Genomic DNA, 55,978 nt, shown 5'->3' on the forward strand with positions numbered 1-55,978 from the left:
ACCTTACTTAGAGTAAAGTTCGACGATCAAGTGTTCATTGATGTCAGCTGATAGGTCAGAACGCTCAGGCATACGCTTGAATGTACCTTCCATTTTGCTAGCATCTACTTCAATCCAAGTTGGCTTTTCACGTTGTTCAGCAACTTCTAGAGCCGCTTTAATACGAGATTGCTGTTTAGCTTTCTCGCGGATAGAAACAACGTCGTTAGCCGCTACTTTGAAAGAAGGAACGTTTACAACTTTACCGTTAACTAGAACAGACTTGTGGCTAACTAGTTGACGAGATTCAGCACGAGTAGCGCCAAAGCCCATACGGTAAACTACGTTATCAAGACGACCTTCAAGAAGCTGAAGCAGGTTTGCACCTGTGTTGCCTTTAAGACGTGCAGCTTCTTTGTAGTAGTTGCGGAATTGTTTTTCTAGAACGCCGTAGATACGACGAACTTTTTGCTTCTCACGAAGCTGAACGCCATACTCAGATAGACGACCGCGACGAGCGCCGTGTACACCTGGTGCGTTATCAATTTTACACTTGGTATCGATCGCACGGACACCAGACTTAAGGAATAAGTCAGTACCTTCGCGACGGCTAAGCTTCAGCTTAGGACCCAAATATCTTGCCATGATCTTTCTCCAATATTCCTAGAAACGAAACTTAAACGCGACGTTTCTTAGGTGGACGACAACCGTTATGAGGGATTGGTGTCGCATCAACAATGTTAGTGATACGGAAACCAGCAGCGTTCAGTGCACGAACAGTAGATTCGCGACCTGGACCTGGACCCTTAACCATAACTTCCAAGTTCTTTAGGCCATATTCTTTAGCCATTTCACCACAACGCTCAGCTGCAACTTGTGCTGCGAACGGAGTAGATTTACGAGAACCACGGAAACCTGAACCACCTGCTGTAGCCCATGCAAGAGCGTTGCCTTGGCGGTCAGTGATAGTTACGATTGTGTTGTTGAAAGAAGCATGAATGTGCGCTACGCCATCAGCTACTTGCTTGCGTACGCGCTTACGCGCGCGAGTTGGTTGTTTTGCCATTGTACTCTACCTTATCCGACTATTTCTTGATCGGCTTGCGCGGACCCTTACGGGTGCGAGCGTTGGTTTTAGTACGCTGTCCACGTAGTGGTAGACTGCGACGATGACGAAGACCGCGGTAACAGCCAAGGTCCATAAGACGCTTGATGTTCATCGATACTTCACGACGTAGATCACCTTCTACAGTGTATTTAGCTACACCATCACGCAGTTGATCGATCTGCTCTTCAGTTAGTTCACTGATCTTAGCATCTTCAGCAATACCCACTTCAGCTAGAATAGCTTGAGAGCGAGTTTTACCAATACCGTAGATTGCAGTAAGTGCAATTACAGAATGCTTATGATCAGGAATGTTAATGCCGGCTATACGGGCCATTATTCACTCCTAAGGGGGTTCATAAAAGAATTATCCGCAGCAAAGCCCGTTATGGATACGCTGCGGCATACTACTTCTTTTGCACGCAAAAGGTAGGCCGAGGAATATACTCGACTCTACCTAGTATTTCAAGTAAAAATTTCTGCTGATTAGCCTTGGCGTTGCTTATGCTTTGGCTCACTGCAAATCACGCGAACGACACCGTTACGCTTGATAACTTTACAGTTACGGCAGATTTTTTTAACGGAAGCACGAACTTTCATTGCTAAACTCCGTAAATGGAATCGAAATAATTACTACCGAATTAACGGCCGTAACCTTTCAGATTCGCTTTCTTTAACACAGAATCATACTGTTGTGACATCAGATGAGTCTGTACCTGTGCCATGAAATCCATGATAACAACCACTACGATTAGTAGGGAAGTGCCGCCAAAGTAGAAACGAACGTTCCACGCGACCATCATGAACTCAGGAATCAGACATATAAAAGTAATGTATAGAGCGCCCGCAAGGGTTAGTCTAGTCATCACTTTATCGATATATTTCGCTGTCTGCTCACCTGGGCGGATACCGGGTACGAATGCACCAGACTTCTTCAAGTTATCAGCTGTTTCACGTGGGTTAAACACCAACGCTGTATAGAAGAAACAGAAGAAGATTATAGCTGCTGCATAAAGCATTACATACAACGGTTGACCTGGGCTAAGAGCTAATGACACGTCAGTTAACCAACCGAACGCGCTGCTTTCACCATTTTGACCAAACCACTGCGCTAATGTTCCTGGGAACAAAATAATACTTGATGCAAAAATCGCTGGTATAACACCTGCCATATTAATCTTAAGTGGCAAATGAGAACTTTGTGCTGCAAACACTTTACGACCTTGTTGACGCTTCGCATAGTTAACGACGATACGACGTTGACCACGCTCCATGAAAACCACGAAGTAAATTACAGCAAAAGACAATACCGCGATAAACAACAGAAGAAGCACATGCAATTCACCTTGACGCGCTTGCTCGATTGTTTGACCGATTGCAGAAGGCAATCCAGCAACAATACCTGCAAAAATCAGAATGGAAATACCATTACCGATTCCTCGCTCAGTGATTTGTTCACCTAACCACATCAAAAACATGGTACCAGTTACTAAACTCACGGTAGCAATAAGCGTAAACATGGTTTGGTTGATAACAACCAGATTGTCGACCATGTTTGGTAAGCCTGTTGCGATACCAATAGCTTGGAATGTTGCAAGTACAAGCGTGCCGTAGCGTGTATATTGGCTTATCTTACGACGGCCTGCTTCACCCTCTTTCTTGAGTTCCGCTAACGCTGGATGAACTACAGTTAGCAATTGGACTACGATCGATGCCGAAATGTACGGCATGATACCCAATGCTAATATAGATGCACGCTCAAGAGCACCACCGGAGAACATGTTAAACATTTCTACGATGGTACCTTTTTGCTGATCGAACAAATCGGCAAGTACAGCTGCGTCAATACCAGGGATCGGCACAAAAGAGCCGGCTCGGAATACTAAAAGTGCACCAATTACGAATAATAAGCGCGACTTTAGTTCACTTAAGCCGCTTTGAGCACTACGAAAATCTTTTCCTGGTTTCTTAGCCATCTGTACCTCGTTCCTCGAGATTATTCCTCGATTTTACCGCCTGCAGCTTCGATTGCAGCTTTAGCGCCTTTAGTCACGCGTAGACCTTTAACAGTCACAGCTTTGCTTAGGTCACCAGAAAGAACGATCTTAACAAACTCGATGTTCTTAGTGATAACGTTAGCAGCTTTAAGGCTGTTAAGATCAACTACGTCACCTGTTACTTTCGCTAGCTCAGCTAGACGAACTTCAGCAGACACTAGGCTCTTACGAGAAGTGAAACCGAATTTAGGTAGACGTTGTTTTAGAGGCATTTGACCGCCTTCAAAACCTGGACGAACAGAGCCGCCAGAACGTGACTTTTGACCTTTGTGACCGCGGCCACCTGTTTTACCAAGGCCAGAACCGATACCACGACCTACACGCTTCTTAGAAGGTTTAGAGCCAGCAGCCGGTGATAGAGTATTCAAACGCATTCTGATTACTCCTCAATCTTAACCATGTAGTAAACCTTGTTGATCATACCGCGTACGCACGGTGTATCTTCAAGTTCTACTGTATGGTTGATGCGACGAAGACCTAGACCTTTAAGACACGCTTTGTGCTTAGGTAGGCGACCAATTGAGCTTTTAGTTTGAGTTACTTTAATAGTTGCCATCGTGTTCTTACTCCGAAATAGATTCAACAGTTAGACCACGTTTAGCAGCAACCATTTCTGGTGACTTAACGTCTACTAGAGCACCAATCGTTGCGCGAACAACGTTGATTGGGTTCGTTGAACCGTATGCTTTAGAAAGTACGTTATGTACGCCTGCAACTTCAAGTACGGCACGCATTGCACCACCGGCAATAACACCTGTACCTTCAGCAGCTGGCTGCATGTAAACTTTAGAGCCCGAATGACGACCTTTCACCGGGTGGTGAAGAGTGCCTTCGTTAAGCGCAACAGTAACCATGTTACGACGCGCTTTTTCCATTGCTTTTTGAATCGCAGCAGGTACTTCACGAGCTTTGCCGTAACCGAAACCTACGCGACCATTACCGTCACCAACTACTGTTAGTGCAGTAAAGCTCATGATTCGACCACCTTTAACCGTCTTAGATACACGGTTAACAGCGATCAGCTTTTCTTGCAAATCATTAGCTTGTTGTTGTTCTTTAGCCATCTTCCAACCCTACCTTAGAATTTCAGACCAGCTTCGCGAGCAGAATCTGCTAGCGCCGCTACTCGACCGTGGTATTGGAAACCAGAACGATCAAATGCAACTGTAGCTACGCCTTTTTCAAGAGCGCGCTCAGCAACAGCTTTACCAACTGCTTTAGCTGCATCAACGTTACTAGTGTTCTTAACTTGCTCACGGATCGCTTTTTCTACAGTAGAAGCAGCTGCGATAACCTCAGAGCCGTTTGCCGAGATAACTTGAGCGTAAACATGGCGAGGAGTACGGTGTACTACCAAGCGAGTTGCGCCAAGTTCTGCAATCTTACGACGTGCACGTGTAGCACGACGGATGCGAGATGCTTTCTTATCCATAGTGATACCTTACTTCTTCTTAGCTTCTTTAGTACGCACATTTTCATCTGCGTAACGAACACCTTTACCTTTATAAGGTTCAGGAGCACGGTAAGAACGAATGTCAGCCGCAACTTGACCTACTACTTGCTTATCGCAACCAGTAATAATGATCTCAGTTTGGCTAGGGCACTCAGCTTTAATACCTTCAGGTAGAGCGTGCTCTACTGGGTGAGAAAAGCCTAGTGTTAGACCTACAGAGTTGCCTTTGATAGCAGCACGGTAACCAACACCTTTAAGAGTTAACTTCTTAACGAAGCCCTGAGTAACACCCACAACCATGTTATTAACTAGAGCGCGAGCTGTACCAGCCTGTGCCCATGCGTTAGTAACACCTTCTTTCGGACCGAAAGTTAGGTTGTTTTCTTCCTGTGCAATAACTACGGCGCTGTTAAGAACGCGAGTAAGCTCACCTTTGCTACCTTTTACAGTAACTTCTTGGCCGTTTAGTTTCACCTCTACGCCAGCTGGAATAGCGACAGGTGCTTTAGCAACACGAGACATAATCTACTCCTTAAGCTACGTAACAGATGATTTCACCGCCAAGACCTGCTTTGCGAGCAGCACGGTCAGACATCAGACCCTTGGAAGTAGAAACAACTGCAATACCAAGACCACCCATCACTGTAGGTAAAGAGTCTTTATTTTTATAAACTCTTAGACCAGGACGTGATACACGCTTGATTTGCTCGATTACAGGTTTAGCTTGGAAGTACTTAAGAGTAACTTCTAGCTCAGGTTTTACTTCGCTGTCAACAGCGAAGTCTACGATGTAACCTTCAGCTTTAAGTAATGCAGCAATTGCAACTTTAAGCTTTGAAGAAGGCATTTTTACAGCAACTTTATTTGCTGCCTGACCGTTACGAACTCGGGTCAGCATATCCGAAATCGGATCTTGCATGCTCATAAGATTTACTCCAAATGATTAAGTGGCAATTACCAGCTAGCCTTACGAAGACCCGGAATCTCGCCTTTCATGCAAGCTTCACGAACCTTAATGCGGCTTAGACCGAATTTACGTAGGTAACCGTGTGGACGACCAGTTTGGTTGCAACGGTTGCGCTGACGTGATGCACTTGAATCACGTGGAAGAGATTGCAGTTTAAGAACCGCATTCCAACGATCTTCTTCAGATGCGTTTACATCGCTAATGATAACTTTTAGCGCAGAACGCTTTTCAGCGAACTTAACTACTAGTTTTGCACGTTTAGCTTCACGTGCTTTCATTGATTGTTTAGCCATAACAGTAACCCTACCCTTACTTACGGAATGGGAAGTTAAAGGCAGCCAGCAGAGCTCGGCCTTCCTCATCGGATCCCGCAGATGTCGTGATAGTAATATCAAGACCGCGGACACGATCGACTTTATCGTAGTCGATTTCCGGAAAGATGATTTGCTCGCGAACGCCCATGCTGTAGTTACCGCGTCCGTCAAAAGACTTAGCGCTAACACCACGGAAATCACGTACACGTGGAAGTGCGATAGAGATTAAACGCTCTAAAAATTCCCACATGCGCTCACCACGCAAGGTTACTTTACAACCAATTGGGTAGCCTTCACGAATTTTGAAACCAGCTACAGATTTACGCGCTTTCGTGATAAGTGGCTTTTGACCAGAGATCGTTGCCATATCAGATGCTGCGTTTTCTAGCAGTTTCTTATCGTTGATTGCTTCACCAACGCCCATGTTTAGGGTGATTTTCTCAATCCTAGGGACTTGCATGACGCTTGTGTAGCTGAACTCTTTGGTAAGCTCAGCGACTACAGACGACTTGTAGTAATCATGCAGTTTCGCCATAGTAGAACTCCAAATTACTTCTAATTAGTTAGAAACAGTTTCGCCGTTAGATTTGAAGAAACGAACTTTCTTGCCATCTTCGATACGGAAACCGATACGGTCTGCTTTACCAGTAGCCGCGTTAAAGACTGCAACGTTAGAAGCATCAATAGCTGCTTCTTGTTCAACGATGCCACCTTGTTGACCTAGAGCCGGAACCGGCTTTTGGTGTTTTTTAACAAGATTGATGCCTTCAACAACAACTTTACCAGTTGTCAGAACCTTAGTTACTTTACCTTTCTTGCCTTTATCTTTACCAGCAAGAATGATTACTTCGTCGTTACGACGGATTTTAGCTGCCATGTTGCCGCTCCTTACAGAACTTCAGGTGCAAGTGATACAATCTTCATGAATTTCGCGTTACGAAGTTCACGAGTCACAGGACCAAAGATACGTGTGCCGACTGGTTGCTCAGTAGTGTCATTTAACAATACACAAGCATTACTGTCGAAGCGAATGACAGAACCGTCTGGGCGACGAACGCCTTTACGGGTGCGCACTACTACCGCCTTCAGAACATCACCTTTCTTTACTTTACCGCGAGGAATCGCTTCCTTCACTGTAACCTTGATGACGTCACCGATATGTGCATAACGGCGGTGAGAGCCACCCAGAACCTTAATACACATTACCTTGCGCGCGCCAGAGTTATCTGCTGCGTCAAGTGTACTTTGCATCTGGATCATTGTTAGTGCTCCGCTAAATATTAAAACTAGACCCTCTCGGGTCGGGCTACCTCTTTAAAAGGGACGCGAATTGTACCACCCTTTTTTTAAATTGGGTAGACAAAAAACAAGCGGCTCCAAAAAATAATTTGGAGCCGCTTATAAGTTATAGAATTACAAAGATTAAATCTTCGCTTTTTCTAGAACTTTAACCAATGTCCAAGACTTAGTCTTAGACAGAGGACGACACTCAGCGATTTCAACTTTGTCGCCTAGGCCACAAGTGTTGTCTTCGTCGTGTGCGTGTACTTTAGTCGTGCGTTTGATGAACTTACCGTAAATTGGGTGTTTTACAGTACGCTCAATAGCAACAACGATAGACTTGTCCATCTTGTCACTTACTACACGGCCTTGCTGGATGCGGTTAGTTTCGCTCATTATGCGCCTGCCTTTTCAGTCAAAACAGTTTTCACACGTGCGATGTCACGGCGTACAGCTTTTAGAGTATGAGTTTGCTGAAGTTGACCAGTTGCAGCTTGCATGCGCAAGTTGAACTGTTCACGTAGCAAATTCAATAGCTCAGCGTTAAGCTCTTCAACGTTCTTTTCGCGTAGATCTTGTGCTTTCATCACATCACCTGCTTAGTTACAAAAGTAGTTTTAACAGGCAGTTTACGCGCCGCTAGGCGGAACGCTTCACGTGCCAACTCTTCAGGTACGCCATTCATCTCGTACATAACTTTGCCTGGTTGGATTTGAGCAACCCAGTACGCAACTGAACCTTTACCTTTACCTTGACGAACTTCAAGAGGCTTTTCAGTAATTGGTTTGTCTGGGAAAACACGGATCCAGATTTGACCTTGACGCTTAATGTGACGTGTCATAGCACGACGTGCCGCTTCGATTTGACGTGCAGTCAGACGACCACGGCCAACAGCTTTAAGACCGAATTCGCCGAAGCTTACTTCAGTACCTTTAGCTAGACCACGGTTACGACCAGTCATAACCTTGCGGAACTTAGTACGTTTTGGTTGTAGCATCGTTCGACTCCTTACTTACGGCCTTTACGCTGCTTCTTAGGCTTATCGCCTTTTGGCTCTACTGCGTTAGCAGCTGGCATACCGCCTAGAATCTCACCTTTGAAGATCCAAACTTTAATGCCGATCACACCGTATTGAGTGTGAGCCGAAGAAGTTGCGTAATCAATGTCTGCACGTAGAGTGTGTAGAGGCACACGGCCTTCACGGTACCACTCTGAACGTGCGATTTCAGCACCGCCAAGACGGCCGCCTACTTGTACTTTGATGCCTTTAGCGCCTAGACGCATAGCATTTTGTACCGCACGCTTCATTGCACGACGGAACATAACACGACGCTCTAGTTGAGACGCGATGCTATCAGCTACAAGCTGACCATCTAGCTCAGGCTTACGTACTTCAGCGATGTTAATTTGCGCTGGTACACCTGCGATTTTAGCTACAGCTGCGCGTAGCTTCTCTACGTCTTCACCTTTCTTACCGATAACAACGCCAGGACGAGCTGTGTGAATAGTCACACGGATGCTCTTCGCTGGACGCTCGATAACGATACGAGATAATGATGCTTTTTGTAGTTCCTTGGTAAGGAACTGACGTACCTTGAAGTCGCCGTCTAGGTTGTCAGCGAATTCGTTGGTATTAGCAAACCATGTAGCATTCCAAGGCTTGACGATGCCAAGACGAATACCATTAGGATGTACTTTCTGACCCATTGCTTACTCTCCTAGTCTTTAGCGATCTGCTACAACAATAGTGATGTGGCTTGAACGCTTCAAGATACGATCCGCACGGCCTTTAGCACGAGGCATAATACGCTTCATGATAGGGCCCTCATCTACGAAGATTTTAGCGACATTTAGATCGTCGATATCTGCACCTTCGTTATGTTCCGCGTTAGCGATAGCTGACTCAAGAACTTTCTTAACTAAAACAGCAGCTTTTTTGTTGCTGAAAGTTAGAATTTCTAGAGCCTGGTCTACCGACTTACCGCGAATTTGGTCTGCAACTAAGCGAGCTTTCTGTGGAGAAATACGAGCAAAGTTATGTTTAGCTAAAGCTTCCATCATCTACTCCTTATTTCTTCTTAGCTTTCTTATCTGCAGCATGACCGCGATAAGTACGAGTTGGTGCAAATTCGCCTAGTTTGTGACCGATCATTTCTTCGGTAACGAAAACAGGGACGTGCTGACGACCATTATGGACAGCGATGGTCAAACCAATCATTGTTGGGATGATCATTGAGCGACGGGACCAAGTCTTAATAGGCTTTTTGTCTCCGCTTTCCACCGCTTTCTCTACCTTCTTCAGCAAGTGTAGGTCAATAAAAGGACCTTTCTTGAGAGAACGTGGCATGGCGATTCCTCTTTATAAATTATTTAGTGCGACGACGTACGATGTACTTGTCAGTGCGCTTATTCTTACGAGTCTTGAAGCCCTTAGTAGGAACGCCCCAAGGAGATACTGGGTGACGACCACCAGATGTGCGGCCTTCACCACCACCATGTGGGTGATCCACCGGGTTCATTACTACACCACGTACGGTTGGACGTACGCCGCGCCAGCGTGAAGCACCAGCTTTACCAAGTTCACGTAGCATATGCTCAGAGTTACCAACTTCACCGATCGTTGCACGACCTTCAGAAAGTACTTTGCGCATTTCACCAGAACGTAGACGGATAGTTACGTATGCACCATCGCGAGCGATGATTTGAGCATAAGCACCAGCCGAACGAGCTAGTTGTGCACCTTTACCAGGCTTAAGTTCAACACAGTGTACAGTAGAACCTACTGGGATGTTGCGCATCGGCAGAGTGTTACCTGCTTTGATTGCAGCATCTACGCCAGATTGAATCTGGTCGCCTGCGTTAACACCTTTAGGTGCAATGATGTAACGACGCTCACCGTCTGCGTACAGAACTAGAGCGATGTTAGCACTACGGTTTGGATCGTATTCTAGACGCTCAACTTTCGCTGGGATGCCATCTTTAGTACGTTTGAAGTCAATCAGACGGTAATGGTGTTTATGACCACCACCGATGTGACGTACTGTAATACGACCGTTGTTGTTACGACCACCGTTCTTAGAGTTTTTCTCTAAAAGTGGTGCGTATGGCTTACCCTTGTGCAGGTCAGCGTTAACAACTTTAACGACGTGACGACGACCAGGGGAAGTCGGCTTACATTTAACAATAGCCATTTTTACTACTCCTGTTATTCCGCGCCGCCAACGAAGTCAAGATCTTGACCTTCTTTCAAAGTAACGTAGGCTTTCTTAACGTCTGAACGACGGCCTTCACGCATACCTTGACGTTTGGTCTTACCCTTTAATACAAGAGTATTTACAGACTTAACTTCAACTTCAAATAGCTTTTCTACAGCTGCTTTGATCTCTTTCTTAGTTGCATCTTTAGCTACTTTGAAAACGATAGTGTTCGCTTTCTCAGCTGCCATAGTTGCTTTTTCAGAGATGTGCGGAGCACGTAGAACTTTTAAGATACGCTCTTCAGTGATCATGCTAGCATCTCCTCAACTTGCTTAACTGCATCAGCAGTCATCAGAACCTTGTCGAAAGCGATTAGTGATACTGGATCAACACCAGCAACATCACGTGCATCTACTTTGTATAGGTTACGAGCAGCTAAGAATAGATTTTCATCTACTTCGCCAGTCACAATCAGAACGTCGTTTAGCTCAAGCTCTTTAAGCTTAGCTACAAGTTCTTTTGTTTTTGGTGCTTCTACAGAGAAGTTATCAACAACGATTAGACGCTCTTGACGAATCAACTCAGACAGAATGCTCTTCATAGCACCGCGGTACATTTTTTTGTTTACTTTTTGGCTGTGATCTTGTGGTTTCGCAGCAAAAGTAACACCACCTGTACGCCAGATTGGGCTACGAATTGTACCAGCACGTGCACGGCCAGTACCTTTTTGGCGCCATGGCTTAGCACCGCCGCCTGATACTTCAGAACGAGTCTTTTGAGCACGAGTACCTTGACGAGCACCTGCTGCATATGCAACAACTACTTGGTGTACTAGAGCTTCGTTAAAGTCACGTCCGAAAGTAGTCTCGGAAACAGTTAGTGCATCAGCACCTTTAACCATCAATTCCATTACTTACTCCTAGACGTTATGCTTTAACAGCAGGTTTTACGATCACGTTACCGCCTGTTGAGCCTGGTACTGCACCTTTAATAAGGAGTAGATTGCGCTCAGCGTCAACACGTACGATCTCTAGGTTTTGAGTCGTTACACGCTCAGCTCCCATGTGACCTGCCATTTTCTTGCCTTTAAACACGCGGCCTGGAGTTTGACATTGGCCAATTGAACCCGGTGCGCGGTGAGACAAAGAGTTACCGTGAGTCATATCTTGAGTAGAGAAATTCCAACGCTTGATAGCGCCTTGGAAGCCTTTACCTTTAGATGTACCAGTAACGTCTACTTTTTTAATTTCGTTGAAAAGTTCTACGTTTAGCTCAGCGCCAACTTCAAACTCTTCGCCGTTTTCTAAACGGAATTCCCAAAGACCGCGACCTGCTTCTACACCCGCTTTCGCGAAGTGACCAGCTTCAGGTTTAGTTACACGGTTAGCTTTCTTAGCACCAGTAGTTACTTGGATTGCTGCGTAGCCGTCTGTCTCAAGAGTTTTAACTTGAGAAATACGGTTCGCTTCAACCTCAACAACAGTTACTGGGATAGAAACGCCTTCTTCAGTAAATACGCGGGTCATACCCACTTTACGTCCGACTAGACCAATCATTATTCTTATCTCCCTTAACCTAGGCTGATTTGAACATCAACGCCAGCTGCAAGATCAAGACGCATTAGAGCATCAACAGTTTTATCTGTTGGCTCAACGATGTCGATCAAACGCTTGTGAGTACGAATTTCGTACTGGTCACGTGCATCTTTGTTGACGTGTGGAGAGGTAAGAACAGTGAAACGCTCTTTACGAGTAGGAAGTGGAATAGGACCACGAACCTGTGCGCCAGTACGTTTTGCTGTTTCAACGATTTCCGCAGTTGAAGCATCGATTAACTTGTAATCAAACGCTTTAAGGCGGATACGAATACGTTGGTTCTGCATGAGACAGAGCTCCAATTATTAAAAATTACACAAACAATATCGCCACTCAAGCTCGAAAGAACGAGAGAATGCCGATTGATTTATGTGAAACCGTAGCATCCAAAATCAGGACGCATTGTCAGTTAACTTTTGAAGTAAACACGAAGTTTACTATTTTTATTAACCGCGAACATAAGCTGAGTATACATTACTAGGTAAGACCTACTCCTCAGTGCTCATTGGTTCACAAACCGGCGTTAGCCAGTGCGATGCATTATACAGATCACGTTTTAGTATGCAAGTAGTGTTGGGAAAATAATCGGAATATATTGAAAAAGGAACTTGGGGATATATGGAGTATTGCGCGGGAAAGGAATGTTTCTCTATAAATAATAAAAGGGAAGCCGTAGCTTCCCTTTTCAGATGCGTGCTCTTCTAATGAAGAGTGTGCAAAAATCTAAATGCTATTAAGCGAAGATTTTAGCTACAACACCAGCACCAACTGTACGGCCACCTTCGCGGATTGCGAAACGTAGACCTTCGTCCATTGCAATTGGAGCGATTAGCTCAACAGTCATTTGAACGTTGTCACCTGGCATTACCATTTCTACGCCTTCTGGTAGAGTGATATCGCCTGTTACGTCAGTTGTACGGAAGTAGAACTGTGGACGGTAACCCTTGAAGAAAGGAGTGTGACGGCCGCCTTCGTCTTTAGAAAGTACGTATACTTCAGACTCAAACTTAGTGTGTGGGTTGATTGAACCTTTAGCAGAAAGTACTTGGCCACGTTCAACGTCATCACGCTTAGTACCACGTAGAAGTGCACCAACGTTCTCACCTGCACGACCTTCGTCAAGCAGTTTACGGAACATTTCAACACCAGTACAAGTAGTAAGAGTAGTTTCTTTGATACCAACGATTTCTACTTCGTCACCTACACGTAGGATACCGCGCTCGATACGACCAGTAACTACTGTACCACGACCTTGGATTGAGAATACATCTTCAATAGGAAGTAGGAACGGTAGATCAACAGCACGCTCTGGAAGTGGAATGTAAGAATCTAGTGCTTCTGCAAGCTCAACGATCTTGTCTTCCCACTGCTTTTCGCCGTTTAGAGCGCCAAGTGCAGAACCTTGAATTACTGGAAGGTCGTCTCCTGGGTACTCGTACTCAGAAAGAAGTTCACGTACTTCCATTTCTACTAGCTCAAGTAGCTCTTCGTCATCAACCATGTCACATTTGTTCATGAATACGATGATGTAAGGGATACCAACTTGACGACCAAGTAGGATGTGCTCACGTGTTTGTGGCATAGGGCCATCTGTAGCAGCAACAACTAGGATACCGCCGTCCATTTGAGCAGCACCAGTGATCATGTTTTTAACATAATCGGCGTGTCCAGGACAATCTACGTGTGCGTAGTGACGTTCAGGAGTATCGTACTCAACGTGAGAAGTTGCGATTGTGATACCGCGCTCGCGCTCTTCTGGAGCGTTATCGATAGATGCGAAATCTTTAGCAACACCGCCGTACACTTTTGCAAGTGTAGTACAGATAGCAGCAGTTAGAGTTGTTTTACCGTGGTCAACGTGGCCGATAGTACCAACGTTTACGTGCGGTTTCGTACGTTCAAATTTTTCTTTAGACACAATCGTGTTCCTTCCTAGTTATGATTCGCCACGTTCATTATTGAGCGAGACGCGCCAGAAATTGCTATTTTATGCGCCAACTCTCGTTAGCGCAATATTTGGACGCATTGATCTTTCAAAAAATGAAAAAAATGCGGCCCTTTTGTTTAACCACGCTCTGCAATGATTGCTTTTGCAACATTGTTAGGCACTTCAGCGTACTCACTAAACTCCATAGAGTAAGAAGCACGGCCTTGTGTCGCAGAACGTAAATCAGTTGCGTAACCGAACATGACAGACAACGGAACTTGTGCACGAATTATCTTCAGGCCAGCTGTCCCCTCGTCCATACCTTCGATGATGCCGCGACGACGGTTAATATCGCCAACAACGTCACCCATCCAGTCTTCTGGAGTAGTTACTTCAACTTTCATCATAGGCTCAAGCAGAACCGGTTGCGCTTCAAGTGCACCCGATCTGAAAGCCATAGAGGCAGCGATTGTAAACGCCATCTCACTTGAATCTACTTCATGGTAAGAACCATCATATAGTGTAGCTTTGATATCCAAAACTGGATAGCCAGCAAGTACACCATTGTTCATCTGCTCTTCAACGCCTTTAGCGACTGAAGCAATAAACTCTTTAGGTACGATACCGTTGGCAATTTCATCAACGAAGACAAAGCCCTCGCCAGCTTCTGATGGTTCAAGTTTTAGCCACACGTGACCGTACTGACCTTTACCACCATGCTCACGGATAAATTTGCCTTCCGCTTTCGCAGTACCGCGAATCGTTTCACGATAAGCTACTTGCGGGTTACCAACGTTGCAGTTGACGTTAAATTCACGCTTCATACGGTCAACGATGATATCTAAGTGTAGTTCGCCCATACCAGAAATCAGTGTCTGGCCAGTTTCCGCATCCATATCAACGCGGAATGATGGGTCTTCTGCTGCTAGTTTACCTAGAGCGATAGTCATTTTATCTTGATCAGCTTGAGAGCGAGGCTCTACAACGATCTGAATAACTGGATCTGGGAATTCCATACGCTCAAGAACGATTTTATGGTTCTGATCACATAGAGTTTCACCAGTAGTAACATCTTTAAGGCCGATAATGGCTGCGATGTCACCTGCTCGTACTTCTTTTACTTCTTCACGTTTGTTTGAGTGCATTTGAACAATGCGCCCTAAACGTTCACGTTGTTTCTTCACAGAGTTGTAAGCTGTTTTACCACTTTCAACAACTCCAGAGTAAACACGGATGAAAGTTAAAGTACCAACAAATGGGTCTGTTGCAATTTTAAATGCTAGCGCTGAGAACGGTTCTTTGTCGTCCGCGTGACGTTCAATTTCATTCTCGTCGTCATCAATACCTTTAATTGCCGGTACATCGACTGGAGAAGGAAGGAAGTCAACCACTGCATCTAGAACAGCTTGTACACCTTTGTTTTTGAATGCACTACCACAAGTGGCAAGTACGATTTCATTATTAAGGGTACGAATACAAAGACCTTGCTTGATTTCAGCTTCTGTTAATTCACCTTCTTCAAGGTACTTATCCATCAGCTCTTCATTTGCTTCTGCAGCAGCTTCAACAAGTTCGGTACGATATTCTTCAGCCATTTCTTGCATGTCTGCAGGAATATCTTCGTACGTGAAAGTCATGCCTTGGTCAGCTTCGTTCCAGTTGATTGCCTTCATCTTGAGAAGATCGACAACACCTTGGAAGTTTTCTTCAGCACCAATGTTCAGTTGAATTGGAACAGGGGTTGCGCCTAGGCGGTCCTTGATCTGTTCAACTACGCGCAAGAAATCTGCGCCTGTACGGTCCATTTTGTTAACGAAAACCATACGTGGAACTTGGTACTTATCAGCTTGACGCCATACTGTCTCTGACTGAGGTTCAACACCAGACGAGCCACAGAAAACAACAACTGCACCATCAAGTACACGTAGAGAACGTTCTACTTCGATTGTGAAGTCAACGTGTCCAGGAGTGTCGATGATGTTGATACGGTGGTCCGAGAACTGAGCTTCCATACCACGCCAAAACGTAGTCGTTGCTGCTGAAGTGATCGTAATACCGCGCTCTTGCTCTTGCTCCATCCAGTCCATGGTTGCTGCACCATCGTGAACTTCGCCGATTTTGTGAGAAAGACCGGTATAGAACAGAATACGTTCACTTGTGGTTGTTTTACCTGCATCTACGTGAGCAACGATACCGATATTACGGTATTGCTCTATAGGAGTTTTACGAGCCACGGTTGAATCCTCTTATTAGAGACTTAGGGACTATTGCTATGTCTAGATTATGCGTTAAAAGCGATGCTTCGCTAAAAAGTGCTTGCCCTAGAAATAGCAATAGTTCCTAGCATAAGCATAGGAACTAAAGAAGTGCTGCAAGGAACCTTGCAGCACTAAAAAGGTATTACCAGCGGTAATGTGCGAACGCTTTGTTTGCGTCAGCCATGCGGTGAACGTCTTCACGTTTCTTAACCGCAGTACCTTTGTTCTCAGACGCGTCTAGCATTTCAGCAGCTAGGCGTTGAGCCATAGATTTTTCACCACGCTTACGCGCAGCTTCAACTACCCAACGCATAGCAAGAGCGTTACGGCGAACCGGACGAACTTCTACAGGTACTTGGTAAGTTGAACCACCCACACGGCGAGATTTAACTTCTACCGCTGGGCGAACATTTTCAAGAGCTTCTTCAAATACAGCTAAGTGATCTTTACCAGATTTCTCAGCCATAGTTTCTAGTGCAGTGTAAACAATCTTCTCTGCAGTAGATTTTTTTCCGTCAACCATAAGGATGTTAACGAATTTTGCCAGCAGTTCAGATTTGAACTTAGGATCTGGAAGGATCTTACGCTGGCCTATTACGCGACGACGTGGCATGGAATTTCTCCGTTGTCTTCTTCAGGTTTTTTCCAAAACTTTTCAGAATAATAAATAAATAGTGTTTGGCCTTACTTAACGCTTTCTTTTTAAAAAAGACGCATTAAGACTTAGGACGTTTCACACCATACTTAGAACGACCTTTCTTACGGTCGTTAACGCCTGCACAGTCAAGTGCACCGCGAACAGTGTGGTAACGCACACCTGGTAAATCTTTAACACGACCACCACGGATAAGAACAACACTGTGTTCTTGAAGGTTATGACCTTCGCCGCCGATGTATGAAGTAACTTCAAAGCCGTTAGTTAGACGAACACGACATACTTTACGTAGTGCTGAGTTCGGTTTTTTTGGAGTAGTAGTATATACGCGAGTACATACACCACGTTTTTGTGGGCACGCTTCTAGTGCAGGCACGTTGCTTTTAACAACCTGCTTTACACGAGGAGTACGTACCAACTGGTTAATAGTTGCCATTAACTAGCTCCTGATTTACTTGAAAGTAAGCTTGATGAAAAATCTAGCCCTATTACACATAGTGTAAATAGGGACGCAAAATTCTATTCAGCAGTGGGATGTGTGTCAAGAAATATACAGATCTTTTTTAGCCGTCTAGAGCTCAGTATGGTATTTTTTTAACCATACTGATAAAACACAGCTACCAAGTTACTGATTTGTCGTTCAAAACCGTTAGTTTGACGAATCCGTCGAAGTCCACTTGATCCAGAGTGCTTGAAGCAAGTTGTTGTAAACCTCGGCTATCGAGATCTGTTTTTAATACCGACACATGTTCAACGGTTGAGATTTGATTGAATAACTCATGATTTGGAAGGCAAACATACACCGCATCTTCAACCAAAAGGATGTGATCCTTTTGTTGCGAGTACGCCAATGCAAGCTTGAGTTTGTCTACTGATTTTACAATATGAAGCATAACGTTCCCTAGAAAGTCAGTATTTTTTGGCTCTGAGCTAACTTCTGCGTCAACTCATTCACTTCTAGCGCAGTCACATCGATCAGTAAGTTATCGGTCGAGAGACCAAACTGATTGAGACTATGTTGACACACGTAAACTTGCTCGATGTCGTAGAGGTCCATAAGCTTGAATGCAGAAATATAGTCACGTGATAGGGATTCATCAGGCTGTTGAGCCTTGAGAAGCTGTGTAACGCCATTACCGACAAAGAACACGGTAATGTCTTCACTATAGGCTGAAGCCGCTAGCAGTGCGTCTAGCCCTTCCCTGCCCGCTGCCGTCGTATGAGGGAAAGTGTTAAATACAAAGGCCAATTTACTCAAAACTGTACAACCCTATCTTGCGTCAAAAGTGCTTCAGATAAGCTCCCTAACCCAGCTTGGGTAAACCCAGCCGCCAAGTTAGATGCACTCAATTGATGTTGCGTTGCTTCATCCGTGCTGATCACTCCGCGTCTAAGCGCAGCAGCAACACACGTTTCAAGGCTAACATTGTGCTCATCCGCCAGTTTTTGCCAAGCGGAAGCCAGGTCGAATTCATCATTAGCAGGTACGGTAAGGTCAGAGCCATTACTGACGCCATCTTGATAGAAGAATACACTGTGAAGTTTGTGGCCCTGATTAATAAGAGCCACTGCAAACTGGTACGCACTTCTTGCCGACTGTGAACCGTAGACCGGTCCATTCACTAAAAGTGTATAGCTTAACAACCCTCTTCATCCTCTGTTTTACGTTGTCGGATGTATAGGTATACGGTGTGCTTAGAGATGTTCAATCGCTCAGCAACACGGTTAATCGCGTCTTTAATATCGAAAATACCTTTGTCGTAAAGCTCCATCACGATTTGACGGTTCTTAGTATTGTTCGATACTGATTTGTCGGCATTGATTTCTTCAATGGTGCGTTCAACCGTCTGGTCGACAAGCTCTTCCACATCACTCGCAAAGTTTACTGATGATGCTGCTTCGTCCGCATCTTGCGTAGGCATGAAAGATTGCAGTACTTGTGAGAATGGCGCATCTAAGTTTACGTTAATACACAACAAACCAATCACTCGGTCTTCACCATTGCGGATAGCAACCGTGATCGACTTCATCAATACTCCGCCTTTAGCGCGAGTAAAGTATGAACGTGAGAAGTTACGCTTAGAACCTTCAATATCTTTCAGCATCTTCAATGCGAGATCGGTGATCGGCGAACCAACCTGACGACCTGTATTTTCGCCGTTGGCAATTTTAATCGCAGAAGTATTGAGGTCTTCTAAAGAGTGTAAAACGATTTCACAAAACGGACCGATAAGACTCGCAATACCGTCAACCACGGCCTCATAAGATCTTAGAATGATTTTATCGTGTTCACTGAATGGCATAACGTGGACTGATTCCATTTCAAGTAACACATCTGCATTGACTGTTTCTGTAGTAGTCACTTATTCCTTACCTTCGTGTGAAAAATCAACAAATTTATGTAAGTTTATCAGAAAATTTTAATTGCACACCTAGCTAACATTGCAACTAGTGATTTAGAACAAGTTTAAAAATCAAATACTCACCTTCAAATCATAAAAAAAGCCTAACTCAGAGTTAGGCTTTTTATTCAATCAACGTATTTTAGAATAAAACTTTTAGCTGATATTACTGAGCAGGAGCCGCTTCAGCGTTATCAATGTTTAGTAGTTCAACTTCGAATACTAGCGTTGAGTTAGCAGGGATAGTCGGTGTGTCTTGCTCACCGTATGCTAGCTCTGGCGGGATAACGAACTTGTACTTAGAACCAACTTGCATCAGTTGTACGCCTTCAGTCCAACCTGGGATTACGCGGTTTAGTGGGAATGTTGCTGGTTCGCCACGATCGTAAGAGCTGTCGAACTGAGTACCGTCTGTTAGCGTACCTTTGTAGTGTACTTGAACGGTATCAGTGTCTTTTGGAGAAGCACCTTCACCAGCCGTCATTACTTGGTAAAGTAGACCAGATTCAGTTTGCTTAACGCCTTCAGTTTTAGCGAACTCAGCACGGAAATCATCACCGGCTTTCTTCACTTCTGCAGATTTTTCTGCCGCTTGTGCTTGCATTGTTTCAGCAACACGCTTGTCTAGAGCTTCTAGAGCTGCACGAGTTTCTTCTTCGTTAAGTGCTGTTTTCTCTGCGAATACGTCTTCGATACCTTGAAGAACCATATCTTTGTCTAGGTTAATGCCTAGCTCGCTTGGCTTATCAATGCTTGTGCTTAGGTAGTTCGCGAAAGATACACCGATTGCGTATGCCGCTTTGTCATCTTCTGTTTTAAAGTTTACTGCTGCAACTTTAGCTTCTTCTACCTGTGGAGCTTCTGCCTTTGGTTCTTCTTTCTGACAACCAACTGCTAGCATAACCGTTGCGGCAAGCAGTGATACTTTTAAAACTGATTTCATTGAATTCTCCAATTAATGGCCAAGCCATTGGTTATTGTGCACAAATCTAATGATTAGATTGGTGTGAATACGTTAGTTATAACAATATACTAGTCATATGTCTTTCGACACAAACCGGATTATTAGATGTGATGCGAATATTTTTCCACTCATTGCTATGTACGATTGTCATCACCTTGTTAAATGGTTGCTTTTTCTTTCAAGATGATGAGCAACGTTGGGAAATTGAACCCAATGGTGCCACCAGCTTTGCCCTAAGCAGAGATGGACGCTTCGCGCTGCTCTACTCTCAGCAAAAACAACTGTTACTCTGGGACCTCGTCCAAGATAAAGAACTCGCTCAGCTCGGCCCACAAGATCAATCAGAAAACCAAGTATCGCGTATCCGCATCTCTGACAACGGCCGCTTTGCGATTACCGCCAGCCAGATGAATTTCGCCGTTTGGGACTTATCTTGGACTCAAGCTGAAGGGCTTTGGTCTATTTCCGATGGCTTAATTCGCGATGTCGACATATCCAGTAATGGTGAAAAAGTCTTACTTGGCCTGTCTAATGGCAAAGCTATCTATGTGGACTTAGTCACCGGACGCCGTCTTGAGTTCCTTGCTCACCGAGAAAAAGTTAATTCCGTCTCCCTCTCTTCTAATGGCCGCTACGCATTATCAGGCGGCAACGACTACAAAGCTTATCTTTGGGATACCGAATCAGGCTTGGTGTTACGTACCTTCGAGCATGAACAAAGAGTAGTGCGAGTTGCACTACAACGGGATGGAGAATTGGCTTTTACTTCCGATGGCGGCAACCAAGCGATGATCTGGAATTTGGAAACAGGTGAACCTCAAGCGCAATTGCAGAGCTGGTCTCGACAGCTGATATTCTCGAGTGCTCGCTTTTCTGACGACGGCAGTATGTTGGTGACGGGTACGCCATCAAGCCAAGTGAGTGTGTGGAATACTCAAGATGGAAAACGCATTTCTCGTCACGATGCCGAGCCATTAAAAGATGCTCGCCCTCCCCGTGCGGTAGTGTATGATGCAGCCTTTGATGAAAAGAACCGTGTGATATCGGGCACCTCTGCGGGCATCGCCCAAGCTTGGAATGTGGATTAAGAACGATGACAGAAAAGCGAATTGAACAACTAGAAAGCCGCGTGAATGACCTAGAATGTCAGTTGGCTTTCCAAGAACAAACCATTGAAGAACTCAATGAAGCGCTTAGCCAACAACAGATGTTGATCACGAGAATGCAAGATCAAATGAAGTTCGTGGTGGGTAAAGTGAAAAATATGGATGGCTCAAACCTCGCTGATGCATCAGAAGAGACGCCACCTCCACACTATTAAGCGCCGTTCAAAATGACGAATTGATTCTAGTGACGTGTATCGCTAGAAATCTGCAAACTAAAAGGGCGACAGATACTCATCTGCCGCCCTTTTGTTTATTTCACCTGAGTGAATAAGCTAAAGCCAATTAAGCCAATACAATCTTAGTCATCGGCATAAATCTTCACTTCCACGCAGCCGTTCGTATCAACACTCGCACGATACATCCCTGAACTGTTCATACCGAAGTGAATATCACCTTGGCCATCAATAGCAATCAAGCCACCTTCTCCGCCCATGGTTTTCAATTCACCTTGAATGATAGTTTCACAAGCCGTGTGCACATCTTCTTTGAGATAACGCATTCGTGCTGCTACATCACTGGCAACCATTTTACGTAGAAAGAACTCGCCCATTCCTGTCGTTGATACGGCCACGTTGCCATTTTCAGCAACAGTGCCTGCACCGATGATTGGAGAATCTCCCACACGACCGTATTTTTTATTGGTTACGCCACCGGTACTGGTTGCTGCAGCTAAGTTACCGGCTTGGTCTAATGCGACAGCGCCAACCGTGCCGTACTTTTTATCATCTGGGTATTTTTGAGCTTGTTGCTCATCGTATTTGGCTTCAGACAAAGCAAAGATACCTTTCTCTTTCATCGACTGAAGTTGGTCATAACGACGCTCAGTAAAGAAGTAATCTTGCTCGGTGAAGATATACTCATGCTCAAACGCAAACCTCTCTGCGCCTTCACCAATCAACAGCACATGATCGCTTTTAAGCATCACATCACGCGCAAGCTCAATGGGGTTTTTGATATGGCGGACACCGGCAATAGCACCCGCATCCATTTCGCGACCGTGCATCACAGAAGCATCCATCTCAACAAATTCATCATGAGTTAAAACAGAGCCTTTACCGGCATTAAAATGCGGGCTGTCTTCCATCACCTTGACTGACGCAACCACTGCATCCAACGCATCGCCACCCGATAGCAAAACTTGATAGCCAGCCAAAACCGACTTCTCCAAAGCCTCGGTAATACCCGTTTTTAATTCATCGCTCATTTGCTCTCGCAAGATAGTTCCTGCACCACCATGAATGGCAATTGAAAAAGGCTGTGACATGCAAACTCTCCACTGACGTCGTCTTATAATGTTGTGCTATCAATACCACATCCATGGTTTGATGTCTGATAGCGAAAACCAAACTTTTTACGAATGCTTAGATTTGTGGACACTTAGATTTGCGGACACTTAGTTCGCTAGATTAAAAGTCAGCTCAAAAAGCGAGACTCCTTAAACGAAAAAAACCTCCACAAGGGAGGCTTTCAATATTCTTAAACTAAACCGTTAGTTCGGTATTAGTGAGAACCACAGCTACCGCCGCCGCAGCAGCCGTCTTTTTTCTCTTCAGCGTGGTCATGGCCTTCGCCACCACAGCAACCGCCTTCGTGGTCATGATCATGGTCGTGACCATGGCTACCACAGCCGCCTTCTTGGTGTACGTGACCGTGTTGAACTTCTTCTTCAGTCGCTTCACGAACGGCTACAACTTCAACGTCAAACGTTAGAGTTTGGCCAGCTAGCATGTGGTTACCATCAACAACAACTTCGTCGCCATCTACTTCAGTAACTTCAACTGGGATTGGACCTTGGTCAGTATCCGCTAGGAAACGCATGCCAACTTCGATTTGCTCAACACCTTGGAATACGTCTGCAGGAACACGTTGAACTAAGTCATCGTTGTGCTCGCCGTAAGCGTCTTCTGGAGTAACCGTTGCTGAGAACTTGTCGCCAGCTACTTTGCCTTCAAGCTCTTTTTTAAGACCTGTAATTAGGTTGTTGTGACCGTGAAGGTAATCTAGTGGAGCTTCTGCAGTTGATTGGTCAACTACTACGCCATCTTCAAGTTTCACTTGATATGCAACACTAACTACTACGTTCTTTTCAATTTTCATGAGAGCTCCAAGGAGGTTTGGACTAAGCTCGAACAGTTGAGCTTAGGAAAAATTCTGTACCGGGATATTATGGGGATCAATTAACGAAACTCAATCATTCTGGCTTAAAAATACCGATCATTTCTTGATTCGCGTGTTCAGATTTCTCTACAGTTTTCGGTTTGCGCTGCTCTGTGAAGTCACAATCGACGCATTCCACCAGCTCGATGTTATTTTCAACCCACCAGCGGAGTGTGTCTTGAGTCTTGCAGCTTGGGCAGCTCGCCCCTGCGATAAAGCGTTTTTTCTGTTTCACGTTCATATCCTTTACTACTCTGGATTCGCAGTTCTTCCCACATGCTCTATTCGAGACTAAGCAGAGACCGCGTTTATTATTAGATTGGTTCTTTAAGTTACAGTTTTTAAGAGCAACTACAGAGCTAAGCTCAAGCGATTAGCTCTAACTTCTAAGCTCTAAGCTCTAAGCTCTAAGCTAAGGCTATTGCCAATAGTTTCTAGATTGGTGATCATTTTCCATCTCATGTCCAAAGATCTCTTCAAGCTCTTTACGAGCCTCTTTCGCTCTCTGAGCTAACTCGGCATCTTCGCTATGCTGAGGAAGCAACTCTTTGAGCATACCATTATCCAATTTCCTAAAATGTGCTTCTGCTCGCTTCGCTTTATATGGATGCATACCAAGTTCAGTCAATGTTTGACGACCTAAATCTAGAGCCCCAAGGAAAGTTTCACGAGAATAGTTGCTCACACCATGGTTAAGTAATTGATACGCTTCAACACGGCTTCGAGCACGCGCTAAGATCTTCAACTGCGGGAAATGCTGCTTACACAAATCCACGGTTTTCATGATTTCATCGGGAGAGTCGGTACACAGCACAATCGCTTCGGCCTTATCAGCTCCCGCTGCTCGTAATAGTTCAAGGTGAGTTGAGTCACCGTAGAATACCTTGTAGCCGAATTTTCTAAGTATATGGATTTGACTGGCATCACTTTCAAGAACGGTGATACGAATCTTGTTGGCATACATTAGACGCCCAATGATCTGACCGAAACGACCAAAGCCCGCAATAATCACTCGAGGGCTGCGATCAACCACATCCGAAGACATCGCGCTTTCACTGATTTGATTGAGTTGACGAGCAAAGAAGCGATCTTGCAGCTTAAGCATCAATGGCGTGGTCACCATAGAAAGGCTCACAACAACTAGTAAGAACGACACTTGGTCGCCGCTTAAGATGCCTTGTGCACTCGCAGCGGTAAAAATAACGAAAGCGAATTCACCACCTTGGCTGAGAATCATCGCCATACGGCTGCGCGCTTTAGTTTGAGTACCGAAGATACGGGCCAGCGCATACAACACCAAGCCTTTCAATACGACCAGAGACGACACCGCGATCAATATTGCGAATGGACTTTCTGCCAGTAAACCTAGATTTACCGCCATACCCACAGAGATAAAGAACAGACCAAGCAGTAACCCTTTGAATGGGTCTATGGCGATTTCAAGCTCATGTCGATATTCACTTTCAGCCAGAAGTACGCCCGCTAAGAAAGTACCCAGTGCCATCGACAAACCTATCTGTTGCATGATGACGGCAATACCAATAACTAATAGCAGCGCTGCGACCGTGAACAGCTCACGTACGCCACTCATGACTACGTATCGGAACAGTGGCCTCAATAAGAAGTGACCACCGACAAGCAAGCCAATGACACCGCCCAGCATCCACAACATGTCAGCCCAACTGCCGCCCGTATTACCCGCAAGTAGAGGCAACATCGCTAGCATTGGAATAACGGCAATATCTTGGAAAAGTAGTACTGCAAAGCCTGACTGTCCTGCTTCTTTTCCGCCAAGCTCTCGCTCTTCAATAACACGCAAGGCAATCGCAGTGGAAGACAGCGCCAAGCCCATACCTATCACGAGACTGGTTTGCCATGTTAATCCGAACAAACAGGCGATGGCGGTAATAATCAAGGTGGTGATCAGCACTTGCGCACCACCGAGTCCGAGAATAGGCGCCCTCATCTGCCACAGTTTTTTAGGGTTAAGCTCTAAGCCAATCAAGAAAAGCAGCAGCACCACCCCAAATTCGGAGAAGTGTAGAATCGCCTCTACATCACTGATTAAACCAAGCCCCCACGGGCCAATCGCCACGCCAGCTAATAGATAGCCGAGTACTGAACCTAAGCCAGCTCGCTGCGCGATAGGAACCGCAACCACAGCAGCCGCTAAAAATATAACGCTACTTTGTAGAAAATCATTAGTCAGAGCCATCATTCGCTCCTATATCTTGTAGCGGGTCTCGCAGCCAATTTCGATACGCTTCTGCGTGTTGGTAAAGCGTCATGTCCGAAACATTTCTCGCCCAGTGTAAAACTAAGGGGGATATCCAGTGCATCTGACACAAAGCAGCAGTTAGCTCGAATGGTTGCAAGATCTCTTGTAATGGATATTTATTATAGCCTGCGGCGCCAAACGCCTCTTCTTTACCACCGGTAGTAATAACGCTACGCCAGTGTTTGCCTTTAAGCGCACTCTGCTCACCGAATGCAAATCCTTTTCCTAACACACGATCAAACCACTCCTTCAATAACGAAGGACAGGAATACATAAACAGAGGATGCTGGAACACAATCACATCGTACTCTAGGAGTAAATCATGCTCATAAGGCACATCGATAAAGAAGTCTGGGTAGATGGCGTAGAGATCGTGAATTTTGACATGACCGAGCGACTCGACCTTTTTAACCATCATTTGATTAGCAATAGAGGTGTGCGGCTCTGGGTGTGCGTAGATTATTAACACCTTTGGCACGGCTTTGTCTGTCGAGGGAGTATTACTCATTCCTTTGAGGGCTAAACGGTGGCAAGGCCACAAGAATTTAAGCAAAAGTTATTAATATGTTATTGGCATCATAACGCAAATTGCATTGTGATCGACTTTTATCTGGTTTCAGCCTACTATGCAGGCGTCTGTTCACCTCTAATTTCTATGCTATTTCAATTATGATTACTTTCTCTGATATTCAATTGCTCCGCGGTGGTAAGCCACTCCTCGACCAAGCATCTGCGACTTTTCATCCTGGCGACAAGATCGGTTTGGTTGGTAAAAACGGCTGTGGTAAATCTACGCTGTTCGCCCTAATCAAGGACGAACTGTCTATTGATGCAGGCTCGTTCAGTAAACCAGCTCATTGGGAAATGGCTTGGGTTGCTCAAGAAACACCAGCATTAGAAAGAACAGCCATTGAATACGTGATTGATGGCGACCGTGAATACCGTGGCCTTGAAGATCAACTAGAGAAAGCGGAACAAGCCGACAACGGCACATTAGTCGCAGAGATCCACGGCAAGATTGAAACCATTGGTGGTTACAGCATCAAAGCACGTGCTGCCGAGTTATTGGATGGCCTAGGCTTTCGCCAAGAGCAAATGACATGGAACCTAACCCAGTTCTCGGGTGGTTGGCGTATGCGTTTGAACTTAGCGCAAGCCCTTCTATGTCGCAGTGACTTACTGCTACTCGATGAGCCTACCAACCACTTGGATTTAGACGCAGTAATGTGGCTAGAGCGCTGGTTACAAAACTACCCAGGCACACTCGTTCTTATCTCGCACGATAGAGATTTCTTAGATCCTATCGTCAACCGCATCGTGCATGTTGAAAACCAGCAGCTCAATGAATACACCGGTAACTACTCATCGTTTGAAACTCAACGAGCACAAAAGTTAATCCTGCAGCAAGCAATGTTCCAAAAGCAGCAGAAACAAATGTCTCACATGCAGAGCTACATTGACCGCTTTCGCTACAAAGCATCAAAGGCTCGCCAAGCGCAAAGCCGTATTAAAGCACTAGAGAAAATGGAACAAGTGCTGCCCGCTCAGTTTGATAACCCATTCAGCTTTGAGTTTAGAGAGCCAGACGCGCTACCAAATCCAATCATGATGATGGATGAAGTATCAGCGGGCTATGATGACAATCTGATTCTAGAGAAGATTCGCCTAAATCTAGTACCCGGCAGCCGTATCGGTCTGCTTGGTCGAAATGGTGCCGGCAAATCAACGCTAATCAAGCTGCTTTCAGGTGAACTGAAACAGCAAGGCGGTGAGCTGAGCTATTCGCAAGGCGTTAAGATGGGTTACTTCGCTCAGCATCAATTGGAGACGCTGCACCCAGAAGAAACGCCACTTCAGCACATGATGCAAATTGCGCCGAAACACACCGAGCAACAACTGCGTGACTACCTAGGTAGCTTTGGCTTCCAAGGTGAAAAAGCACTCGACAAGGTGGCGCCATTCTCGGGTGGTGAAAAAGCGCGCTTGGTATTAGCGCTACTGGTATGGCAAAAACCAAACCTGTTGCTACTCGATGAACCAACCAACCACTTGGATCTCGACATGCGTCAGGCGTTGACCTTCGCCCTACAGACATTTGAAGGCGCAATGGTTATCGTATCGCACGACCGTTACCTACTTCGTGCGACTACTGATGATTTATACCTTGTGCACGACCGTCAAGTTGCACCGTTTGATGGTGACCTAAGCGATTACTACAAGTGGCTAACCGAACAGCAGAAAGTTGAGCGCAAAGAAGCACAAGCATTGGCACCAGCAAAAGACGGCGCCAACAGTGCAGCAGCGAAAAAAGAGCAGAAACGTAAAGAAGCAGAGTTCCGTAAACTGACGGCACCACTTCGTAAAAAGCTGACTCAATTTGAAAAGCAGATGGATAAGTTAACGCTATCTCTCGAAGAAGCTGAGCAAGAATTATCCGACACTTCACTGTATGAAGCTGAAAATAAGGCTAAACTGAATAAAGTACTCGCTCTCCAAGCGAGCAGTAAGTCACAGCTAGAAGAAGTTGAAATGGATTGGATGTCCACTCAAGAAGAGCTTGAGCAGATGGAACAGGATATGGATAGCTTATGAGCCCAGAGCACGCCCCAATATCACTAACACTGGAACGACTATGGCAATTTAGCCTTCAGTATTACAGTGTGCGCGGTGTAAAGGATGCGTGCCTAGCTTTGCAAAACCAGTTCCACGGCAACGTCAATCTACTGCTGCTTCTCAAATGGCTTGATGAGCAGCAATTGTCTTTTGCTGAGGAAGAGTGGCACAAGGTACAACAGTGCTTAAGCCGCTCTGAAACCCTGCTTCATAGCTATCGAGAGCTGCGTAAGCACCTCAAACCTCAAGTTGTCGATTCCCTCTACCGTGAAGCGCTCCAATTTGAACTGCAGTTAGAGAAGCAACAGCAATCTGATCTCGTCGACTGCATTAATTCTCTTCAGCTTACGGCTAACCAGCAATCACCACTCGCTTTTCAATACTGTCGTTTATTAGGGGCTGAAAACCTCTACGACGCTTTTTCTGAACCAGCCCCTCAACCCTAACGCGTTTCCTTTCTCTTATCTTCAATCAAGATCCAAGCTTACCTTGGTAGTATCGCTCTTCGTTTTCACACGGGAGTGGCGCGCATGACTGGCAATATGTTTGAAGCTCAATCTCGACAATATTCAACTAGTTACCTACGCCTTGTTTTTGTAGCCCGTATCAGTGAAACCCTTGCGCTTATACCGAGAATCAACCAAGCTCAAATAAAAACGTGGGCGTTTCGCTAAAAGCTCAACACTTTATCAAAGCCCATAAAAGAAGCATGGACTGTTTTTATGACAATATTTACCGCAGCCGCTGGTTTATCTAATCCGCACTTACAAACCTTAGTGCCACGATTTATTAGAAAGCAGGCGTTGTTTGCCCCTCAATGGCAAACCTTAGAAACACCCGACGGTGACTTTCTCGATCTTGCTTGGAGCGAATCGCCAGAGGGTGACACCTCAAGTAATGATGCTCGAAGTAACAAGCCGATATTCGTTCTATTCCATGGCTTAGAGGGAAGCTTTGAAAGCCCTTATGCCAACGGACTGATGAATGCCTTTGCTAAAGATGGCTGGCTATCAGTGATGATGCACTTTAGAGGTTGCAGCGGAAAACCAAATCGCTTGGCTCGCGCTTATCATTCTGGTGAAGTCGAAGATGCGCGCTTTTTCCTAAGACATCTACACGCCCAGTTTCCCAATAACCCTAAGGTAGCGGTTGGTATCTCTTTGGGCGGTAACATGCTGGCGAACTATTTGGCTGAGTACGCGGACGACCCATTGCTGTCGGCGGCGACGATTGTCTCTGCACCTTTTGATCTGGCTTGTTGCTCTAGTCGTATTGAGCGAGGTTTCTCTAAACTCTATAAAAAGTACCTGCTCAACTCTCTCAAATCGAATGCCTTGAAAAAGATTAAGCTGTTGCAAGAAAAGCTCGGTATCACCGCCGAAACCATTAAGAAGATAGACAAGCTGTATGAGTTTGATGAACGGATTACTGCGCCTCTGCACGGGTTCAAGAATGCTCAGGACTACTATGCTCAGTGCTCAGCACTTCCTAAACTTAATAAGATTAAACTACCGACTCAGATCATCCATGCCAAAGACGATCCGTTTATGACAGACGACGTAATTCCAAAGTTCGTGTTACCTGACAACATCGACTATCGCCTGTTTCAAAAAGGCGGCCATGTGGGGTTCATTACCGGTAGCACGCTCAAACCAAGGTTTTGGTTAGAAGAAGCATTACCTGCTTACTATGAAAGTATCCAAGATTCGGCATAATGGCCGAGCCTTTTTTAAGGACTGAGTAGTAGACGTCACTAAACACAGTAATCAACACATCAATAAACCTATTTATGAACATAAAAGAGAGAAGTATTTATGATCATCCCATGGCAAGACATTGCGCCAGAAACACTGGAAAACCTCATTAAAGAATTCGTGCTGCGTGAAGGCACAGACTACGGCGACGTAGAGGTTTCACTGCAAAACAAGATTGATCAAGTGAAACATCAATTAGCCTCAAAGGAAGTCAGCATCGTGTTTTCTGAGCTGCATGAAACCGTTGATATTCAAGTCACAAAACGCTTCTAGGCTGCGCTCATAAAGGAGCCGTGTTATAGTGGTAAACGATTGCTAACAAGTAAGTTACTCAAAAGACAAGGGTTGTCATGTCCGCTAAACATCCAATTATTGCGGTGACGGGTTCATCAGGAGCCGGCACCACCACTACCTCAGAAGCCTTCCGAAAAATGTTCAATATGATGGACGTGAAGGCCGCTTGGGTTGAAGGGGATAGTTTCCATCGCTTCACTCGACCAGAGATGGATGTCGAGATCCGTAAGGCTCGCGAGCAAGGTAAGCACATCAGCTACTTTGGTCCACAAGCCAATGATTTTGGCGCATTAGAAGAGTTCTTCCGTCAATACGGTAATGAAGGCACGGGTAAAGTCCGTAGTTACCTACATACCTTCGATGAAGCCGTGCCTTACAATCAAATGCCGGGCACCTTTACGCCATGGCAAGAGATCCCAGAAAATTCCGATGTGATGTTCTACGAAGGTCTTCATGGTGGCGTGGTAGATGGCGACATCAATGTCTCACAGCACGTCGACTTGCTGATCGGCATGGTGCCAATCGTCAACCTTGAGTGGATCCAAAAATTCGTTCGTGACACACGCGATCGTGGGCACTCACGCGAAGCAGTAATGGATTCTATTGTTCGCTCAATGGATGATTATCTTAACTACATTACCCCGCAGTTTTCGCGCACTCATATCAACTTTCAGCGTGTCCCAACCGTAGATACATCGAATCCACTGAACGCTAAAGGGATTCCAAGTTTAGACGAAAGCTTCGTGGTTATACGTTTGCGTGGCATCAAAAACGTAGATTTCCCCTACCTTCTGGCTATGATAGATGGCTCATTTATGTCACGCCACAACACGCTTGTAGTGCCAGGCGGCAAGATGAGTTTTGCTATGGAGCTCATTGTACGGCCCATCCTACAACAGCTCATCGAAACCGGAAAAATAGGTTAACAATACGCCATTCTGGTTGATTACTTTTCATACCGTGATCATGTGCACAATTTTGCGTAAAAAATCGTAGCTTGGTCACGATTAAAATCAAGAAATAGTACCTGAAAAAGGATACTATTCTTAAACGAAACACAAGATAGCTTGCAGCGCTCAACGAGTGCTCTTATCCTACAAGTCAATCCAGGCTTAGCTAAAATACGGAAAGCGGCAAGCATACCCTGCAGAGGAAGTAAGATATTATGGTTCTAGGTAAACCCCAAACCGATCCAACATTAGAGTGGTTCCTTTCACACTGTCATATTCATAAGTACCCTTCAAAAAGTACTTTGATTCATGCTGGTGAAAAGGCAGAAACCTTGTACTACATCGTTAAAGGTTCTGTGGCAGTTCTTATCAAAGACGAAGAAGGTAAGGAAATGATTCTTTCTTACCTAAACCAAGGTGACTTCATTGGTGAACTTGGCCTCTTCGAAGAAGACCAAGAGCGTACTGCATGGGTTCGTGCAAAATCTCCTTGTGAAGTAGCTGAAATTTCTTTCAAGAAATTCCGTCAACTTATCCAAGTGAACCCAGATATCCTAATGCGCCTTTCAGCGCAAATGGCAAATCGTCTACAAGTAACTAGCCAAAAGGTTGGTGACTTAGCGTTCCTTGACGTAACAGGTCGTATCGCTCAAACGCTACTTAACCTAGCGAAACAGCCAGATGCAATGACTCACCCTGACGGCATGCAAATCAAGATCACTCGTCAAGAGATTGGCCAGATCGTTGGTTGTTCTCGTGAGACAGTAGGTCGTATCTTGAAGATGCTAGAAGAGCAGAACCTAATTTCTGCACACGGTAAAACTATCGTGGTATACGGCACTCGTTAATCTCGATTAACTGAGCCAAAAATTTGAAAGCCACCAAATGCAAATTTGGTGGCTTTTTTGTTTTCTAAAGATCTAGAGAGCAGATGCGAGATACGAGAAGAACTCACTGAATCCTATTTGTAAACTTCCTCGAAGCGAAGCGTACTCGCATCTTTAGGGTAAAGCCCGTGCTCATATCTTTCTTTAACCGTTGGTGCTCTCAAAGATCTTGTCAGCCGATGCTGCAACAAATCCTGTATAAAGCTCACCATTCGCCATCGCATAACGCTTAGCGAACTCGTAGAAGCCACCAGGAATCACCTCGTTGCCTTCAACAAATGAAACTGGGACTTTGTCTGCCATTGTAGATGATTGCTCTAATAAGACCTCTGGAGAGCCTTTAACCTGACCGCCAGATGCATTGATAGTGAAACCTGAATCACTCAAATAGTCATTCACAGTCTGTACTTCATCGAACTCATTAAGCTGGTTCACACTCACCGTAAAGTGGTTTGCACCGTAACCATGAGCCGCTAGCCAAGACGCGTATTCACTCTCTTTTGCTAGAACTTGGAAATCCGCGAAGCTCAGATCCCAAAGGCGACCACCAAACAAGAACTCATGACCTTGAAGTTTACTTGCGTCTACTTGCTCAACCAACTTCGCAACGATCTGTTGTAAGTCACTTGAACACTCTTCTACCTTCAACTCACTAATGAACACCTTCGGTTGGTTTGGGTCTGGGTGCTCGTAGTGCTTAGCCACTAACTTCTTGCTCTCAAACAAGTAGTCGCCACAAGCCTTGTAGCCTAATTCAAGGAAAGGCTTAGCCAGTGTTTCAATGCCCAGTGGTGCAACATTGAAAGTTCGCAGTGCAATATGATCATTAATCAGGGCTTCGTCTTCTTTCAGCAGATGATGAACTTTCTCAGCCGATGGGCAAAGCCTGTGAATGTAATCGTCCCATAGTGATTTAAAGAGTAGATCGGGCGTCATGGTGACTCCTTGTCAGAGGTTCTAGCAAGCTAGTAATTTGGATTAGAGAGGGAGAGGCTGGACACAGAGTCAGCAGCCATCAGCCTGTGACATACTTGTTCTATTATTATCGACCGCCCAATCTAGGTGTCGGACGTGATGGAAAAGGGAAGCGATAACACCACTTCCCTATTTCAAGCTTAACGCATGAGCCAAAGACTCATTAGCCTAAATTAAAGCTCAATACCCGGGCTAAACGTAGCTGGCAGTTGAGTCTCACCACCTTCCATTGAAGCCATAGGGTAAGCACAGTAGTCAGCTGCATAGTACGCACTTGGACGTAGGTTACCTGAAGCACCAGGACCACCAAATGGTGCATCACCACTTGCGCCTGTTAGCTGGCGGTTACGGTTAACAATGCCCGCTCGGATATGGTCAACGAAGTATTCCCACTCTGAATCGTCTGTTGAAACTAAGCCTGCAGACAAACCAAAACGTGTGTCATTAGCCAGTTCAACCGCTTGCTCTAGTGACTGATAACGAACCACTTGCAGTAATGGACCGAAATACTCTTCATCTGGCAGTTCAGCAATGTTGGTTGCATCGATAATACCCGGAGAAACAAACGCCGCTTGACCCGCTTTTGCTTCGACTAGGCTGACACCGCCTAACGATTGCAGATTCGCTTGCGCGTCCAGAATAAACTTAGCCGCAGCTTCAGAGATCTGTGGTCCCATGAAGGGTGCTGGCTCAGCGAATGGCTGATCGACACGAATCTTCAAGGTCGCAGCAACGAGCTTATCCAGCAGTTGATCGCCCTTCTCTCCAACAGGCACATACAAGCGACGCGCACATGTACAACGTTGGCCCGCACTGATGAAGGCCGACTGGATAATGGTATAAACCGTCGCGTCAGCATCACCAAATTGGTCAGTGATCACCATAGGGTTGTTGCCGCCCATCTCTAGCGCCAACATTTTGCCCGGTTGACCAGCAAACTGACGGTGAAGGATATGACCGGTATTAGCACTGCCCGTAAATAGCACGCCATCAAGACCTTTAGCATCAGCCAGTGCGATACCGGTTTCTTTAGCGCCTTGCACTAGGTTAATCACGCCAGCTGGAAGGCCTGCTTCTTGCCACAGTTTCATCGCAAACTCACCCGTCCAAGGTGTCTGCTCTGACGGCTTAAATACCACGGTATTACCCGATAGCAATGCCGGAACAATATGACCGTTAGGCAGATGACCAGGGAAGTTGTAAGGACCAAATACCGCCATAACGCCTAATGGACGATGACGCAGTACGATTTGGTTGCCTGCGGCTTCACGTGAAGCTTCACCCGTACGTTCGTGGTAAGCACGAATAGAGATAGCGATTTTACCCGCCATCGCACCCGCTTCAGTGCGAGTTTCCCAAATCGGTTTACCCGTCTCTTTTGCAATAATCTGTGCAATTTCTTCGCTGTTCTCTTTTACCTTCTCAGCAAAGTTCAACACGATCGCTTCACGCTCTGCAAAGCTCAATTTTTTCCAAACTAAGAAAGCGTCACGCGCCGCTGCTACTGCAGATTCAACCTGTGCTGGTGTTGCACTATCGCCTTGCCACACGACTTCATTATTGTATGGGCTTACTGATGTCATGGCGTCGCCTTGACCTGCCACCCACTGTCCTGCTATCCACTGAGTCATACTTCTATCCTTAAAATCTTCGACAGATAATCGCCGCTCTTATTGAGCCAACATGCGAACGAATTCGCCTTCTTTTACTTCAAGAGCGCTTGCTACTTCAGATGATAAAATCACTGTGTCGCTTGCTTGGTCATACGCGCCTTTCGCGGCTACTGCGCGGAAGTTCTCAAACGAGGTATTACCAATGAGGAAGTCTTTAGAGCTTGAATGCTCTGCAATTGTCACTTGAGCTCGAATCGCATGACGCACTGATTCGATATTTCTTAGATCACACTCAACCGTTGGGCCCCCATCAAAGATGTCGACATAGCCACGGTTGGTGAAACCTTCACGTTCCAGCAACTTAAGTGCAGGGCGCGTATTGTCATGAACCTCTCCAATCACCGCCTGAGCTTCTTTGCTCAGTAGGTTCACATAGATAGGTAACTTCGGCATTAGGTCAGCAATGAAGCCTTTCTTACCAATACCCGTTAGGTAATCGGCGAGCGTAAAATCAATCGAGAAGAAGTGCTCTTGCAGCCATTGCCAGAAAGGAGAATTACCTTCTGCATCTGATACGCCACGCATCTCAGCAAAAATCGTTTTCGAAAAACGCTCTGGGTGCTCAGACATGATCAAAAAGCGACACTTAGACATCAAACGACCATTCAATCCACCACGGAAAGCCGGACGCAAGAACAGTGTGCAGATTTCACTGCATCCTGTGTAGTTATTGCCGAAAGTCAGTAGCTTGACGACGTTATTCACGCCAAGCTTTTGCGATGAGTGAACCACTTTGCTGATGTGGTAAGAGTAAAACGGAACATCCCAGCCAATTGAGGCTTCGATACCTGTGGTACCTGCGACTTCTCCGGTTTCGGTATCAAAGCCAACCATTAGGTAGCCTTCATCACCAGGTTCAGTCACGTCTTGTTTAGCAAAGCTGTATTCAGAATGAGTAATTCGGTTGGTTAACAGTTCTTCGTTAACCGGAAGAGATGTGAATCCGTGACCAGATTCAACCGCGCAGGTATGCAACGCATCGTAATCAGATAATTTTATTGGGCGAACAACTAGCATCAATATTCCCTCCAGATGCAAAACAGGCCCAAAACGAGAATCTTGGGCCTTTAGCAGTACGTCATGGGATCGCTCTAATGGCGATCATTCCTATGACGCCGCTCAGGCTAAACTAGCGTAGCGATTGCTTTGTCTAGTTTTGATAAACCTTCTTCAATTTCTTGTGTAGTGATAACCAGTGATGGTGTGAAACGAACCACGTTTGCACCCGCAACCAGTACCATCAAGCCTTGTTCGCCTGCTGCCACTAATACATCACGAGCACGACCTTGCCATGCTTCATTAAGCGCAGCGCCTAGCAATAGGCCTTTACCGCGAACTTCACTGAATATTTGGTATTTGTCGTTAATCTTAGCTAAACCATCACGGAACATAGCTTCGCGTTCTTTCACGCCAGCTAGCGTTTCAGGTTGGCTAACCACATCAACAACCGCTTCAGCAACGGCACACGCCAGTGGGTTGCCGCCGTAAGTAGAACCGTGCGTACCGACTTTTAAGTGTGTCGCGAGTTCGGTGGTCGTTAGCATTGCACCGATTGGGAAGCCGCCACCTAGTGATTTCGCTGTACTTAGGATATCAGGTGTCACACCTAGGCCTTGGTAAGCGTAAAAGTTACCCGTACGGCCGTTACCTGTTTGCACTTCATCAAAGATAAGCAGCGCATTGTGCTTGTCACACAGTTCACGAACCGTGTTCACGAACTCAGATGTTGGAGAGATGATACCGCCCTCGCCTTGCAGAGGTTCCATCATGATTGCACATGTGCGATCTGAGATGTGCGCTTCTAGCGCGGCAATATCGTTGTAAGGCAAGTGAGTTACATCGCCCGGTTTAGGGCCGAAGCCATCAGAGTAAGCCTCTTGACCACCCACAGTTACAGTAAAGAAAGTACGACCGTGGAAACCTTGTTTGAATGCAATGATTTCAGACTTCTCAGGACCGTGCACATCCGCTGCCCAACGACGAGCTAGCTTCAATGCAGCTTCGTTCGCTTCTGCACCAGAGTTGGCAAAGAATACTTTTTCTGCAAAACATACGTCGGTTAGCTTCTTCGCTAGACGCAATGCAGGTTCGTTGGTCATGACATTACTTAAATGCCAAATCTTGTTTGCTTGCTCAGTAACTGCGTTAACCATTGCTGGGTGACAGTGACCCAAACAGCTCACAGCGATACCACCAGCAAAGTCGATATATTCTCGGCCTTGTTGGTCCCAAACGCGTGCGCCTTCCCCTTTTACCGGGATCATTTCCATTGGGTTATAACAAGGCACCATCACCTCATTAAACAGACTACGTTCTATTTTTTTTTCCACTGTCATCGTACATTCCTTTTCGATACCGCAAGCTTCGCAAATAAGCGTACTGGTTCATAAGTGAGACAAAGATATTTTCTCTCGCCATAATCCCGCTGCAGCATTATATTTACATTTAATTAACGTTTTCAATAGTAGATTATTCTTTAGCTATCCCTAACAACCAGCTAAACGTCACTACCTATGACTATTTATGCATCAATTAATCTGTTTTATGAAGCTTTTTTTACCTAAACGTATAACCTGCAACGGCAAAGCCTTACTGGCATTGCGGTATATTGGGTTCGAGACGAAATAAGGCGAATAATTTTGCATAGGCTAAAAACTTAGCCTTAAGAGGGAGAAATGTTATAAAAAGTGATCAGCGTCAGAGGAGTAAGAGACGCGTAGCGCCCGAATTTAAACGCTTAACGAATGGACTAACAGGTTTAACTGGCTTATTTAGGCGGAGAAACGGTCGAATTTAAACAATCAACGCGCTAAGAAGTTAGCGAGAAGCTGGTGTCCTTGCTCTGTTTTAATCGACTCAGGGTGAAATTGCACCGCATCAATCGGCAAGGTTTTGTGTTGATAACCCATGATCTCGTCCATGCTGCCATCTTCAAATTCCGTCCAAGACGTCAGTTCAAAGCAGTCAGGAAGCGTGCCATTTTTCACCACTAGGGAATGGTAACGTGTCACGGTTAGAGGGTTATTAAGCCCTTGAAAAACGCTCTTACCGTTATGGCGGATCGGCGAGGTTTTACCGTGCATCACTTGTCTGGCTCGCACTACTTCACCACCAAACACTTGAGCGATGGCTTGATGACCAAGACACACACCTAAGATCGGCAGTTTACCCACGAAGTGTTCAATGACTTGTAGAGAGATTCCCGCATCATCAGGCGTACAAGGACCTGGCGAGATAACAAGATGGCTAGGATTCAGCGCTTCAATACCGACAATATCAATCTCATCGTTGCGAACAACTTTTACAGTGACCCCTAACTCACAGAAATACTGATACAAGTTATAGGTAAAAGAGTCGTAGTTATCGATGATAAGTAACATGGGTCGAAATCGTTTGCTAAATACTAAATGATTGGGAGATATAGGGGCGGTATTGTGCAATACCCATGGCGAAAGGCAAGTGGAAACTGCATTTCGCCAATAATTAAGGCCAACCTAAGTTGACCTTAATTGTTTACAGATAGCCTAAAGTTATCTGAATTGGCCTGCTTGTATAGCAAGCCAATCTATTTGTGGTTGAGCTACTTGCGACGACGCCACATTGCTAAACCAAATAGTGACATCAGAGCACCGAAGCCAAATGAACCACCTACTCGCAGTTCAAGAACAGCAGGATCATGATCCGATGAACGGAAGTGATCTTGGTACTTAGGTAGGTCACCTTTGAACTCTTCGTTGTAGTCAAACAACGTCGACTCACCACCATTGATGTGCCAATCGGTCGCATCGACAACCCTATCTTTCAGGCTGTCACTGATCAACAAATGCTCCAAAGCACCAACTTCATCATTGTATGAGTAGCTCCAGCTGTCTGGGTGCTTTTGAGCCACAGCATTAATGTAGCCGTAGTTCTTAGTAATCACCGCACCGTTATCACCAAACTGCTCGACGCCGTCAATGTAAGTGTTACGCGCCGCTTTGATTTGCTTGCCGTATTTCTCTTCAGAGTAATCCGTAAGCACCAGCATTGGGTCTTCCATGCCGTACGAGTTCATATCCCCCAGAATCACTTTATGGCCTTTGATGCCGTCTAGCGCTTCACCCAGAGCAACTGCTGCAGCCACACGGAAGTTCTCACATGAGCCTTGCTTATCGGCGTCAACGCCACCTTGACCGCCCTGCTCGACCGGTGCAGCATCTTCCCAACACTTAGAACCTTTCGATTTAAAGTGGTTAATCGCAACGGTAAGTTTCTCTTTAGTGCCTTTAACTTTAAAGGTTGGCGCCAATGAGTCACGTTGGTAGTTCTTACCGTCTTCAATCACCTTGCCAAAATCGTCTAACACTTCTGGTGCTTGTTGGCTTGGCATAGCTATAACACGGCTGTCTTTAAGCTTAACTACTTTCTTACGGTAGATAACACCTGTTGTAATGACATCAGTACCAATCGAGTCCATCTCGTCGGTCACACCATCTTCGTTCGAATCGACAGCTACAAAGGTATAGCGGTCTTTCTTACGCTCAATGCGATCATTCAGTTGGTTAACGAGCTGGTGAATGGCAGAGCCTTCACCAAAGCCGTTGTTCTCAATTTCCATCAAACCAATAATGTCTGCATCTAATCGAAGAATCGCGTTCACTATCTTCTCTTGCTGCATCTCAAACTCGGTGATGGTGTTCGCACCACGGTTGTTGCCGTGTTGGTTTGCGTCACCGCCAAATGGAGAGTTGAAGTAGTTCAAAACATTGAAAGTCGCGATGCGAAGGTCGCCTTCATCCATGTCTGGTTTGTCGGTACGCGGATCGTTACGAACGAAGTTTTCAGCCGAGATCTGGTTAGTTGTCACTAAGCGGTACTCACCGTAGCTGTAGGTAAGTACGCCTTCTAGACCAACAATGGTGTCATCAATACGGATGTAGTCTTCTGTTGAACCATCTTGATCAATATCGGTACGGCCAAAGTCTGGATAGAAAGGAACTTGTCCGTCACCCGCTTTTTGATCGGTTTCAACGAAAAGACGACGGTCTGCGTTATCTTCCGTTTGTTGTTTCGCGTCTTCAGAACCTGCTGCGAAAAGCTGGTTCGGCTGCATGTTAATACGCTCATGTGCCAGTACCATGTTGTTACGACGACCTGAGTAATCATAACCAAAGGTACGAGTCACACGCATATCAAGCGCTTCGGTCGTTTTCACCAACATGCCTTCGTAGCGTTCAAGCGTTGCAGCGAAGTTCTCATCACTGTCTAGCGCTTCTATCGCCGTTGCTTCAGGTGCTTGTTGTTCGCCCTGTTTTAGCCATTGGTTGTTTTCAACTTTAAGCTGAGTATGGCTGTAGTATTCTTGAACCTTACCTTTCACACACACTACGTCGCCCGCAGCCAGTTCTGAGCTCGATTGATTCGTGTGGATAAATAGACCTTCAGAAGTACTTGAATTGAAGTCATCCTCAAGTGCTTGCAGGTAGAAACCTTTGGTTATGCCCGTTGTCACCGCACTCACAACACCTTTAACGAAGTACTCATCGTCCGTGATGTACGGATAGCCATCAATGAACGGTGATGTTGCGCCCTCGCCTTGGATCTCTTGAATGGTTGTGAATACTGGGTCAGAGCCATCTTGTGTACAAGTGAACGCTTCTGGCAGTTCAACACTGTCTAATGAGCCTAAGCCTTCAATGCTGTCTTTTGGGAACGACACCCACTGTGAAGCATCGAATGTTGCCGAAGGAGTTTGTGTCGCTCGAACCAAAGTAACATCTTTACCCCAATCCACATCACCCATCAAACCAACAATATCGTGTACCGAGTTATCTGAATTCAAGATAGCCAGCGGGTCGTCACCGTTATGGTTAGCAATCGACGCGTTGAGAATGTCAGCGACGGCTTTAATCTCATCACTCGCACTCGTATGAGCGACAACAAGTACCTCACCAGGCGCTAAAACGTGGCCATCTAAAGGTAAAGTGGCGCCCCATGAGCCGTTGCCATTCGCAGACTTCGCCAGCGAGTAACCATCTAAATTCATGCTGCTATCGCCGTTATTAGCAATCTCAACCGCTTTGTTGTAGCTGCCGCCTTCCACATATTGTGAAATAAACAAATCAGCGTGTGCACTTGCTGTTAACAAGCTACCAATTGCCACTGCTAGCAATGAAGGTTTGTGTAAAAGAGCCATCCGTTTCACCTGAGTTCATCGATTTATAGTTACTGCCGTCTGTTGGCAGTCATGTATTTTGTGGTAACTATCAGGTTTATTTATGAAAGGAATAAGTCAGTTAGCAAGAAAATGAGGAACTTATCACTTAATAATCATCAATTGTTTGGCACGTTATGTATTTCCAACACAAATAGAAATAAGCAAGATTTTATAAACCCTAAGGAGAGGGAATAGGATCGTCTGCACAGCATTAATATTATGAATATGTTAGCGAGATAATGCTTAAATCATCAATTCAAACAAGAGATTTACTGGGAGAGCAAATGGAACGGGCACTAAAAAGCCCAAAGTAAACAGCGTCTACTTTGGGCTTAAATTCTGAAACGAGTGGCTTTAGCTCACCCTACGGGCGAGTAACAAAACCAACTGCTTCGTATGCTTTTTTCAGTGTCACGGCAGCGCGCTCAGAGGCTTTTTCTGCACCCGCTTTCATTACTGCATCCATGTAAGCACGATCAGCACGGATACGGTGGTACTCAGCTTGGATTGGCTCAAGCATCTCAACCAATGCTGCGCCTACGTCTTTCTTGAACGGACCGTACATTTCAACACCTTGGTATTGCGCTTCGATCTCTTCGAACGTTTTACCCGTCGCAGCAGAGTACAGACCCATTAGGTTAGAGATACCCGCTTTGTTTTCCCAATCGTGAGCAATACGTGGTGGCGTTTCTGCGTCAGTCTGCGCTTTGTTGATCTTCTTGATGATCGACTTAGGCTCTTCTAGCAGAGTAATTACGTTCTTACGGTTGTCATCCGACTTAGACATCTTCTTAGTCGCATCTTGCAGGCTCATTACACGTGCATTCACTGTTGGAATGTAAGGTTCTGGCACTTGGAAGATTGGCGTTTCAGGGCCGTAGATGTTGTTAAAGCGATTTGCGATATCACGCGCTAGCTCTAAGTGTTGTTTCTGGTCGCTACCTACTGGCACTTGGTGAGCCCCGTAAAGCAGGATGTCTGCAGCCATCAACACTGGGTAGTCGTATAGGCCTACGTTTACGTCATTTGAGTGACGTGCAGACTTATCTTTAAACTGAGTCATACGGCTCAGTTCACCCATTTGTGTGTAACAGTTAAGAAGCCAACCAAGTTGAGCATGCTCTGGTACGTGTGACTGAACAAATAGCGTGCTCTTCTTTGGATCAACACCGACAGCAAGACAGATTGCTAATGCGTCTAGAGTCGCTTCATGCAGTGCTTTCGGATCTTGGCGAACCGTAATTGCGTGAAGGTCTACAACACAGTATTGGCAATCGTAATCATCTTGCATCTGTTGCCATTGACGTAGAGCACCCAAGTAGTTACCGATACTTAGTTCACCAGATGGTTGAACACCACTCAATACGATGGGCTTGCTCATGCTTTTAATTCCTTTGCTTGTTCGCTAAGCTCGTTAACTTAGTTTCTTAACCTAGTATCTGAAAAACTTAGCTTCTTAACTTTAAAATAGAAAGCCGCACAGCTCTTCTGTACGGCTCATCCAGTGTACTCATTGATAAGTATTTTGCTAGTAGGTTAGCTAACTTTTGTCCGCTTTATGCTGAAACTAGAACGACATCTAGTAATTGTGCAATGTTGTCTGCGACATAGTCAGGGTTTGATACTGAAATCGGCTCACCGTGGTTATAGCCGTAAGTCAGACCAAACGAGTGGCAGCCTGCGTTCTTAGCCGCTTTGATGTCGTTGCTTGAATCGCCTACCATCAGCATATCTTCAGCCTTCACATTATGCTTTTCCAGCAACCAGTTCAGCGCTACTGGGTTCGGCTTTTTCTCTGGGAAAGAGTCGCCACCCAACACATCAACAAAGTACTTATCGATACCGTGCTGCGCCAGAACATCTGGTACAAATTTCGAAGGCTTGTTGGTGACAAGCGCCATGGTGAAGCCCGCTTTGTCTAGCTCAGCTAACGTCTCTTTAACCGATGGATAAAGGTGACTCAGCTTATGGCCGCCCTGCTCGTAGAAGTCATCAAACAGGATACGCGCTTTCTTCAAAAGATCAGGCTCAAGGCTTGGATCAACCGTAAGATTACGGCTCAATGAACGTCCAATAAGAACATCAGCACCATTACCCACATAGTCGCGAACTTGTTCTTCGCTTACTGAAGAAAAACCCAGTTCCTGACAAGCTTGGTCAGCGGCGACAGCCAAATCAGGCACGCTATCTAACAAGGTTCCATCCAAATCAAAGGCAATCAGTTTTATTGAGCTTAATGACATCTTACTTTCCTATTTATTATGTTCGTCTTATGAGTTGAGCTCCAAGACGTAAAAAAGGGGCCAATTAGCCCCTTAATTTAAATTTTTTGATTTTAGGTCAACAGACCCTAGTTCTACTTTTATGCGTTAACTTTTGCAAGCTCTGCACGCATCTCATCAATCACTTCTTTGTAATCTGGTTGATTGAAGATAGCGGAACCGGCAACAAACATGTCTGCGCCCGCTTCTGCGATTTCACGGATATTATCTACCTTCACGCCGCCATCAATCTCAAGGCGGATATCACGGCCTGATTCATCAATAAGTTTACGAACAGCGCGCAGCTTATCGAGTGTGTGAGGAATGAAAGATTGACCGCCAAAGCCAGGGTTCACAGACATTAGTAGAATCATATCTACTTTATCTAAGATGTAATCAAGGCAAGAAAGTGGCGTTGCTGGGTTAAGTACGACACCCGCTTTACAGCCGTGTTCTTTGATTAGCTGTAGAGTACGGTCAACGTGCTCAGACGCTTCAACGTGGAAGGTAATCATTGATGCGCCGGCTTTAGCAAACTCAGGTACGATGCTGTCTACTGGCTTAACCATTAGGTGAACATCGATAGGAGCTGTGATGCCGTAGTCGCGCAACGCTTTACAGATCGGTGCACCAAAAGTCAGGTTAGGTACGTAGTGGTTATCCATCACATCGAAGTGCACAACGTCGGCACCGGCTGCGAGTACTTTTTCTACGTCTTCACCAAGACGAGCAAAATCTGCAGACAAAATCGATGGAGCGATTAGAAAATCTTTCATACCAAACCTCTTAAGAGTGAGTAAATTGCGAATATCACCGCCTTGTGACATCTCGTACACGAATACAAGACTCAATCCCAAGACTATTTGGTGTGCAATTCTACCTAAGCACCTAAGCAGATTCTAGCAGTTCGAAAGATTAGTTTATGAAAGTACCCGTTGGTCACTCAATTTAATGAGTTCGAGGGTTATGGTGACGACTACAATTCTGTTGAAGCGTGTTGCTGGTTTTTCTCTTTATGAAAAAGTGCCAGTAACTCATCCACTTTATTACGCCCTGCGCCATTACGGCTAATGGTGCGCTTAACCTTGACCACGTTCAGTTCCGCTCCATGGTATAAACGGCGCGTTAAGGTAGTGTCATGGTTTGAAATCAAGACAGGGATGCCTCGTTCCATTGCCGCTCTTTCTGCAACATCAGCCAAGGCCGCTTGATCATCTAAGCTGAAGCCATTACCCGCATAAGAGGTAAAGTTAGCAGTACTAGACAATGGCGCATAAGGAGGATCACAATAAACAACACAGCCTTTACGGGCGCGGCTAAAGGTCTCGCTATACCCTTCACAAACAAACGTCGCTTTCTTCGCTTTCTCAGCAAAAAACTCCAACTCAGCTTCTGGAAAGTAAGGTTTTTTATAAGAACCAAATGGAACGTTAAAACCGCCCTTCTTGTTGTAACGACACAAGCCATTGAAGCCAAATCGGTTCATGTACAAGAAAGCTAACGAGCGATACATGACGTTATCTGTACCATTGAACTCAGCGCGAACATCTAAGAACACTTCTCTACGGTTATTCTCCGGACAGAACCAACGCTTCGCTTCAGTGATATAGGTTTCAGGATCGGTTTTAAGTAGATTGTATAGGTTGATAAGATCGGGATTGATATCTGCAAGCAGGTACTGTTCAAAATCAGTATTCAGAAATACTGAGCCGGCACCGACAAACGGTTCTACCAATTTACGAGCAGGTGGCAGGTGACGTTGGATGTCTTCAACTAGGCCATATTTACCACCAGCCCATTTTAGAAAGGCACGCTGCTTTTTCATTTACTGCTCTATCTATCAACTCAAAAATAAGGCTGCGGAATGTAACATATTTTGAGGCTAAGCTCAGGGTTATTTCGCACGTTCTATCTCTCGATGCACTTGATTCATCGATTTTGCCCAAGGTTCCAACTGCTGAAGTGGTTTTGGTAACGCACTTACGGCATCTCGCGCGACTTGAATCGTTGGATAATCTTGATAAGTGATAATAAACCACTTGGTGTCGTTACGAAGTGTTGGGTAAATACGAACCTTGTCCTCGACGTCATATTCTTCAATAAAAGACTGAACATCTTCTAATGACGTCATCGCGCTCAACTGTAAGGTATAAGCGCGTGGCGAGATAGCTTGTAACTCTTCGCGAGCAAATGAGAAGGTGATCTTTTTCGTCGGCGGTGTTGATTCCGTTAGGTCAGCATCTTCATCAGCCGAAGCTTGTGACTCGTTATTCGGAGCATCAAGTTGCGAGCTAATCTCTGCACTTGAGTTTTCTTCAACGGCAGCATCAATCGCACTGGTATCGGCACTTTTCGGCTTGTCATCAAGCAAGGCATCAACCACATCAGAAGTAATCACAACACGTTGCTGCTCTTGTTTCACCTCGCCAACACTGGCTGTACCTTCCACCACAACCGGTGGTAATGATGAACTGTCATCGTCAGCACCTTGATAGCTCATGTCAGCTTCGGCTTCAGAATCTGAAGATCCGTCGACTCCGGCTTGCTCGGTACCACTTTCCACTTCAAACGTTGGGATAGCGGTTTGTCCAATGGGAGCGATAAGTGATTGCGCTTTATCGTCAGGGGTTGGTTGACTGAACATCCACCAATAGCCACCACCAATTAAAACCAACAACAAGGCCACCACCATCGCGATATTGATGGGTGAGCCAATAATTGAGCGAATAATAATCCTTTTTTCCACTTTCAATTCTCCTAAAGCCATTAACTCACCGGGCAAAGGTTGTGCTTTATTAAACGCACGTCGCACGCGAGTTTCAGACTCATCATCAACATATCGAATCACTAAGGATTCAAAGAAATGTTCCGCTTCTGGTTGAGAAAGATCATCGATCTCGAGGTCGATAGGCTTGTGTGGTTGCCCGTAACTAAGACGTGTTAGTAGCGTGTCTAGATGGCCAATTTCCGAGAAGAGAACGATATTGATCGTCCATTGAGGGTTTGATTGAGCTTCAAGTACCAACATCCATAATTCGGATACCAATAACTCAGACAGTCGGTGGGCATCATCTACAACGATAACCACATTACACGACTCTCCATCCAGTAGCCTTGCGAGGCTATCTGATAAAGAATCATGTTGATTAAACAGGGGATCAGAAACAATTTGGCTAAGAATAAGCGCGCGACGTTGTTGATCGTCTTGGCTTGGGTGACAAAGCAGTAAACACTGATTTTTTTCTGTCGACCAGGCTTCAAGGTAACGTTGAGCCAACCAAGATCGGCCAGAGCCAGTTTTGCCCGCAACCGTTACAAGGTTTGAACCAAAGTTAGTCAAAAGCTGTAAGCGCTCTAGCAGCTCAACTTGAGACTCTAACTCTAATACTCTTAATTCATGAGCCAAACTCATTGGGGATCCCTACTGATAAGATCGATCAGTAAAACGCTTCAGCTGCCTAGAGTTTAGCTAGGCAACCTCACAACCAAATTTAAAGAGTACGGCAGAAATCAATCGCTTGTTTAATGATGTCTTGAGGCACATCAGCGACCACTTCAGCGGTACCAATACTTGTTGGTAATACCAAACGTAACTGACCAGACAGCACTTTTTTATCACGCATCATGTGCTTCATAAAGTCTTCAAAAGACATGCTTTCTGGCGTATGGATTGGCAGTTTCGCATTCTTGAGTATAGAAATAATTCGCTCAAGTTGCTGCTGAGAGATCAGTCCCTGTAATTGAGCGGTTTTCGCTGCCATTACAGTGCCTGACGACACAGCTTCACCATGTAGCCAATTACCATAGCCTAGTTCTGCTTCGATCGCATGACCAAATGTATGACCTAGGTTCAATAACGCTCTGATTCCTGACTCTTTTTCATCTATAGCAACCACTTCAGCCTTAATTGCACAACAACGAGCAATCGCGGTAATCAGTGCATCTTCATCAAGTTGATAAAGTTTCTCTAGATTCTGTTCCAACCAATCAAAGAAGACTTCATCGTAAATGATGCCGTATTTGATCACCTCAGCAATGCCCGCTGCGAACTCACGCTCTGGAAGCGTTGATAAGCAGTTAGTATCAATGATGACAGATTTTGGTTGGTAAAAAGCGCCGATCATATTCTTGCCAAGGGGATGGTTCACTGCAGTTTTACCACCTACAGAGGAGTCCACTTGAGAAAGAAGGGTCGTCGGGATTTGAATGAAATCAATACCGCGCTGGTAGCAAGAGGCAGCAAAACCGACCAAATCACCGATAACACCACCACCCAAAGCAATCACCACCACATCGCGGCTGTAATTTCCTTCAAGCATGTAGCTCATCACTGAGTTGAACGTTTCAAGTGTTTTGTATTGCTCACCGTCTGGCAACTCTAAAAGAGAAGTTTGACAGCCTACTTGATCCAACAACGATAAAATTTTATCGGCATAAAGAGGCGCTACTGTCACATTACTGATAACAACAACTTTCTGTTTGCCTGATAAAAAAGAAAGGTACGCCGGGTCTTCAAATAACCCGGCGCCAATAGAGATAGGGTAGCTACGCTCAGCTAGATTGACCGTAATCCGTTCCATGGGTTTGCTCTCCGAAAAAATGAACTTAACGTTCTTCTAGCATTTTTACGATCTGGTTGGCTACCACTTTTGCACTTTGATCGTCGGTACGAACTGTGTAGTCCGCCACTTCGTCGTATAGTGCGTTGCGAGATACAGCTAGATCTTCTAGCACATCACGCGGGTTGTCTGTTTGAAGTAGAGGGCGTTTCTTGTCGCGGTTAGTGCGAGCAAGTTGCTTTTCAATTGTTGTTTCTAGGTATACAACAATGCCTCGTGCAGATAGACGGTTACGGTTTTCTTTGCTCAGCACTGAACCACCGCCTGTCGCAAGAACAATACCTTGTTCTTCTGTCAGATCGTTGATTACAGATTCTTCGCGCTTACGGAAACCATCTTCGCCCTCAACATCAAAAACCCATGCGATGTCTGCGCCAGTGCGCTCTTCGATCACAGTGTCAGAGTCTAGAAACTCCATATGAAGTTGGGAAGCTAGGTGTCTACCAATTGTACTTTTGCCGGCGCCCATTGGGCCAACAAGAAAAATATTGCGTTTCTCAGCCATGTTTTTAGCAGTAATTTACAACGTTAATTCAATGACATCGCCACAAGGTAGGTCAGTACAAGTACTGAAATTAAAAGGCCCGTGGCACCGATTCCTCACAGATAATTCGTGATAAGACCCGAAATTATCAAGGTTAGGTGCCACTAATGCAACTTTATTTTTAATCTAATTGTTCATTACTGAATCACAACTTTGGGTGTAACAAAAATAAGTAGTTCACTTTTACCCACATTTTCATAGCTACGACGGAATAATGCACCCAAAACTGGCAGGTCTCCTAACAGAGGAACTTTGTCCACTGTACTGCTCACACTGTGCTGAAATATCCCGCCAAGCACGACTGTTTCACCATTATTAACAAGCACTTGCGTCCCTATACGTTGAGTATCAATGGCAACAGCCTCACCCGTTCCGGTTTTCACTACTTGCCCAGGCCTATCTTGAGTCACGCTTAAATCCAATACCAAACGATTGTCGGGCGTGATTTGTGGTGTCACCTTAAGACTCAACACCGCTTTCTTAAATGCGACCGAAGTAGCACCACTTGAAGACGACTCTAAATAAGGAATTTCAGTACCTTGCTCAATATAAGCGGGCTTTTTATTGGTAGTGATTAAACGTGGGCTGGAAATAATCTCAGCTTTTGACTCTTGTTGTAGTGCCGACAATTCAAGATCAAGCAAGGTATCTGAACCCAGTTTGGCCACCTGAAACGCAATGCTTGATGCATTAGGAGATGTCGCCCCTAGATTAACGTTGAGGAAATCGTCAATCGCACTATTCCCACCATTATCGTCATACGGCGTAATTTGCGATGGGTGGTTGCCCTCTATCGAGCCGCCAACTTTGAAGCTACCGTTGGTGGAAGAAACACCCCAACGCACCCCTAACTCATCAAGGTTACCCTCGGTAACGGTTACAATGCGCGCCTCTATCTGGACTTGCTTCACGGGGATGTCCAAAGATTCAATGATGCCTCGTATCACGGCAATGTTTTCTTCCAGTTCACGAATCAATAGGGAATTGGTGCGTTCATCAATGGTGATCGAACCACGATCGGACAACATGCTCACCGCACCTTCACCGCCAATCATGTCGGCAATGTCGGTGGCTTTAGCAAAATTAATCTTGATGATTTCCGACTTAAGCTCCCCTAACTCCTCTTCCAAGCGAGATTTCTCTAACGCTTGTTGCTCTCGAAGATCGAGTTCTGCTTTTGGCGCCACCAAAATAACATTACCATCAACGCGCTTATCTAGTCCTTTAACTTGCAAGATAATGTCGAGAACTTGCTGCCAAGGTACGCCATCTAAACGTAAAGTTAGGTTACCAGCTACCGAGTCAGACACGACGAGATTGAAATCGTTGTAGTCAGCAATCAGCTGCAGGACATTTCGTACCGGGATATCTTGGAAGTTAATCGATATCAGTTTGCCCTCTTTTTCTAAAACGCTTTTCTCTTTGGTCGCTTCATTGATAACAGGCTTGCTGATCACCACCTCTATGAAACGACCTTTTAGGTTATATTCATACTGATAGTCACCAGCGATCGTCGCCAACAGTCGTGTGCTGGGCGTCTCTTTATAGACTTCAATACCTTCCACTAGGGTCGCGAAATCCTTCACATCCAAAAGATAAAGCTTATCGTCATTAACTTGAGTATTGAGTAATTCGATACTTAACCCTTCCTGAGCACGTTGAACATCCACCACAGCGGTGCTGGTTGCCAGCTCAATAATAATGACGGCGTCTTTATCTTTGTTTACCCTAAAATCAATATTCTCCAATTGATTAGGTAAGCTCTCGGCGTGACCGAGCACACTAAAGACTAACATCACAGACACAGCAAAACCTTGTAGAGCCTTGCTCACTAATCCACTTATTCCTTTAATCATATTTACATCTCATATCCACATCATGTGACATTGGTTTACTTCAGAGCCAGTCTAACGTTGCGCTTATGCCAACAACCTAAGCCATCTGGAAGAGTTTCATTAATCTGAACGTACTGGCTCGTCACTTTAGTAACTCGGCCATTGTTTAAGCCGATAAACTGGCCTTTTTTGACGTTTACCACGTTGCCTTTGGGTGTTTGCACTAACCCAAACACACTTGTTCCGCTTCCCATGACGCCTCTTAAACGAAGCTTATTCAACGGGTACTTTTCTAATTTCCCATTACGAGAACGCGCGCTAGGTTGCCAACAGTCTTTCTTAACTAAAGGCTGATTTTGCACGATGGCTTCTTTAGGCAGTTCAAACGGAGGACGAAAGGCTCGGCGCTGATAAGTAGCGGCCAAAAACTCAGTCGCAGGAACCAATTGTTCCACCTCTTTTCTCGCTTTGGCCTCAACTTGCACTACAAAGTCTTCTAACGAATCTTCATTCGCTTTACAGCCCGTGAGCACAAGCAATAGTAATGTTGAATAAAACACGCTATTGGGTTTCATCATTGACCTCCGATTTAAATTGGTAGGTATAAGCTCGAACCCTGAAATGCAGCGTGCTACTTTCTTGACTGACTCGCTGCCAATTCACGTCATCAAAGCTGATGATGCGCGGCAGCTTAGCAATAGCCGCAGAGAAATCACCAATCTCGTGGTAGTCACCCGTCAGCTCGATGTTGAGCGGTAAACGATAAAGAAACTCTTTGTTCTGCTTCTGCCCCCAGTCAATTCGCGTAAATGTCAGCTTATTATCCAATCCAAGCTCGTTCACAGAGGCCAACATACTGGCGAGCTCTTTTTGAACGGGCAATTGCTCCAATAGATAGTCATAACGGCTAGTTAGCTCATCCAGCTGGCTCTGAAGCTTAGGTAAGGCCGCAACCTTATTGGCCTTTATTCTCAAGGTCGCTTTTAAGGTCTGCTCTTGTCGCTTCATCTGCTGTAGCTCATCATCCAAAGGCAGCACATAAAGCCAAGTGCCAACACCTTGGATTAACACTATCAACACCAGAATCACGAGAAGCTGAGGCAACAATGGCCATTCGGTGATCTCATCAACATCGAGATCTTGCAAGCTCATCCTGTTTTGCCAACTAATCTTATTTTGAAGGTTAGCCATGATGCGCCCCCTTCTCTTTTCTGCTCGCGGTTGTGCTTTCTACGGTTGTGTTTTCTAAAGAAACAGGGCTAAACACAAAAGAAACCTTGAAGGTCTGAAACTCTTTATTGAAGCGCTTGCGGTTATGAACGATAGAGTGCATCTCAACCCCTTCCACAGAATCTGAACGCTCGAGGTTGTCCAACATCGTAGCGAGACGAGCAGTACTGTCGCTAATGCCCGACATTTCAATCTCCTGACCATTCATCTTTATCTTGTCGACATACACACCCTCAGGAATCAGCTCCGGCATCAAGTTCATAAAGTCGGTGGTCTTATTGCGGCCAAGCTGTAGCGATTCGACTACATCAAGCCTAGTCAAAATCGCTTTATGCTCCTGCTCTGCGACCTTTAATGACTGAATCTGTCGGTCGAGCTCGGCAATATATCGATTGAGGTAACTAAGACGTGCTTGCTGCTTGGCTTGTTGGTCGTAAAAATAGTGACCAACCGCCCATTGCCCTGCAAGCGCGATGATGACACCAAGAATGATCAGATGGATAAAGCGCTTCTTATGCTGAGCGCGAATCTCATCACGCCACGGCAGCAGGTTAATTTGATGCAACATGCTTTTCTCCCTGCCACTTGAGTCCACTCATCGCCATACCCGCCGCAATACCGAAATGTTGCCAGTTCGTTGGTAACCGACGTCGCTTCGCCACCTTATTCTCAAATAGAGAGAAAGGGTTCAGTGACTCGCAACTTAACTGAAAATGACGTTCTAGCTCTTCGGTTACCATAGGAATGCTGGCGCCCTCACCCATCAGCCAGATCCCTGAGATAGGTTGCTGTGCATTTCCTGATGAATAGAGCTGTAATTGACGCTTGAGCTTCTCAATCAAATTAACAATAAATTGATGTGTATCTTCAGTGGTGGCGAACACACTCTCGATATCACTTGCAGGACCATTGCTGCGAAGATCTTTGGTACCAAAAGCGATATCTTTATAAAACGGTGCCAAACCTTGTGGAATAATGCCTAACGACGTTTGGTCGATTCCCACATCCACCAGCAGCCAATTTTTCTTTTCGGGGTACAGGCGCGATGCCATTTGCCAGATGTTAAGCAACCCATGCGCCTGCGTGTCTACCACCACAGGTTTAAAACCAGCTTTGGTCAAAGCATCCGCTCGGCTATCCACCACTTCTTTACGAGTGGCGTATACTTGATAACTGCTTGTCGAACCTTTACCAAATCGTTTGTCTTCCAGCTTTACAAAATCTAAACTCAGCTCCTCTATCGGAAAGGGAGATTGATGAGCAAAGGTTTGATAGATCGAAAACTCCTTTTCTCTGTCTTCTAACTCACTCTCTATTTGCAGTACTTTGCTGATCACCGTGTTATCAGGTACTGAAATGGCGACGTTGCAACAGCCAAAAGGCAGCCCTTTCCTAAGTTCTTTAAGTTTCTTAACAGTTTTCTGATACTCCAAAGTATGGTTAGCTGTAAAAATGTCGTCCGAAATCGGCAGCTCTTTGTATCCCACTAGGGCATACAACTCCCCCACGGGTTTTAGTACCACAGCTTTGATGCTGTGATGATTTATATCTATACCTGTAATTAATGATGAACCCATGTGACCTAGCTCCTGAAGTGCCAAGCATTTCGTTGATTATCTAGGGGTTGTGATTATTAGTTAAATAAGCGTTAATAAACGAAAGCTAAGTTTTTAGCCTAGAGTACAAGGGTTTGCTGCTTATCAGCCTTAACTAATCAGGGATTATCCGGTGAAGTTCATAAAGCGATTATTCATATTTACATTGATTTGCATGATTCTTGGAGTCAGTACAATTTTTGGGTTTTATTATTACGTAAAACCAGAGTTGCCTGATGTTGCCACTTTGCGTGATGTGAAGCTCCAAACGCCAATGCAAGTCTTCAGTCAAGACGGTAAGTTGATCTCTCAATTTGGCGAAAAGCGTCGTAACCCAGTGACTTATGACGAGATCCCTCGCCACTTAGTTGAAGCTCTGATTGCCACCGAAGATAGCCGTTTTTACGAACACCCAGGTATTGACCCAATCGGTATCACCCGTGCAGCGCTCGTCGTTGCAATGTCGGGTTCAGCCAAACAAGGGGCGAGTACCATTACTCAGCAGCTTGCGCGTAACTTCTTCTTATCTAATGAGAAAAAGATAATGCGCAAGATCAAAGAGATCTTCATTGCGATCCATATCGAGCAACTGCTTAGCAAAGAAGAGATCATGGAGCTTTATGTAAATAAGATCTTCCTTGGTCACCGCTCGTACGGTTTTGGCGCGGCAGCGCGTGTCTATTTCGGTAAAGATCTCCCTGAGCTTACCCTGAGTGAAATTGCTACGCTGGCGGGTATGCCAAAAGCACCGTCCACGATGAACCCTATCTATTCGATTGAGCGCGCGACTCACCGTCGTAACGTGGTATTACGTCGTATGTTAGACGAGAAATACATCACTCAAGCAGAGTTCGATGAAGCTCGTAGCGAGACATTGATATCGAAATACCACGGTGCAGAGATTGAACTGAGCGCGCCGTATGTTGCTGAAGTAGCACGTGCGTGGATGGTTGAACGCTATGGCGAAGCCGCTTACACATCAGGTATGAAGGTTTACACGACCGTTGATTCAAAACTGCAAAAGGCAGCGAACCAAGCGGCGATTAAGAACCTACTTGGCTACGATGAGCGTCACGGCTACCGTGGTGCAGAAAAAGTATTATGGCAAACGGCACAATCAGCTTGGGATCAGGAACAAATCGTTAAACACCTTAAGTCTCAACCAACCTATGGTGACTTAGTCCCTGCTGTTGTTACCGCGGTTGATTCGAAAAGCGCTCAAGTTTGGGTTAAAAACCAAGGCGAAGGCACTATTGAGTGGCAAGGCATGAACTGGGCGCGTAAATTCCTAACGGATAATCGCCAAGGACCAGCCCCCTCTCAAGCGAAAGAGATTCTTGCTGTTGGTGAACAAGTTTGGGTTCGTCATGAAGCAATTACAGGAGACGAAGTATCTGAAGAGCCAACAGAAGAAGCAACGACGGACACTGAAACACCTGTTGAATGGCGACTAAGCCAAGTTCCCAATGCGAACACCGCTTTTGTTGCAATGAACCCGAACAACGGCGCTGTACTGTCGATGGTGGGTGGCTTTAACTTTGTTCACAACAAATTCAACCGTGCAACGCAATCTATTCGTCAGGTGGGTTCTGGTATCAAACCATTTATCTACTCAGCGGCGATTGATAAAGGCCTAACGTTAGCATCACTGATCAACGATGCGCCTATCAATCAATGGGATAAGAGCCAAGGTACCGCATGGCGACCAAAGAACTCACCACCGACCTACGTGGGTCCTACGCGTTTACGTATTGGCTTAGCTCAATCTAAAAACGTAATGGCTGTGCGTGTGCTGCGTGAAGTTGGCTTAGATGATACTCGTAACTACCTAACTCGTTTTGGTTTTGATATTGACGAAGTACCTCGCTCTGAAACCATTGCTCTAGGTGCGGGTAGCTTAACGCCAATGAAGGTAGCTCAAGGTTACTCAGTATTCGCTAATGGCGGCTACTACGTTGAACCTTTCTACATCAGCCGCATTGAAACGCCATTTGGTGAGACTGAATTCGAAGCGACACCAAAAGTGGTTTGTAAGGACAATTGCGATCATAAGGTTGCCACAGACCCAATGGCCGATGAGTTTGCAGAGCAAGATGTGGATGCCAAAGTGCAATACGCGCCTCAAGTCATCTCTGAGCAGAACGCATTCCTTGTTCGCGAAATGATGTACAGCAACATCTGGGGCGGCGGTGACTGGAGTGCTGGCACAGGTTGGAATGGTACAGGTTGGCGAGCTCAGCCGTTGAAGCGTCGTGACATTGGCGGTAAAACCGGTACAACCAATGACTCGAAAGATACATGGTACAGCGGCTACGGCCCTGGCATGGTGGCAACGGTATGGGTTGGTTTTGATAACCACAACCGTAACCTAGGTCGAACTAAAGCGAACTCTAACCTTGGCAAGAGCCAGATTACCGGTGCCGAAGCGGGCGCTAAAACGGCAGAGCCTGCATGGGTTGACTTCATGGGTACAGCGTTAGCGGGCGTTCCTGCACAACGTAAAGAGATTCCGGAGAACATCGTTCGTGTTCGTATCGACCGTGAAACTGGCTTACTGACTAACAAGTTCGATAGCTCATCGATGTTCGAGTACTTCGAGAAAGGCACAGAGCCAACTGAGTACATCACTGAACGTTTCAATGATGACATCTACTCAACGTCATCAGGCGAAGCAGTAGAAGAGCTATTCTAGCTAGGGTTTGTTGAACTTAGTAAGATGAACCAACAAAAAAGGGTTGATATGAATTCATATCAACCCTTTTTTTATATCTACATCTGAACGAACTCCACTCTAAAC

66 protein-coding genes and 2 pseudogenes are annotated in these 55,978 nt (G+C 45.4%); 9 read left to right on the plus strand and 59 right to left on the minus strand.

Features of this window, described 5'->3' with window-relative positions; genetic code table 11:
• Positions 1-3 precede the first annotated feature (3 nt).
• From rpsD to fkpA, 35 genes are all read right to left on the minus strand, one after another.
• Positions 4-624, minus strand: a complete 621-nt coding sequence (gene rpsD / locus OCU90_RS15725) for a 30S ribosomal protein S4 (RefSeq protein ID WP_004729814.1) — start codon at positions 622-624, stop codon at positions 4-6.
• 31 nt (positions 625-655) lie between these two features.
• A complete protein-coding gene (rpsK, locus tag OCU90_RS15730; RefSeq protein WP_004738778.1) occupies positions 656-1,045 on the minus strand; it encodes a 30S ribosomal protein S11 in 390 nt (129 codons plus the stop codon).
• Between the two features lie 19 nt (positions 1,046-1,064).
• Positions 1,065-1,421 (minus strand): 30S ribosomal protein S13, encoded by a 357-nt coding sequence (rpsM, locus tag OCU90_RS15735; RefSeq protein ID WP_004738779.1) that lies wholly within the window; start codon positions 1,419-1,421, stop codon positions 1,065-1,067.
• Positions 1,422-1,570: 149 nt separating this feature from the next.
• Positions 1,571-1,684 carry a 50S ribosomal protein L36 gene (rpmJ, locus tag OCU90_RS15740; protein WP_000868186.1) on the minus strand — a complete coding sequence of 38 codons (114 nt, stop codon included), beginning with the start codon at positions 1,682-1,684 and terminating at the stop codon, positions 1,571-1,573.
• Positions 1,685-1,725: 41 nt separating this feature from the next.
• Entirely contained in the window at positions 1,726-3,060 is a 1,335-nt protein-coding gene (gene secY / locus OCU90_RS15745; RefSeq protein WP_004736759.1) for a preprotein translocase subunit SecY, read from the minus strand.
• 20 nt (positions 3,061-3,080) lie between these two features.
• Positions 3,081-3,515, minus strand: a complete 435-nt coding sequence (gene rplO, locus OCU90_RS15750) for a 50S ribosomal protein L15 (protein WP_004736758.1) — start codon at positions 3,513-3,515, stop codon at positions 3,081-3,083.
• A gap of 5 nt (positions 3,516-3,520) precedes the next feature.
• On the minus strand, positions 3,521-3,697 hold the full coding sequence (gene rpmD / locus OCU90_RS15755; protein ID WP_004736756.1) for a 50S ribosomal protein L30: 177 nt from the start codon (positions 3,695-3,697) through the stop codon (positions 3,521-3,523).
• Positions 3,698-3,704: 7 nt separating this feature from the next.
• A complete protein-coding gene (gene rpsE / locus OCU90_RS15760; protein ID WP_004736754.1) occupies positions 3,705-4,205 on the minus strand; it encodes a 30S ribosomal protein S5 in 501 nt (166 codons plus the stop codon).
• Between the two features lie 14 nt (positions 4,206-4,219).
• The gene (gene rplR, locus OCU90_RS15765; RefSeq protein WP_004736752.1) at positions 4,220-4,573 is read right to left on the minus strand and encodes a 50S ribosomal protein L18; all 354 of its coding nucleotides are present in this window, start codon (positions 4,571-4,573) and stop codon (positions 4,220-4,222) included.
• Between the two features lie 9 nt (positions 4,574-4,582).
• Complete coding sequence (rplF, locus tag OCU90_RS15770) at positions 4,583-5,116, minus strand: 50S ribosomal protein L6 (RefSeq protein WP_004736750.1); 534 nt, start codon at positions 5,114-5,116, stop codon at positions 4,583-4,585.
• 10 nt (positions 5,117-5,126) lie between these two features.
• Positions 5,127-5,519: a 30S ribosomal protein S8 gene (rpsH, locus tag OCU90_RS15775; protein WP_004736749.1), complete on the minus strand. Its 393-nt coding sequence runs from the start codon at positions 5,517-5,519 to the stop codon at positions 5,127-5,129.
• Between the two features lie 29 nt (positions 5,520-5,548).
• On the minus strand, positions 5,549-5,854 hold the full coding sequence (gene rpsN, locus OCU90_RS15780; RefSeq protein WP_004736747.1) for a 30S ribosomal protein S14: 306 nt from the start codon (positions 5,852-5,854) through the stop codon (positions 5,549-5,551).
• A gap of 16 nt (positions 5,855-5,870) precedes the next feature.
• Complete coding sequence (rplE, locus tag OCU90_RS15785; protein ID WP_004736744.1) at positions 5,871-6,410, minus strand: 50S ribosomal protein L5; 540 nt, start codon at positions 6,408-6,410, stop codon at positions 5,871-5,873.
• 24 nt (positions 6,411-6,434) lie between these two features.
• Positions 6,435-6,752 carry a 50S ribosomal protein L24 gene (gene rplX, locus OCU90_RS15790; protein ID WP_004736742.1) on the minus strand — a complete coding sequence of 106 codons (318 nt, stop codon included), beginning with the start codon at positions 6,750-6,752 and terminating at the stop codon, positions 6,435-6,437.
• A gap of 11 nt (positions 6,753-6,763) precedes the next feature.
• Entirely contained in the window at positions 6,764-7,135 is a 372-nt protein-coding gene (gene rplN / locus OCU90_RS15795; protein WP_004736740.1) for a 50S ribosomal protein L14, read from the minus strand.
• Between the two features lie 162 nt (positions 7,136-7,297).
• A complete protein-coding gene (rpsQ, locus tag OCU90_RS15800) occupies positions 7,298-7,552 on the minus strand; it encodes a 30S ribosomal protein S17 (protein WP_004736739.1) in 255 nt (84 codons plus the stop codon).
• Positions 7,552-7,743 (minus strand): 50S ribosomal protein L29, encoded by a 192-nt coding sequence (gene rpmC, locus OCU90_RS15805; RefSeq protein WP_004736737.1) that lies wholly within the window; start codon positions 7,741-7,743, stop codon positions 7,552-7,554. Before rpmC ends, rpsQ begins: the two co-directional genes overlap by 1 nt.
• A complete protein-coding gene (gene rplP / locus OCU90_RS15810) occupies positions 7,743-8,153 on the minus strand; it encodes a 50S ribosomal protein L16 (protein ID WP_004736736.1) in 411 nt (136 codons plus the stop codon). Before rplP ends, rpmC begins: the two co-directional genes overlap by 1 nt.
• Positions 8,154-8,164: 11 nt before the next feature.
• Positions 8,165-8,863 carry a 30S ribosomal protein S3 gene (rpsC, locus tag OCU90_RS15815; protein WP_004736734.1) on the minus strand — a complete coding sequence of 233 codons (699 nt, stop codon included), beginning with the start codon at positions 8,861-8,863 and terminating at the stop codon, positions 8,165-8,167.
• An 18-nt stretch (positions 8,864-8,881) separates the two neighbouring features.
• Positions 8,882-9,214 carry a 50S ribosomal protein L22 gene (gene rplV / locus OCU90_RS15820; RefSeq protein WP_004736732.1) on the minus strand — a complete coding sequence of 111 codons (333 nt, stop codon included), beginning with the start codon at positions 9,212-9,214 and terminating at the stop codon, positions 8,882-8,884.
• A gap of 10 nt (positions 9,215-9,224) precedes the next feature.
• Entirely contained in the window at positions 9,225-9,503 is a 279-nt protein-coding gene (rpsS, locus tag OCU90_RS15825) for a 30S ribosomal protein S19 (protein ID WP_004736729.1), read from the minus strand.
• Between the two features lie 19 nt (positions 9,504-9,522).
• Positions 9,523-10,347 carry a 50S ribosomal protein L2 gene (gene rplB, locus OCU90_RS15830; RefSeq protein ID WP_017076297.1) on the minus strand — a complete coding sequence of 275 codons (825 nt, stop codon included), beginning with the start codon at positions 10,345-10,347 and terminating at the stop codon, positions 9,523-9,525.
• A gap of 14 nt (positions 10,348-10,361) precedes the next feature.
• Positions 10,362-10,664, minus strand: a complete 303-nt coding sequence (rplW, locus tag OCU90_RS15835) for a 50S ribosomal protein L23 (RefSeq protein WP_004736765.1) — start codon at positions 10,662-10,664, stop codon at positions 10,362-10,364.
• Positions 10,661-11,263, minus strand: a complete 603-nt coding sequence (gene rplD / locus OCU90_RS15840; protein WP_004736764.1) for a 50S ribosomal protein L4 — start codon at positions 11,261-11,263, stop codon at positions 10,661-10,663. Before rplD ends, rplW begins: the two co-directional genes overlap by 4 nt.
• A gap of 16 nt (positions 11,264-11,279) precedes the next feature.
• Entirely contained in the window at positions 11,280-11,909 is a 630-nt protein-coding gene (gene rplC, locus OCU90_RS15845) for a 50S ribosomal protein L3 (RefSeq protein ID WP_004736763.1), read from the minus strand.
• Between the two features lie 14 nt (positions 11,910-11,923).
• The gene (gene rpsJ / locus OCU90_RS15850) at positions 11,924-12,235 is read right to left on the minus strand and encodes a 30S ribosomal protein S10 (protein ID WP_004736761.1); all 312 of its coding nucleotides are present in this window, start codon (positions 12,233-12,235) and stop codon (positions 11,924-11,926) included.
• Between the two features lie 446 nt (positions 12,236-12,681).
• Positions 12,682-13,866 carry an elongation factor Tu gene (gene tuf / locus OCU90_RS15855; RefSeq protein ID WP_012604914.1) on the minus strand — a complete coding sequence of 395 codons (1,185 nt, stop codon included), beginning with the start codon at positions 13,864-13,866 and terminating at the stop codon, positions 12,682-12,684.
• A gap of 146 nt (positions 13,867-14,012) precedes the next feature.
• Positions 14,013-16,109 carry an elongation factor G gene (gene fusA / locus OCU90_RS15860; protein ID WP_099426161.1) on the minus strand — a complete coding sequence of 699 codons (2,097 nt, stop codon included), beginning with the start codon at positions 16,107-16,109 and terminating at the stop codon, positions 14,013-14,015.
• 166 nt (positions 16,110-16,275) lie between these two features.
• Positions 16,276-16,746, minus strand: a complete 471-nt coding sequence (rpsG, locus tag OCU90_RS15865; protein WP_017073678.1) for a 30S ribosomal protein S7 — start codon at positions 16,744-16,746, stop codon at positions 16,276-16,278.
• A gap of 103 nt (positions 16,747-16,849) precedes the next feature.
• The gene (gene rpsL / locus OCU90_RS15870; RefSeq protein WP_012604917.1) at positions 16,850-17,224 is read right to left on the minus strand and encodes a 30S ribosomal protein S12; all 375 of its coding nucleotides are present in this window, start codon (positions 17,222-17,224) and stop codon (positions 16,850-16,852) included.
• 181 nt (positions 17,225-17,405) lie between these two features.
• Positions 17,406-17,681 carry a sulfurtransferase complex subunit TusB gene (tusB, locus tag OCU90_RS15875; protein WP_017083779.1) on the minus strand — a complete coding sequence of 92 codons (276 nt, stop codon included), beginning with the start codon at positions 17,679-17,681 and terminating at the stop codon, positions 17,406-17,408.
• Positions 17,682-17,689: 8 nt separating this feature from the next.
• The gene (gene tusC, locus OCU90_RS15880) at positions 17,690-18,046 is read right to left on the minus strand and encodes a sulfurtransferase complex subunit TusC (RefSeq protein WP_017085994.1); all 357 of its coding nucleotides are present in this window, start codon (positions 18,044-18,046) and stop codon (positions 17,690-17,692) included.
• Complete coding sequence (gene tusD / locus OCU90_RS15885) at positions 18,043-18,432, minus strand: sulfurtransferase complex subunit TusD (RefSeq protein WP_017083781.1); 390 nt, start codon at positions 18,430-18,432, stop codon at positions 18,043-18,045. Before tusD ends, tusC begins: the two co-directional genes overlap by 4 nt.
• The gene (locus OCU90_RS15890) at positions 18,426-19,151 is read right to left on the minus strand and encodes a helix-turn-helix transcriptional regulator (protein ID WP_004729851.1); all 726 of its coding nucleotides are present in this window, start codon (positions 19,149-19,151) and stop codon (positions 18,426-18,428) included. Before OCU90_RS15890 ends, tusD begins: the two co-directional genes overlap by 7 nt.
• Before the next feature lie 205 nt (positions 19,152-19,356).
• Positions 19,357-20,133 (minus strand): FKBP-type peptidyl-prolyl cis-trans isomerase, encoded by a 777-nt coding sequence (fkpA, locus tag OCU90_RS15895; RefSeq protein ID WP_061023554.1) that lies wholly within the window; start codon positions 20,131-20,133, stop codon positions 19,357-19,359.
• Positions 20,134-20,264: 131 nt separating this feature from the next.
• Here fkpA and OCU90_RS15900 point away from each other — a divergent pair, with 131 nt between their 5' ends.
• Positions 20,265-21,242: a WD40 repeat domain-containing protein gene (locus OCU90_RS15900; RefSeq protein ID WP_026012360.1), complete on the plus strand. Its 978-nt coding sequence runs from the start codon at positions 20,265-20,267 to the stop codon at positions 21,240-21,242.
• A 5-nt stretch (positions 21,243-21,247) separates the two neighbouring features.
• Positions 21,248-21,475, plus strand: coding sequence for a SlyX family protein (locus tag OCU90_RS15905; RefSeq protein ID WP_004729640.1), 228 nt, complete (start codon positions 21,248-21,250; stop codon positions 21,473-21,475).
• A 143-nt stretch (positions 21,476-21,618) separates the two neighbouring features.
• Here the strand turns inward: OCU90_RS15905 and OCU90_RS15910 are convergent, their stop codons facing one another.
• The 5 genes from OCU90_RS15910 to kefG all read right to left on the minus strand — a co-directional run bounded on the left by OCU90_RS15910 (position 21,619) and on the right by kefG (position 26,263).
• The gene (locus OCU90_RS15910; protein WP_061023556.1) at positions 21,619-22,584 is read right to left on the minus strand and encodes an isoaspartyl peptidase/L-asparaginase family protein; all 966 of its coding nucleotides are present in this window, start codon (positions 22,582-22,584) and stop codon (positions 21,619-21,621) included.
• Positions 22,585-22,820: 236 nt separating this feature from the next.
• Complete coding sequence (gene slyD, locus OCU90_RS15915; RefSeq protein ID WP_061023558.1) at positions 22,821-23,417, minus strand: peptidylprolyl isomerase; 597 nt, start codon at positions 23,415-23,417, stop codon at positions 22,821-22,823.
• 94 nt (positions 23,418-23,511) lie between these two features.
• The gene (locus OCU90_RS15920; RefSeq protein ID WP_086048637.1) at positions 23,512-23,712 is read right to left on the minus strand and encodes a YheV family putative zinc ribbon protein; all 201 of its coding nucleotides are present in this window, start codon (positions 23,710-23,712) and stop codon (positions 23,512-23,514) included.
• A gap of 183 nt (positions 23,713-23,895) precedes the next feature.
• Positions 23,896-25,692 (minus strand): glutathione-regulated potassium-efflux system protein KefB, encoded by a 1,797-nt coding sequence (gene kefB, locus OCU90_RS15925; protein ID WP_029224575.1) that lies wholly within the window; start codon positions 25,690-25,692, stop codon positions 23,896-23,898.
• Entirely contained in the window at positions 25,679-26,263 is a 585-nt protein-coding gene (gene kefG, locus OCU90_RS15930; protein ID WP_004729645.1) for a glutathione-regulated potassium-efflux system ancillary protein KefG, read from the minus strand. Before kefG ends, kefB begins: the two co-directional genes overlap by 14 nt.
• Positions 26,264-26,424: 161 nt before the next feature.
• Here kefG and OCU90_RS15935 point away from each other — a divergent pair, with 161 nt between their 5' ends.
• The 6 genes from OCU90_RS15935 (at position 26,425) to crp (ending at position 32,214) form a co-directional block, all read left to right on the plus strand.
• Entirely contained in the window at positions 26,425-28,347 is a 1,923-nt protein-coding gene (locus tag OCU90_RS15935; protein WP_004729646.1) for an ABC transporter ATP-binding protein, read from the plus strand.
• On the plus strand, positions 28,344-28,814 hold the full coding sequence (locus OCU90_RS15940) for a TIGR02444 family protein (protein WP_004729647.1): 471 nt from the start codon (positions 28,344-28,346) through the stop codon (positions 28,812-28,814). The genes OCU90_RS15935 and OCU90_RS15940 overlap by 4 nt, the downstream gene beginning before the upstream one ends.
• Before the next feature lie 276 nt (positions 28,815-29,090).
• Positions 29,091-30,083 (plus strand): hydrolase, encoded by a 993-nt coding sequence (locus tag OCU90_RS15945; RefSeq protein ID WP_054542272.1) that lies wholly within the window; start codon positions 29,091-29,093, stop codon positions 30,081-30,083.
• A 99-nt stretch (positions 30,084-30,182) separates the two neighbouring features.
• Positions 30,183-30,395 (plus strand): YheU family protein, encoded by a 213-nt coding sequence (locus OCU90_RS15950; protein ID WP_004729649.1) that lies wholly within the window; start codon positions 30,183-30,185, stop codon positions 30,393-30,395.
• A 77-nt stretch (positions 30,396-30,472) separates the two neighbouring features.
• Positions 30,473-31,342, plus strand: a complete 870-nt coding sequence (locus OCU90_RS15955) for a phosphoribulokinase (RefSeq protein WP_004729650.1) — start codon at positions 30,473-30,475, stop codon at positions 31,340-31,342.
• Positions 31,343-31,581: 239 nt separating this feature from the next.
• Complete coding sequence (gene crp, locus OCU90_RS15960; protein WP_004729651.1) at positions 31,582-32,214, plus strand: cAMP-activated global transcriptional regulator CRP; 633 nt, start codon at positions 31,582-31,584, stop codon at positions 32,212-32,214.
• 183 nt (positions 32,215-32,397) lie between these two features.
• Here crp and OCU90_RS15965 read toward each other — a convergent pair whose 3' ends face one another.
• From OCU90_RS15965 to pilM, 19 genes and pseudogenes are all read right to left on the minus strand, one after another.
• Positions 32,398-33,189, minus strand: coding sequence for a DUF1338 domain-containing protein (locus OCU90_RS15965; RefSeq protein ID WP_004729652.1), 792 nt, complete (start codon positions 33,187-33,189; stop codon positions 32,398-32,400).
• A 212-nt stretch (positions 33,190-33,401) separates the two neighbouring features.
• Positions 33,402-34,859: a succinylglutamate-semialdehyde dehydrogenase gene (astD, locus tag OCU90_RS15970; RefSeq protein ID WP_017085988.1), complete on the minus strand. Its 1,458-nt coding sequence runs from the start codon at positions 34,857-34,859 to the stop codon at positions 33,402-33,404.
• Between the two features lie 39 nt (positions 34,860-34,898).
• On the minus strand, positions 34,899-35,918 hold the full coding sequence (gene astA, locus OCU90_RS15975) for an arginine N-succinyltransferase (RefSeq protein WP_004729654.1): 1,020 nt from the start codon (positions 35,916-35,918) through the stop codon (positions 34,899-34,901).
• Between the two features lie 107 nt (positions 35,919-36,025).
• Positions 36,026-37,237 (minus strand): aspartate aminotransferase family protein, encoded by a 1,212-nt coding sequence (locus OCU90_RS15980; RefSeq protein WP_061023560.1) that lies wholly within the window; start codon positions 37,235-37,237, stop codon positions 36,026-36,028.
• Between the two features lie 465 nt (positions 37,238-37,702).
• Positions 37,703-38,281, minus strand: a complete 579-nt coding sequence (locus OCU90_RS15985; RefSeq protein WP_004729656.1) for an aminodeoxychorismate/anthranilate synthase component II — start codon at positions 38,279-38,281, stop codon at positions 37,703-37,705.
• Positions 38,282-38,481: 200 nt separating this feature from the next.
• The gene (locus OCU90_RS15990; RefSeq protein ID WP_061023562.1) at positions 38,482-41,076 is read right to left on the minus strand and encodes an ExeM/NucH family extracellular endonuclease; all 2,595 of its coding nucleotides are present in this window, start codon (positions 41,074-41,076) and stop codon (positions 38,482-38,484) included.
• A gap of 385 nt (positions 41,077-41,461) precedes the next feature.
• A complete protein-coding gene (gene trpS / locus OCU90_RS15995) occupies positions 41,462-42,478 on the minus strand; it encodes a tryptophan--tRNA ligase (RefSeq protein WP_004729658.1) in 1,017 nt (338 codons plus the stop codon).
• 175 nt (positions 42,479-42,653) lie between these two features.
• The gene (locus OCU90_RS16000) at positions 42,654-43,340 is read right to left on the minus strand and encodes a phosphoglycolate phosphatase (protein ID WP_017077621.1); all 687 of its coding nucleotides are present in this window, start codon (positions 43,338-43,340) and stop codon (positions 42,654-42,656) included.
• Between the two features lie 119 nt (positions 43,341-43,459).
• Positions 43,460-44,134 (minus strand): ribulose-phosphate 3-epimerase, encoded by a 675-nt coding sequence (gene rpe, locus OCU90_RS16005; RefSeq protein WP_029222055.1) that lies wholly within the window; start codon positions 44,132-44,134, stop codon positions 43,460-43,462.
• Positions 44,135-44,334: 200 nt separating this feature from the next.
• Positions 44,335-45,183, minus strand: coding sequence for a Dam family site-specific DNA-(adenine-N6)-methyltransferase (locus tag OCU90_RS16010; RefSeq protein ID WP_004729661.1), 849 nt, complete (start codon positions 45,181-45,183; stop codon positions 44,335-44,337).
• 69 nt (positions 45,184-45,252) lie between these two features.
• A pseudogene (locus OCU90_RS26180) lies at positions 45,253-45,597 on the minus strand (SPOR domain-containing protein); the annotation flags it as partial.
• Positions 45,598-45,662: 65 nt separating this feature from the next.
• A pseudogene (locus tag OCU90_RS16015) lies at positions 45,663-46,770 on the minus strand (ATP-binding protein); the annotation flags it as partial.
• A 79-nt stretch (positions 46,771-46,849) separates the two neighbouring features.
• Positions 46,850-47,938, minus strand: coding sequence for a 3-dehydroquinate synthase (aroB, locus tag OCU90_RS16020; RefSeq protein ID WP_004729663.1), 1,089 nt, complete (start codon positions 47,936-47,938; stop codon positions 46,850-46,852).
• A gap of 25 nt (positions 47,939-47,963) precedes the next feature.
• The gene (aroK, locus tag OCU90_RS16025; RefSeq protein ID WP_004729664.1) at positions 47,964-48,482 is read right to left on the minus strand and encodes a shikimate kinase AroK; all 519 of its coding nucleotides are present in this window, start codon (positions 48,480-48,482) and stop codon (positions 47,964-47,966) included.
• A gap of 176 nt (positions 48,483-48,658) precedes the next feature.
• On the minus strand, positions 48,659-50,377 hold the full coding sequence (locus OCU90_RS16030) for a type IV pilus secretin PilQ (RefSeq protein WP_061023567.1): 1,719 nt from the start codon (positions 50,375-50,377) through the stop codon (positions 48,659-48,661).
• Between the two features lie 35 nt (positions 50,378-50,412).
• Positions 50,413-50,934: a pilus assembly protein PilP gene (locus OCU90_RS16035; RefSeq protein WP_372320604.1), complete on the minus strand. Its 522-nt coding sequence runs from the start codon at positions 50,932-50,934 to the stop codon at positions 50,413-50,415.
• Positions 50,918-51,547 carry a type IV pilus inner membrane component PilO gene (locus OCU90_RS16040; RefSeq protein WP_061023572.1) on the minus strand — a complete coding sequence of 210 codons (630 nt, stop codon included), beginning with the start codon at positions 51,545-51,547 and terminating at the stop codon, positions 50,918-50,920. Before OCU90_RS16040 ends, OCU90_RS16035 begins: the two co-directional genes overlap by 17 nt.
• Positions 51,540-52,154, minus strand: coding sequence for a PilN domain-containing protein (locus tag OCU90_RS16045; protein ID WP_061023574.1), 615 nt, complete (start codon positions 52,152-52,154; stop codon positions 51,540-51,542). The genes OCU90_RS16040 and OCU90_RS16045 overlap by 8 nt, the downstream gene beginning before the upstream one ends.
• Positions 52,138-53,163 carry a type IV pilus assembly protein PilM gene (gene pilM, locus OCU90_RS16050; RefSeq protein WP_061023576.1) on the minus strand — a complete coding sequence of 342 codons (1,026 nt, stop codon included), beginning with the start codon at positions 53,161-53,163 and terminating at the stop codon, positions 52,138-52,140. The genes OCU90_RS16045 and pilM overlap by 17 nt, the downstream gene beginning before the upstream one ends.
• Positions 53,164-53,314: 151 nt before the next feature.
• On the opposite strand from pilM, the gene OCU90_RS16055 reads away from it, so the two are divergent.
• A complete protein-coding gene (locus OCU90_RS16055) occupies positions 53,315-55,873 on the plus strand; it encodes a penicillin-binding protein 1A (RefSeq protein WP_061023578.1) in 2,559 nt (852 codons plus the stop codon).
• Positions 55,874-55,978: the final 105 nt, after the last annotated feature.

Origin of the sequence: Vibrio splendidus, assembly GCF_024347615.1 — a bacterium.
Lineage (GTDB): Bacteria > Pseudomonadota > Gammaproteobacteria > Enterobacterales > Vibrionaceae > Vibrio > Vibrio splendidus.

Excerpts from the sequence above, each read along its gene's own strand:
- rpsD (WP_004729814.1), bottom strand. The coding sequence starts at position 624 with ATGGCAAGATATTTGGGTCCTAAGCTGAAGCTTAGCCGTCGCGAAGGT.
- rpsK (WP_004738778.1), bottom strand. The coding sequence starts at position 1,045 with ATGGCAAAACAACCAACTCGCGCGCGTAAGCGCGTACGCAAGCAAGTA.
- rpsM (WP_004738779.1), bottom strand. The coding sequence starts at position 1,421 with ATGGCCCGTATAGCCGGCATTAACATTCCTGATCATAAGCATTCTGTA.
- rpmJ (WP_000868186.1), bottom strand. The coding sequence starts at position 1,684 with ATGAAAGTTCGTGCTTCCGTTAAAAAAATCTGCCGTAACTGTAAAGTT.
- secY (WP_004736759.1), bottom strand. The coding sequence starts at position 3,060 with ATGGCTAAGAAACCAGGAAAAGATTTTCGTAGTGCTCAAAGCGGCTTA.
- rplO (WP_004736758.1), bottom strand. The coding sequence starts at position 3,515 with ATGCGTTTGAATACTCTATCACCGGCTGCTGGCTCTAAACCTTCTAAG.
- rpmD (WP_004736756.1), bottom strand. The coding sequence starts at position 3,697 with ATGGCAACTATTAAAGTAACTCAAACTAAAAGCTCAATTGGTCGCCTA.
- rpsE (WP_004736754.1), bottom strand. The coding sequence starts at position 4,205 with ATGGCTAAAGAACAACAACAAGCTAATGATTTGCAAGAAAAGCTGATC.
- rplR (WP_004736752.1), bottom strand. The coding sequence starts at position 4,573 with ATGGATAAGAAAGCATCTCGCATCCGTCGTGCTACACGTGCACGTCGT.
- rplF (WP_004736750.1), bottom strand. The coding sequence starts at position 5,116 with ATGTCTCGTGTTGCTAAAGCACCTGTCGCTATTCCAGCTGGCGTAGAG.
- rpsH (WP_004736749.1), bottom strand. The coding sequence starts at position 5,519 with ATGAGCATGCAAGATCCGATTTCGGATATGCTGACCCGAGTTCGTAAC.
- rpsN (WP_004736747.1), bottom strand. The coding sequence starts at position 5,854 with ATGGCTAAACAATCAATGAAAGCACGTGAAGCTAAACGTGCAAAACTA.
- rplE (WP_004736744.1), bottom strand. The coding sequence starts at position 6,410 with ATGGCGAAACTGCATGATTACTACAAGTCGTCTGTAGTCGCTGAGCTT.
- rplX (WP_004736742.1), bottom strand. The coding sequence starts at position 6,752 with ATGGCAGCTAAAATCCGTCGTAACGACGAAGTAATCATTCTTGCTGGT.
- rplN (WP_004736740.1), bottom strand. The coding sequence starts at position 7,135 with ATGATCCAGATGCAAAGTACACTTGACGCAGCAGATAACTCTGGCGCG.
- rpsQ (WP_004736739.1), bottom strand. The coding sequence starts at position 7,552 with ATGAGCGAAACTAACCGCATCCAGCAAGGCCGTGTAGTAAGTGACAAG.
- rpmC (WP_004736737.1), bottom strand. The coding sequence starts at position 7,743 with ATGAAAGCACAAGATCTACGCGAAAAGAACGTTGAAGAGCTTAACGCT.
- rplP (WP_004736736.1), bottom strand. The coding sequence starts at position 8,153 with ATGCTACAACCAAAACGTACTAAGTTCCGCAAGGTTATGACTGGTCGT.
- rpsC (WP_004736734.1), bottom strand. The coding sequence starts at position 8,863 with ATGGGTCAGAAAGTACATCCTAATGGTATTCGTCTTGGCATCGTCAAG.
- rplV (WP_004736732.1), bottom strand. The coding sequence starts at position 9,214 with ATGGAAGCTTTAGCTAAACATAACTTTGCTCGTATTTCTCCACAGAAA.
- rpsS (WP_004736729.1), bottom strand. The coding sequence starts at position 9,503 with ATGCCACGTTCTCTCAAGAAAGGTCCTTTTATTGACCTACACTTGCTG.
- rplB (WP_017076297.1), bottom strand. The coding sequence starts at position 10,347 with ATGGCTATTGTTAAATGTAAGCCGACTTCCCCTGGTCGTCGTCACGTC.
- rplW (WP_004736765.1), bottom strand. The coding sequence starts at position 10,664 with ATGATCACTGAAGAGCGTATCTTAAAAGTTCTACGTGCTCCGCACATC.
- rplD (WP_004736764.1), bottom strand. The coding sequence starts at position 11,263 with ATGGAATTGATGGTTAAAGGTGCTGATGCACTAACTGTTTCCGAGACT.
- rplC (WP_004736763.1), bottom strand. The coding sequence starts at position 11,909 with ATGATTGGTCTAGTCGGACGTAAAGTGGGTATGACCCGCGTATTTACT.
- rpsJ (WP_004736761.1), bottom strand. The coding sequence starts at position 12,235 with ATGCAGAACCAACGTATTCGTATCCGCCTTAAAGCGTTTGATTACAAG.
- rpsG (WP_017073678.1), bottom strand. The coding sequence starts at position 16,746 with ATGCCACGTCGTCGCGTAATAGGCCAGCGTAAGATCCTTCCAGATCCT.
- rpsL (WP_012604917.1), bottom strand. The coding sequence starts at position 17,224 with ATGGCAACTATTAACCAGTTGGTACGTACTCCTCGTGTAAAGCAGGTT.
- tusB (WP_017083779.1), bottom strand. The coding sequence starts at position 17,681 with ATGCTTCATATTGTAAAATCAGTAGACAAACTCAAGCTTGCATTGGCG.
- fkpA (WP_061023554.1), bottom strand. The coding sequence starts at position 20,133 with ATGAAATCAGTTTTAAAAGTATCACTGCTTGCCGCAACGGTTATGCTA.
- OCU90_RS15900 (WP_026012360.1), top strand. The coding sequence starts at position 20,265 with ATGCGAATATTTTTCCACTCATTGCTATGTACGATTGTCATCACCTTG.
- OCU90_RS15905 (WP_004729640.1), top strand. The coding sequence starts at position 21,248 with ATGACAGAAAAGCGAATTGAACAACTAGAAAGCCGCGTGAATGACCTA.
- OCU90_RS15910 (WP_061023556.1), bottom strand. The coding sequence starts at position 22,584 with ATGTCACAGCCTTTTTCAATTGCCATTCATGGTGGTGCAGGAACTATC.
- slyD (WP_061023558.1), bottom strand. The coding sequence starts at position 23,417 with ATGAAAATTGAAAAGAACGTAGTAGTTAGTGTTGCATATCAAGTGAAA.
- kefB (WP_029224575.1), bottom strand. The coding sequence starts at position 25,692 with ATGGCTCTGACTAATGATTTTCTACAAAGTAGCGTTATATTTTTAGCG.
- kefG (WP_004729645.1), bottom strand. The coding sequence starts at position 26,263 with ATGAGTAATACTCCCTCGACAGACAAAGCCGTGCCAAAGGTGTTAATA.
- OCU90_RS15935 (WP_004729646.1), top strand. The coding sequence starts at position 26,425 with ATGATTACTTTCTCTGATATTCAATTGCTCCGCGGTGGTAAGCCACTC.
- OCU90_RS15940 (WP_004729647.1), top strand. The coding sequence starts at position 28,344 with ATGAGCCCAGAGCACGCCCCAATATCACTAACACTGGAACGACTATGG.
- OCU90_RS15945 (WP_054542272.1), top strand. The coding sequence starts at position 29,091 with ATGACAATATTTACCGCAGCCGCTGGTTTATCTAATCCGCACTTACAA.
- OCU90_RS15950 (WP_004729649.1), top strand. The coding sequence starts at position 30,183 with ATGATCATCCCATGGCAAGACATTGCGCCAGAAACACTGGAAAACCTC.
- OCU90_RS15955 (WP_004729650.1), top strand. The coding sequence starts at position 30,473 with ATGTCCGCTAAACATCCAATTATTGCGGTGACGGGTTCATCAGGAGCC.
- crp (WP_004729651.1), top strand. The coding sequence starts at position 31,582 with ATGGTTCTAGGTAAACCCCAAACCGATCCAACATTAGAGTGGTTCCTT.
- OCU90_RS15965 (WP_004729652.1), bottom strand. The coding sequence starts at position 33,189 with ATGACGCCCGATCTACTCTTTAAATCACTATGGGACGATTACATTCAC.
- astD (WP_017085988.1), bottom strand. The coding sequence starts at position 34,859 with ATGACTCAGTGGATAGCAGGACAGTGGGTGGCAGGTCAAGGCGACGCC.
- astA (WP_004729654.1), bottom strand. The coding sequence starts at position 35,918 with ATGCTAGTTGTTCGCCCAATAAAATTATCTGATTACGATGCGTTGCAT.
- OCU90_RS15980 (WP_061023560.1), bottom strand. The coding sequence starts at position 37,237 with ATGACAGTGGAAAAAAAAATAGAACGTAGTCTGTTTAATGAGGTGATG.
- OCU90_RS15985 (WP_004729656.1), bottom strand. The coding sequence starts at position 38,281 with ATGTTACTTATCATCGATAACTACGACTCTTTTACCTATAACTTGTAT.
- OCU90_RS15990 (WP_061023562.1), bottom strand. The coding sequence starts at position 41,076 with ATGGCTCTTTTACACAAACCTTCATTGCTAGCAGTGGCAATTGGTAGC.
- trpS (WP_004729658.1), bottom strand. The coding sequence starts at position 42,478 with ATGAGCAAGCCCATCGTATTGAGTGGTGTTCAACCATCTGGTGAACTA.
- OCU90_RS16000 (WP_017077621.1), bottom strand. The coding sequence starts at position 43,340 with ATGTCATTAAGCTCAATAAAACTGATTGCCTTTGATTTGGATGGAACC.
- rpe (WP_029222055.1), bottom strand. The coding sequence starts at position 44,134 with ATGAAAGATTTTCTAATCGCTCCATCGATTTTGTCTGCAGATTTTGCT.
- OCU90_RS16010 (WP_004729661.1), bottom strand. The coding sequence starts at position 45,183 with ATGAAAAAGCAGCGTGCCTTTCTAAAATGGGCTGGTGGTAAATATGGC.
- aroB (WP_004729663.1), bottom strand. The coding sequence starts at position 47,938 with ATGGAACGGATTACGGTCAATCTAGCTGAGCGTAGCTACCCTATCTCT.
- aroK (WP_004729664.1), bottom strand. The coding sequence starts at position 48,482 with ATGGCTGAGAAACGCAATATTTTTCTTGTTGGCCCAATGGGCGCCGGC.
- OCU90_RS16030 (WP_061023567.1), bottom strand. The coding sequence starts at position 50,377 with ATGATTAAAGGAATAAGTGGATTAGTGAGCAAGGCTCTACAAGGTTTT.
- OCU90_RS16035 (WP_372320604.1), bottom strand. The coding sequence starts at position 50,934 with ATGATGAAACCCAATAGCGTGTTTTATTCAACATTACTATTGCTTGTG.
- OCU90_RS16040 (WP_061023572.1), bottom strand. The coding sequence starts at position 51,547 with ATGGCTAACCTTCAAAATAAGATTAGTTGGCAAAACAGGATGAGCTTG.
- OCU90_RS16045 (WP_061023574.1), bottom strand. The coding sequence starts at position 52,154 with ATGTTGCATCAAATTAACCTGCTGCCGTGGCGTGATGAGATTCGCGCT.
- pilM (WP_061023576.1), bottom strand. The coding sequence starts at position 53,163 with ATGGGTTCATCATTAATTACAGGTATAGATATAAATCATCACAGCATC.